This is a genomic window from Chryseobacterium sp. HMWF035 (assembly GCF_003094695.1).
GTDB classification, from domain to species: Bacteria; Bacteroidota; Bacteroidia; order Flavobacteriales; family Weeksellaceae; genus Chryseobacterium; species Chryseobacterium gambrini.
In genome coordinates this window covers 52,773-109,647 of record NZ_QEHP01000098.1, presented here as the reverse complement: position 1 = coordinate 109,647, position 56,875 = coordinate 52,773, and the positions used below count along the sequence as shown (strand labels likewise).

General features: G+C 37.6%; 32 protein-coding genes. 10 read left to right on the top strand and 22 right to left on the bottom strand.

Annotation, left to right across the window (positions count from 1 at the left end):
• The first annotated feature begins 90 nt into the window (after nucleotides 1–90).
• From DD829_RS15170 to DD829_RS15135, 8 genes are all read left to right on the top strand, one after another.
• Entirely contained in the window at nucleotides 91–1,410 is a 1,320-nt protein-coding gene (locus DD829_RS15170) for a glycoside hydrolase 43 family protein (protein WP_228408215.1), read from the top strand.
• Between the two features lie 166 nt (nucleotides 1,411–1,576).
• On the top strand, nucleotides 1,577–2,410 hold the full coding sequence (locus DD829_RS15165) for a rhamnogalacturonan acetylesterase (protein ID WP_108411549.1): 834 nt from the start codon (nucleotides 1,577–1,579) through the stop codon (nucleotides 2,408–2,410).
• Between the two features lie 4 nt (nucleotides 2,411–2,414).
• Nucleotides 2,415–4,082, top strand: a complete 1,668-nt coding sequence (locus tag DD829_RS15160) for a glycoside hydrolase family 28 protein (RefSeq protein WP_108411546.1) — start codon at nucleotides 2,415–2,417, stop codon at nucleotides 4,080–4,082.
• A 146-nt stretch (nucleotides 4,083–4,228) separates the two neighbouring features.
• Nucleotides 4,229–5,137: an alpha/beta hydrolase gene (locus tag DD829_RS15155; protein WP_108411547.1), complete on the top strand. Its 909-nt coding sequence runs from the start codon at nucleotides 4,229–4,231 to the stop codon at nucleotides 5,135–5,137.
• A 183-nt stretch (nucleotides 5,138–5,320) separates the two neighbouring features.
• On the top strand, nucleotides 5,321–6,289 hold the full coding sequence (locus DD829_RS15150) for a pectinesterase family protein (protein WP_108411548.1): 969 nt from the start codon (nucleotides 5,321–5,323) through the stop codon (nucleotides 6,287–6,289).
• Nucleotides 6,290–6,428: 139 nt separating this feature from the next.
• Complete coding sequence (locus DD829_RS15145; protein WP_108409315.1) at nucleotides 6,429–7,166, top strand: rhamnogalacturonan acetylesterase; 738 nt, start codon at nucleotides 6,429–6,431, stop codon at nucleotides 7,164–7,166.
• A gap of 172 nt (nucleotides 7,167–7,338) precedes the next feature.
• The gene (locus DD829_RS15140) at nucleotides 7,339–7,692 is read left to right on the top strand and encodes a cupin domain-containing protein (RefSeq protein WP_108409314.1); all 354 of its coding nucleotides are present in this window, start codon (nucleotides 7,339–7,341) and stop codon (nucleotides 7,690–7,692) included.
• Nucleotides 7,693–8,014: 322 nt separating this feature from the next.
• Complete coding sequence (locus DD829_RS15135; protein ID WP_108409313.1) at nucleotides 8,015–9,133, top strand: polysaccharide lyase family 1 protein; 1,119 nt, start codon at nucleotides 8,015–8,017, stop codon at nucleotides 9,131–9,133.
• A gap of 99 nt (nucleotides 9,134–9,232) precedes the next feature.
• Here DD829_RS15135 and pelA read toward each other — a convergent pair whose 3' ends face one another.
• The 22 genes from pelA to DD829_RS15025 all read right to left on the bottom strand — a co-directional run bounded on the left by pelA (nucleotide 9,233) and on the right by DD829_RS15025 (nucleotide 51,131).
• A complete protein-coding gene (pelA, locus tag DD829_RS15130) occupies nucleotides 9,233–10,258 on the bottom strand; it encodes a pectate lyase (protein ID WP_108409312.1) in 1,026 nt (341 codons plus the stop codon).
• Between the two features lie 11 nt (nucleotides 10,259–10,269).
• Entirely contained in the window at nucleotides 10,270–11,454 is a 1,185-nt protein-coding gene (locus DD829_RS15125) for a DUF4861 domain-containing protein (RefSeq protein ID WP_116547896.1), read from the bottom strand.
• Between the two features lie 440 nt (nucleotides 11,455–11,894).
• Nucleotides 11,895–15,080, bottom strand: a complete 3,186-nt coding sequence (locus DD829_RS15120; protein ID WP_165814872.1) for a VIT domain-containing protein — start codon at nucleotides 15,078–15,080, stop codon at nucleotides 11,895–11,897.
• A gap of 266 nt (nucleotides 15,081–15,346) precedes the next feature.
• Nucleotides 15,347–17,965, bottom strand: a complete 2,619-nt coding sequence (locus tag DD829_RS15115) for a triple tyrosine motif-containing protein (RefSeq protein WP_165796664.1) — start codon at nucleotides 17,963–17,965, stop codon at nucleotides 15,347–15,349.
• A gap of 158 nt (nucleotides 17,966–18,123) precedes the next feature.
• On the bottom strand, nucleotides 18,124–19,704 hold the full coding sequence (locus DD829_RS15110) for a T9SS type A sorting domain-containing protein (protein ID WP_108410461.1): 1,581 nt from the start codon (nucleotides 19,702–19,704) through the stop codon (nucleotides 18,124–18,126).
• 86 nt (nucleotides 19,705–19,790) lie between these two features.
• A complete protein-coding gene (locus tag DD829_RS23695; protein WP_165814870.1) occupies nucleotides 19,791–21,491 on the bottom strand; it encodes a family 16 glycosylhydrolase in 1,701 nt (566 codons plus the stop codon).
• A 34-nt stretch (nucleotides 21,492–21,525) separates the two neighbouring features.
• On the bottom strand, nucleotides 21,526–21,741 hold the full coding sequence (locus tag DD829_RS23990) for a hypothetical protein (protein ID WP_108409651.1): 216 nt from the start codon (nucleotides 21,739–21,741) through the stop codon (nucleotides 21,526–21,528).
• A gap of 4 nt (nucleotides 21,742–21,745) precedes the next feature.
• A complete protein-coding gene (locus DD829_RS15095; RefSeq protein WP_108409650.1) occupies nucleotides 21,746–22,642 on the bottom strand; it encodes a glycosyl hydrolase family 17 protein in 897 nt (298 codons plus the stop codon).
• 80 nt (nucleotides 22,643–22,722) lie between these two features.
• Complete coding sequence (locus DD829_RS15090; RefSeq protein WP_108409649.1) at nucleotides 22,723–25,086, bottom strand: MFS transporter; 2,364 nt, start codon at nucleotides 25,084–25,086, stop codon at nucleotides 22,723–22,725.
• A 21-nt stretch (nucleotides 25,087–25,107) separates the two neighbouring features.
• The gene (locus tag DD829_RS15085; RefSeq protein WP_108409648.1) at nucleotides 25,108–26,592 is read right to left on the bottom strand and encodes a glycoside hydrolase family 30 protein; all 1,485 of its coding nucleotides are present in this window, start codon (nucleotides 26,590–26,592) and stop codon (nucleotides 25,108–25,110) included.
• A 136-nt stretch (nucleotides 26,593–26,728) separates the two neighbouring features.
• The gene (locus tag DD829_RS15080) at nucleotides 26,729–27,940 is read right to left on the bottom strand and encodes a glycosyl hydrolase family 17 protein (RefSeq protein ID WP_228408214.1); all 1,212 of its coding nucleotides are present in this window, start codon (nucleotides 27,938–27,940) and stop codon (nucleotides 26,729–26,731) included.
• Between the two features lie 325 nt (nucleotides 27,941–28,265).
• Entirely contained in the window at nucleotides 28,266–31,688 is a 3,423-nt protein-coding gene (locus DD829_RS15075) for a hypothetical protein (protein ID WP_108409646.1), read from the bottom strand.
• Between the two features lie 148 nt (nucleotides 31,689–31,836).
• The gene (locus tag DD829_RS15070; protein WP_087708836.1) at nucleotides 31,837–32,664 is read right to left on the bottom strand and encodes a family 16 glycosylhydrolase; all 828 of its coding nucleotides are present in this window, start codon (nucleotides 32,662–32,664) and stop codon (nucleotides 31,837–31,839) included.
• Between the two features lie 18 nt (nucleotides 32,665–32,682).
• Nucleotides 32,683–34,566 (bottom strand): carbohydrate binding domain-containing protein, encoded by a 1,884-nt coding sequence (locus DD829_RS15065; protein ID WP_108409645.1) that lies wholly within the window; start codon nucleotides 34,564–34,566, stop codon nucleotides 32,683–32,685.
• An 11-nt stretch (nucleotides 34,567–34,577) separates the two neighbouring features.
• Nucleotides 34,578–37,706, bottom strand: a complete 3,129-nt coding sequence (locus DD829_RS15060; RefSeq protein WP_108409644.1) for a glycoside hydrolase family 2 TIM barrel-domain containing protein — start codon at nucleotides 37,704–37,706, stop codon at nucleotides 34,578–34,580.
• A gap of 562 nt (nucleotides 37,707–38,268) precedes the next feature.
• A complete protein-coding gene (locus DD829_RS15055) occupies nucleotides 38,269–42,891 on the bottom strand; it encodes an FG-GAP-like repeat-containing protein (protein ID WP_108410328.1) in 4,623 nt (1,540 codons plus the stop codon).
• A 394-nt stretch (nucleotides 42,892–43,285) separates the two neighbouring features.
• Nucleotides 43,286–44,419: a HupE/UreJ family protein gene (locus DD829_RS15050; protein WP_165796656.1), complete on the bottom strand. Its 1,134-nt coding sequence runs from the start codon at nucleotides 44,417–44,419 to the stop codon at nucleotides 43,286–43,288.
• Between the two features lie 4 nt (nucleotides 44,420–44,423).
• Nucleotides 44,424–45,791, bottom strand: coding sequence for a DUF3500 domain-containing protein (locus DD829_RS15045; protein ID WP_116547894.1), 1,368 nt, complete (start codon nucleotides 45,789–45,791; stop codon nucleotides 44,424–44,426).
• Between the two features lie 112 nt (nucleotides 45,792–45,903).
• Nucleotides 45,904–48,105, bottom strand: coding sequence for a TonB-dependent receptor (locus DD829_RS15040; RefSeq protein ID WP_108411320.1), 2,202 nt, complete (start codon nucleotides 48,103–48,105; stop codon nucleotides 45,904–45,906).
• Nucleotides 48,106–48,180: 75 nt separating this feature from the next.
• On the bottom strand, nucleotides 48,181–49,320 hold the full coding sequence (locus DD829_RS15035) for a DUF3500 domain-containing protein (protein WP_108411321.1): 1,140 nt from the start codon (nucleotides 49,318–49,320) through the stop codon (nucleotides 48,181–48,183).
• A gap of 105 nt (nucleotides 49,321–49,425) precedes the next feature.
• A complete protein-coding gene (locus DD829_RS15030) occupies nucleotides 49,426–50,103 on the bottom strand; it encodes a LytR/AlgR family response regulator transcription factor (protein WP_108411322.1) in 678 nt (225 codons plus the stop codon).
• Entirely contained in the window at nucleotides 50,100–51,131 is a 1,032-nt protein-coding gene (locus tag DD829_RS15025; protein WP_108411323.1) for a sensor histidine kinase, read from the bottom strand. Before DD829_RS15025 ends, DD829_RS15030 begins: the two co-directional genes overlap by 4 nt.
• 752 nt (nucleotides 51,132–51,883) lie before the next feature.
• On the opposite strand from DD829_RS15025, the gene DD829_RS15020 reads away from it, so the two are divergent.
• Entirely contained in the window at nucleotides 51,884–53,443 is a 1,560-nt protein-coding gene (locus tag DD829_RS15020; RefSeq protein WP_116547893.1) for an AraC family transcriptional regulator, read from the top strand.
• A 400-nt stretch (nucleotides 53,444–53,843) separates the two neighbouring features.
• The gene (locus DD829_RS15015; protein WP_116547892.1) at nucleotides 53,844–56,666 is read left to right on the top strand and encodes a tail fiber domain-containing protein; all 2,823 of its coding nucleotides are present in this window, start codon (nucleotides 53,844–53,846) and stop codon (nucleotides 56,664–56,666) included.
• Nucleotides 56,667–56,875 lie beyond the last annotated feature (209 nt).

Genomic DNA, 56,875 nt, shown 5'->3' with positions numbered 1-56,875 from the left:
TAAAAACCAAAACAGAAATACAATTAATTGGAAATCAAATAGTTAAATTAAAAAAACATTATTCAAAATAATAAAAAAAATCTTCCGACCATGACTAGAGTCTGGGCGCCGAGTATGAGATTTCACAACGGCGAATTTTATATTTATTGGGGCGATCCCGATTTCGGAATCTATATGGTGAAAACCAAAGATCCTTTAGGAAAGTGGGAAGAACCTGTTTTGGTAATGGAAGGAAAAGGACTGATAGATTCCTGTCCGTTCTGGGATGAAGACGGAAACGCTTATCTTGTTCACGGCTGGGCGGGAAGCCGAGCCGGAGTAAAAAGCATTTTAACATTAAATAAAATGAATCAGGAAGGAACAAAAGTGCTGGATAAAGGCATTCATGTTTTCGATGGTCACGATGCTCATCCCACCGTTGAAGGTCCTAAAATGTATAAAAGAAACGGCTATTACTATATTTTTGCTCCGGCAGGCGGCGTTGCTACAGGTTGGCAATTGGTGTTAAGATCAAAAAATATATATGGTCCTTACGAAGAAAAAATTGTGCTGGAACAGGGTTCCACAAAAATAAACGGTCCGCATCAGGGAGCGTGGGTAGATACACCTTCCGGAGAAGACTGGTTTTATCACTTTCAGGATGTGGATGCGGGAGGAAGAATTATCCATCTGCAACCTGTGAAGTGGGAAAAAGACTGGCCTTTTATCGGAATTGACCATAATAAAAACGGAATTGGCGAACCAGTCTTAACGTATAAAAAACCAAACGTAGGACAATTCTATCCTATCGTTACCCCGCCCGAAACTGATGAATTTGATGATGAAAAATTAGGATTACAATGGCAGTGGAATGCAAATGAAAATATCGTATGGTCTTCCAAGCTTCCCGGACAGAAGTTTTTAAGATTATTCTCCATAAAAGTTCCCGAAAGTGAAAACAACCTTTGGAATGTCCCGAATCTGTTAACTCAGAAATTTCCGGCTCCCAATTTTGCAGCTTCCACAAAAGTTAAATTAATGCCCGAAGAAGCCAAAGAAGGAAAAACTGCAGGACTTTTGGTGATGGGACTGGATCATCAGTCCATCGTGATTACCAACAAACCAGATGGATTTTATATACAGTTAAGAAGAGCCGAAAAAGCAGATAAAGGCGGCGAAGAAAAGATTTTATTTGAAACAAAATTAAAAAGCAACGAAGTCTATCTGAAAGTAAATGTAAACGAACCGAATGGTTTATGCCAGTTCAGCTACAGCGAAAACGGAAAAAATTTCATCAAAACAGGTGATCTTTTTCAGGCAAAACCCGGAAAATGGATCGGAGCCAAAATTGGGCTGTACAGCATCAGTACATCAAAAGCACCTCGAGGCGGATATGCCGATTTTGACTGGTTCAGAATCACCAAGAATTAATAATATTCCTCAGATTTTCAGGAGAATTAATGATGAATAAATTTTCATTTGATTTAAAAAATCTGCACCAACTGTAAAATCTGTTACCGAAAAATAATAATCAGATTCTTCAATACATTTCATTTCGTTCAGAATGACAGTGTATATAAAAATTTATTTAGAATCAATGAATAGAAAAATTTACAATATAGTTTCATTTTTAATCGTCGTTTTGCTGTTGTCGGGATGCAAATCTCAGAACACTACAGCAGCAAAACAGGTTAAAAAGATTACCCATATTTATCTCATCGGAGATTCTACCATGGCAGATTACACCGGAAACTACGAACCCGGAAAAGATTATATGAAAGTAAGATATCCCATTACAGGATGGGGACAGGTTTTTCAGCCGTTTTTTGCGAAAGACAGTTTGGCTTTTTTAAAACCTGCCATTTCAACGGACTCTGTGGAGATTATTGACAAAGCGCATGGTGGAAGAAGTACACGAACGTTTTTTCAGGAAGGAAGATGGAGAGAGATATACGAACATTTGCAGCCGGGTGATTATGTCATCATCCAGTTTGGACATAACGACAGTTCGGAAAAACATCCGGAACGGTACGTAAACATTCAGGGATACAAAGAATTTTTAAGATTATTTGTAACGCAGACGAAGCAGAAAGGAGCAAATCCTGTTATTTTAACTCCCGTTGCCAGAAATTACCCATGGAAAGACGGAAAACTGGAAAATGTACACGGAGAATACAGCAAAGCGCCCATTGAAATTGCTAAAGAAATGAACGTTCCGTATATTGATCTGAATACATTATCTATGGAATATTTTATCGGAAAAGGACAGGATTTTACCACAAATCATTACTTTATGAATCTTCCGGAAAATGTATACGAAGCCTATCCCAAAGGTCAGAAAGACAACACTCATTTTCAGCCCGAAGGAGCAAAAGTAGTAGCCTCCATTGTTTATCAGGAATTTAAAAAAATAATTAAAACTCAAAAATAATAAAATGAAGAAGACTTTTAAAGTGATCGGTTTAGCAGCAGCAATGCTATTTTCAGGGCAAATCTGTGCTCAGAATTCTGATATTTATAAAAATATTGAGTTTAAAATGCCGCAGGTTGCAGAAACTTCTTTTGCAGCCAACACCGTTTCCATCACACAATACGGCGGAATTGCGGGCGGAAATGTAAAAAATACAGAAGCTTTTAAAAAAGCAATCGAAGACCTGAGCAAAAAAGGAGGCGGAAAATTAGTCGTTCCCCGCGGAATGTGGCTTACCGGTCCCATCGTCTTGAAAAGCAACATTAATCTTCACATTGAGGAAGGAGCGATGATTATTTTCAGTAAAGATAAAAACGATTATCCGTTGGTAGATGTAAGTTTCGAAGGATTGAATACAACGCGTTGCCAGTCTCCGATTTCGGCAAAAAATGCAACAAATATTGCCATTACAGGAAAAGGAGTGATTGATGGAAGCGGCGAAGCATGGAGAGCCATCAAAAAAAGCAAAGTGTCTGAATCTGAATGGAAAGAAATTGTAAAATCCGGCGGAATTGTATCTTCGGACGGCAAAAACTGGTATCCTTCGGAAAGCTATAAAAAAGGACTGGAAAGCAGCTCCAACTTCAATGTTCCGGATAAGATTTCCAAAGAAGAACTGATTACGGTGAAAGATTTTCTCCGTCCGGTAATGGTAAGTCTGGTGGAATGCGACAAAGTTTTGCTGGACGGACCGACCTTCCAGAATTCTCCGGCATGGAATCTTCATCCTTTGATGTGTTCCAATGTTATTTTAAGGAATCTTACCATCCGAAACCCATGGTTTTCTCAAAATGGAGACGGTCTGGATCTGGAATCCTGCAAAAACGTTCTGATCTACGACAATACGTTTGATGTGGGAGACGATGCCATCTGTATAAAATCCGGAAAAGACAAAGACGGAAGAAAAAGAGGAATGCCTACTGAAAATGTTATCATTAAAAACAATATTGTGTATCACGGTCACGGAGGTTTCGTTATTGGCAGTGAAATGTCGGGCGGAGCAAGAAATATCCACGTTTCAGATTGTACTTTCATCGGAACAGATATCGGGCTTCGTTTCAAAACCACGCGTGGAAGAGGAGGAATTGTGGAAAATATTTACATGAAAAATATTGATATGATTAATATTCCGACTCAGGTTATCGGCTTCAATATGTTCTACGAAGGCGCATCTCCGGTTCTGGAAGACGGGCAGAAACAGGAAGGCAACAAAGCTCCGGAAAAAGTATATCCCGTAACGGAAGAAACGCCGGTTTTCAGAAATATTTTCTTTAAAAACATTACAGCAACCAATTCCGATGAAGCAATTACCTTATTCGGTTTAGCTGAAATGAATCTTAAAAATATTGTGATTGAAGATTCGCAGTTTGATACCAAAAAAGCCTTAACCATAGTAGATGCAGACGGAATTCAGTTAAAAAATGTAAAGCTGAAATATTCCGAAGGAACGGGAGCAACGATCTACAACAGTAAAAACATCAATCTTTCAACCGTGAAGTTTGATTCGGCAAATAAACCTGTTGTAAAAGTGTTAGGAAATAAAACAGGTGCAGTCTTATTGCCGAAAGAAATTACGTCTGATAAAAATGCACTTTCTATCGGAACGGATGTATCGAAAAATGCAGTTAAATAGTGTATCAATAATTTAAACCATTAAGATCAATTAAGCTGTTAAGACAGGTAAGATCGCTTTATTTTAAGATAAAATCATACTGATTTTCTTAATAAAACTTAACCTCTTCAATCTCCTTAATGCTTTAAAATTTAAAATTTGACAACATGATTTTTAACCGAAAACATACTTATATTTCTATTTTTTTTGTGGGGACAATGGCATTCGGACAGGTAAATCGACCGAATGCTACTCCCTATACCAATGAAGGAACATTCGAAAAATTCAAAAAAAAATATCCGTTTGTAACTCCGATTGACCGTCCGGTTCCTCAAAATATCGGGATTGATAAAGACGCAGAATATAAAAGCATCAACGGAATTTCTCTGAAAGCAGATGTATATTATCCTTTAAACCAAGACAAAAAATATCCGGGAATTGCGATGGTTCATGGTGGCGGATGGATTTCGGGAAGTAAGGAAAACGAAAAATTCATGGCAATGGAACTCGCTTCAAAAGGTTTTGTGGTGATTGCCATCGGTTATCGTCTCGCTGATGTTGCGAAATTTCCTGCCGGAGTAGAAGACATCGAAACCGGAATTCAATGGCTGAAGAAAAACAGTAAAAAATATTCTTTAGACCGAAAGAAAATAGCGGTTCTGGGAGAATCTGCCGGAGCGCAGATCGCCACTTTGGTCGGCGTGAAATCCAAAAATAAAATTCAGGCAATTATAAATGTAGATGGCATTGTTTCTTTTATTCATCCCGAAGCGGAAGAAAGCACTTACGCCTCGTATTGGCTGAACGGAGACAGAGAAAGCAATTTAAAAAACTGGACAGCCGCTTCTCCCTTAGAATTTGTGGATAAAAATACCCCTCCTACTCTTTTCATCAACAGTTCGCAGCCAAGATTTCATGCCGGAAGAGACGATATGATGAAAAAACTGAAGAGTTATAACATTCCGACAGAGTTTCATGAGATTAAAGATACGCCACATTCTTTTTGGTCGGCAGAACCATGGTTTACGGAAACATTGAATTTGACATTGGATTTTTTAGATAAAGTTTTGAAATAGTGATCTTAAACGCAAAGTTTTTATTAATAGATATGTTAAATTTTAAGGAGCAAAGATGAATCAAAAAGTTGATTTTATGAAGTTATCGTCATAGCTTCGCGAAGCAAATTTTATTTGCCTTTGCTCCCTAAAAATTATGAGGCTTTATAAAAAACTTTGCATCAAAAAATAATAAATCAGTTTATGAAAAAATTATTTTTAATTCTTCTTATTTCGATGGCAAATTTTCTGTTCGCAGGAAATGATCCGTATATCAAAATTACCGTTGCAAAAGACGGAAGCGGAGATTTTACCTCGATTCAGAAAGCCATTAATTCCATCAGAGATTTGGGTGCGGAAGAAGCTTTGATTTTAATAAAATCCGGAACGTACCATGAAAAAGTGGTGATTCCTTCTTCAAAACATAAAATTACGCTGGAAGGCCAAAATAAAGATAATACTATAATTACCAACAATGATTTTTCAGGAAAACCAGATTCTTTCAATGAAAAGATGACCACGTTTAATTCTTATACGTTATTGGTGATGGGAGATGACATAAAAATCAGCAATATAACGATTCAGAATACTTCCTGCAATGAAGGACAGGCGGTTTCACTTCATGTGGAAGGTGATCGTTTTATCATTAAAAATTCGATTATTTCAGGTTGTCAGGACACCGTTTATGCCGCAACCAATCACAGCAGACAATATTTTGAAAACTGTTTAATCGAAGGAACGACTGATTTTATTTTCGGACAGGCAACCGTTGTTTTTAAGAACTGTACGATTAAAAGTTTAGCCGATTCGTTCATCACGGCAGCCGCAACGGAATCGGACAGAAAGTATGGTTTCGTGTTTTTCGACTGTACATTAACTGCGAAAGAAGACATTACCAAAGTGTATTTAGGCAGACCTTGGAGACCTTACGCAAAAACGGTTTTCATCAATACTGAAATGGGAAAACATATCCTTCCCGAAGGCTGGAATCCGTGGAGAGGCGACAAAATGTTTCCTGATAAAGAAAAAACAGCCTATTACGCGGAATTTGGGAGTAAAGGAGAAGGCGGAAATACTTTGAAACGCGTAAACTGGTCGCATCAGCTCACAAAAAAAGATCTGAAAAATTATACGCCAGAAAAAATTTTTGATGGCTGGAATCCTGAATATTAGCAATGAATAATTGAGATGCTTCGACAAGCTCAGCATGACATCGCTACAAATTCAGCGTTAAATAAAGCGATTAGTATTAGAGTTGTCATGCTGAGCTTGTCGAAGCATCTTCCAGATTTAAATGAAATAAATTTTTAAAATGAAAAAAATACTTTTAATCTTTACAATAGTAGCTTCAACTTTAATTATGGCTCAGCAAAAACCTACTCTTTTCTTAATCGGGGATTCTACCATGGCAACTAAAGAAAATCCGGACAAAAATCCGGAACACGGATGGGGACAGGTTCTGCCTCAGTTTTTAACCAACGGAATTGAAATACAGAATCATGCGGTGAACGGAAGAAGTTCCAAAAGTTTCAGAACGGAAGGACGATGGGATCAGGTGGAAAAACAACTGAAAAAAGGAGATTTCGTCATTATACAGTTTGGTCATAACGATCAGAAAATTAAAGACTCTACAAAGTTTACCAATCCTTACACACAGTACAGAGCGAATCTTGAACGATATGTGAATGAAGCCAGAGCAAAAGGGGCGATTCCTGTTCTGATGACTTCCATTGTAAGAAGAAACTTCAACGAAAACGGAGTGTTGATCGATACGCATAAGGAATATCCTCTGGTTGTAAGAATGGTCGCAAACGATCTGAAAGTTCCTTTTGTGGATATGCAGTTGTTAACAGAACAGATGGAAATTGCTTACGGCCCCGAAAATTCAAAAAAACTTCATCTGTATTATAAAGAAGGCGAAGATCCGTATTATCCTAAAGGAAAAGAAGATGATACGCATTTATCGAAATTAGGGGCGGAAACGGTGGCTAAATTAGCCGCGAAAAGTTTAAAAACCTTGAAAATTGGGTTGGAAAAGTATATCAAATAATAGAAATCCCGCTGATTTTGCAGATTAAAATCATTTTAAAGATCTGCTCAATCAGCAAAATTTGCGCGAGAATAACATAAAATCAATCAATACATTAGATTTCTCCTTCGTCGAAATGACAGGTTTAATGTAAAAATTAGTTTAATAAAAATTGAAAAAGTAAAGTAATAAGATGAAATTCAAAAAAGAACCTTTCTTTGATGGAAATTCTGAATGGGAAGATTTGGGAGGCGGTGTTTCCAGACAGTTTGTCGGATATAATTCTCAGATAATGATGGTGATTGTACAATTTGAGAAGGATGCTGTTGGCGTTTTGCATCAGCATTTTCATTCTCAGATCACGTATGTTGCAGAAGGAAAATTTGAAGTTACGGTTGATGGTGAAATGAAAATTTTACAGAAAGGTGACGGATTTTTTGCGCAACCCAATATTTTTCACGGCGTGAAATGTCTCGAAGCGGGAAAACTGATTGATTCGTTTGCTCCTTTCAGAGAAGATTTTATTAATGATGAGTTTTCAGGCTAAATTTAAATTCGGGATTTAATTTTCATTCAAATACAACAATCTGTTTACCAATTAAATAAAACATATACCAAACAGCTAATATTTTTTCCCGAAGATTTTCCGGTTCAGCAGATTTAATTTCTTAGATCGGATCATCTTTGGGATTTTTATTTATCATTTAACAGCCAAATCAATTTTAAATATTAAATAAAATGCAACCGATTAACCAAATTAAATAATCAACATTATAATTATATAAATATAGATATGTTAAAATATAAATTATTTAGTTATCGTATTTGTAATTTTATAATCTAATCTTAATTAAAAACAATTACTTACTATGAAAAAAACATTTAAAGCTGTTTTTGCTGCGGTAGCGCTCTGTTCTGTTTTTACCTTAACCGGATGCGGACAGGAAGACATTAAATCCGATTTATCCGAAAACAACAGTGACCTGAACATGAGAAGTGAACTGGTTGCGAGTGCGGTAATTCCGTTAGCCAATTGTGTTGCACCAGGATGGGCTTCTCAAAACGGTGGAACTACAGGAGGCGGAACTGCTGCTGAAACTACCGTTACCAACTACGCCCAGTTAAAAGCTGCTATCGAAAATTCAGCCGTAAAAGTGGTTAAAGTAACCGGAACGATTACTGTTTCAGCACGTCTTTCATTTCAGGATCAGACAGGAAAAACCATCTACGGAACAAGCGGTGCGAAACTGGTTTCTACGGATCAGACCAAAGATGGTTCAGGAATCATCAATATTAAAAGATGCAACAATATCATCATCAGAAATCTGATCTTTGAAGGTCCCGGAGCTTATGATACAGATGGTTGGGATAACGCAATTCTGGACGACTGTCGAAATGTATGGATCGATCATTGTGAATTCAGAGACGGGGTAGACGGAAATTTTGATATTAAAAATAAATCTGATTTTGTAACGGTATCCTACACGAAATTTCATTATTTAAAACCTCCAAAAGCGGGAGGATCCGGAGGAACAGACGACCACCGATTCTCCAACCTCATCGGTTCGAGCGATGGCGCCACAACGGATGCAGGAAAACTGAATGTAACTTTTGTTCGTTGCTGGTGGGCTCCGGGATGCAGAGAACGTATGCCGAGAGTGCGCTACGGAAAAATCCATATCCTGAACAGCTATTTCAACAGTTCTGTAAGCAACAAATGTATTGCAGCAGGAGTTCAGGCTAATATCCGAGTGGACGGAAATGTTTTTGAAAATGTAAACGAGCCGATTAACCTAATGAGCGGTTATACAGCAGTAACGGTTACTTCCAACAATACTTTTACCAACGTTACGGGTAATAAGCTAGGAAACGGAACAGCTTTCACGCCTCCTTATACAATTCCAACGCTTTCTCTGTCATCGGTAAAATCTGATGTTACGGCAAATGCGGGAGCTACATTATCCGGAAATATCTGCAATTCTTTTTAATACTATTCATACAGTAAGCGGCTGTCCCGATCGGGACAGCCGCTTTTTTCTGCAGAACACGGAATAAAATTGATCTAACGTTCCATGTACCGCCACTAACTATAAATCAGAAATACTGTTTTTTTCAAGCCACTTCGGATATTCTTTCCCAAGCAGTTTTTCGGCATAATCTCCGTACCAGCTATAGCCGTTTCTTCTTTCTTCGGAAACTTCGTAATAATTGTATTTTACGCTTCCGTCGCGGTCGCCGAAAAGAGGTTTATTGTTGTTGATGTCGTAAAATCGTGCCCAGATCACAGAATTTTTATCTTCGGCTAAGGTTCGCACTGCTTTTCCGTTTACCTTAGACACTTCATAGCTGTAGCCTTCAATTTTATTTTGTCTGAACCATTTTATGGCAGATTTTACAGATTTTTCGATTTCCGGAGTTACGGGCTGCATCATTAAAAACCGTACAATTCCCACAGATTCTGCAGTGGCTAAAGAAACAGGCTCAAAAGCTCGTGCTTTATCCGGCTGTAAGGTTTCTTCGTTATACTGATCTCCCCAGATCGCAGGAATATTTTTCTGCAGAACCTGGGTTTTTAAAATACATTCTATTCCTTTCTGAACGGCGGTTTTTGATTTTTCTTTCAGCTTTGCATCCACCACATCGAAACCATTTTTTCCTTCGGCAACATTATACAAAACCGTTAATGCATTAATCATTGCATTGTCGTTATATGTAATCTGCTTTCTGTACAGTCCTTTATTGGGATAATACTGCGGAAAACCTCCGTTGTTTTTATACTGCATCAGCAAAAGATAGCTGATTCCTTTTTCTGCCGATTTTAAATATTCGGGATTTTTGGTGACAGAATATGCTTTGATGAGTGCATTAATCTCTCTTGAAGTTGCATTATTATCAATGGTTGCATGATCGTCTCCTGTTGCTTTTATCTTTCGTAAAAGTTCTTTGCTGAGAGGAAGATTGTAATTGACGACAGATTTATCTTCGAGCTGTTTTCCCCAACCTCCGATCGGAAGCTGATAAATCAGCATTTTTTCAGCTAAGGTGTCTTTTGTCTGAGCGGAAAAATTGACGGCAGCTAAACCTAAAGTCAGTAAATAGAGTTTTGTTTTCATCCTTATGATGTTTATTTAATGGTTACCTGTAAAGGATTTGCGATGATCTGCGCCTGTTTTTTTAACAGATTTTCCCAATCTTTCTGGGTTTGAATCTGTCCGCTTTTCTGCCATGCAAATCCTGCGTAATAGGTAAGTTTTTTCTGAGGTTTTGTGATGACCAGCAAGTTGCTCTGATCCGGAATTTCAGATGTAAAAGCCATTGATTTTTCAATAGCTTCAGGATTTACCACAATTCCCTCTCCTACAAAGGCATCATCAATTTTTTCCCAATGAAGATAATAACCTTCTTTGTCATTAAGCTTTGCTTCTCCTTCGTTTTTGTGAAGGGTAATTCCGATGGTATAATTCGGAACCTTTTTTTCCGCTTCAAAAGTGGATTCGAATTTTGAAAAATTTGAACCTAAATCTAAACAAATTCTTTTGGTTTCTTTCACATCAAAATCGCTCCAGGGATTGTATGTAAGCTCAAAAACCGTTCTTAAAGGTCCTTCAGCAATGGTTTTAGAGGTAACAAAATTCTGCGAAACCTGTAGTTTTCCGTCTTTCCAGATTCCGATTCCTCCGGTTCCTCGGCTGTCTCCGACGTGATAGGGATCGTAGCCTTCTCCTCTGGAATCTCTGTGGTAATACATCGGATCGGTTAAATAGCCTTTATACCATTTATTGATAACCGGCTGCTCTGTTCTTTTCAGCCAAATATCCACTCCGCTGGAAAGGGTACTTCCTTTTACTCCGGCTAAAGCTTCTTTCTGCCCTTTCGGACCGTACATTCTGAATGCAATTTTATCATTTTCCCATGCATAATCGTCTACTCTTTCCGGAACCAGTCTGGAATAGGTGGTTACTTTACTTTCAGGAACCGAAGATTTTCCATCGGCTGTAATGGTATATTTTTCAGAGGATTTTCCGGCAATGTGCGCCATGAAAAGCAATTCATCATTGTTTCCGTCTCCATCGTTGTCGATCCACTGAATGGTTATTAATTGTCCTTTGCTGTTTTTTATCCTTATCTCTTCTTCTTTATTTTTATTTAAAAAAGATCTTAGCTGTGAAACGGGAACTGCAACCACTTCATTTCTTTCAAAATTCAGATTATTTTTCACCTGAACAGAAGTCTGGGCATTGCACAAAGATGAACCAATGCAACCGATTGCACAAATGAATCCAAGAATAGAATTTTTAACTGTAAACATATATTGTACTGTTGAGTTAATTCTCCAAAAGTAAAAATAATTTTTGTTCAGGAAGAGAAAATTTTAATGATTTAACAAAAAATTGTGACTTTTAGTTTTAGATTCTGACTGGTTTATGAAAGTAGCCGATTTTTTAATTTTCAATTTTAAAGTTAAATAAAAAAGCGTCCGCATTTCTGCAGACGCTCCAAACTCAATCTTCTTCATCATACATCGACCACTATTTTAACTTCTCCACATACCATTTTATTGTGCTTTACCCTCTTTTTTTCTAAAAATTCCGCAGACTGACAGTTCATTCTTCTATCCAATTAATTGATTAAAATCTCAGATCATTCGTTTTATAAGGCTTAATTAAATATACAGATCTGCTTCGCCTGCGGAAAAAACCTGAACAAATTCTTAAAAACCACAATCACCTGAATTTGTACAGTTCCTAATTAAAATTCAAATTCACCAATCAGAATTCCGTCATCATTCCCTCTTACATTTTCTTTCTGATTCTGAAACACTACTGTTTTTCTTTCCTGCTTCCCTGTTGCATAATTAATATAAACTTCTGCCATAATTGCGGTTGGTCCGGCAATTCCCACCTGTCTTTCTCCAAAGAAATTGGTCTGGATTTTATATTTTCCTTTAATTGCTTTTTTCAGCAGAAATTGTTCCGGTCCGAAACCTCTTGTAAAATCATTGCTCAGTCTTCCTCCAATTTCTGTTTCCGGATGACTGTAGTAACAACGTTCGTTATTGGGATCTGTTACCCAAAGATCGATATCGGTATCGTCTTTATTCCAGTTGATCACTACTCTGATATTTACCGGAAGATCTGCAATAATCTTAGGATTGATGTTCTTAAGATCCAGTCTGTTTCCGTACTTGCTGATCAGTTCATTGATCTCCATGATCACTATTTCCTCTATTCCATCGTCTCGATCTGCTAATTCCCGTGTATAAGACTGGGTGAGAACTTTATATAAATTTTCCAGAGTCTGCTGATATTTTCCGTTATCTTCCAATGCCAAAGCATAATCTCTGTAACTTTGCGGATCAAACGGTCTCCATTCCAATACCTTCTGAGAGACAAAAAGTTCTTTATCATAAACTTCAGCCTGCTTTAATTTATAGGCTAAAAGCTTGTACAATTCTTCATTTTCAATATCAAGATCTGCAATAGAACTCAATACTTTAAGTCCGTATTTTTTATCATTATTTTTAAACAGCAACTGAGCAACATCAAAATAATACTGAGGCAGGTTTTCATATTGCGCTCTGTTTTTCAGATAAACTTCATATATTTTTTCAGGGGTTTTAGCAGAATTAAAAAACTTCATATAATCTGCACTGGATTCCACCTCAATTAAATTCACTCTTCCTGAATTCATTACCTCGGAAATTCCCTGCGTTTTCATTGAATCTGCTTTTGCAGTCCATCCTGAATTAACACTAATTCCAGAAACTCGCCCTTCAAGCGACTGAACTGAATTATTTGAAGCAATAGAAGCAGCACCTCTTACGCTCCCTTGTTGATTTCTTACTGGTTCAGATGTTATCACCGTCGATGAGGAAACCATTGCATCTTGTCTTTTTTTAACTCCCAACGCTCCAGTTATCACCACCTCCTGAATATCATTAGATCTACGATTAGAAACAGGTACTTCTAATCGATCAACTTGCACAGGTGGAGCATCCACTTTCGGAGCAACATTCGCAGTTGGCGGCGGAGCATAAACAGATTCTTTCACTCCTTCCTGATTAGTTATTCCGGTAACTACCACCTCCTCAATTCTTTGGGTTCTGCTATCAGAATCGATTAGTTCATCATAATCAGGTTCCGGATATCGTTTTAATTCCTTCTTTTTCTTATATTCTGTTTTCCACCAGTCCTTCAGGTTTTGTGTCATTCTTTCTGCATCATCCATAAGATCTTTCACTCGCTCATCTTTCGCAGCTCTGTTGTTTTTAACCATCTCATCAAACCGGGCTTTTAATTCTACAGGCGGAGCGATATCATAACGGACGTAATCTTCCACATTTTCCAAAACCATCAGGCTCATATTATTACTTACCAAACTGAACTGTTTGCTGATATTTTTAATCTCCTCTTTATTTTCTTTTTCAAAGATTTCAAGTTCATTCAGTTTCTTCTGTGCCCAGAATTTTGAAATTTCCCAGTCTTTTACCGCGTGTTCATTTATATTTAAATTAATGACTTTTGTTTCGGTTACTTCATTTCCATATCCGAATTTTGCCTTAACTGTTGTTTGGTTTTCTTTTAAAATACCTGTCAGCACAAAATCCTCAGAAATGGTCTGCGTTAGAGAAGGATAGACTTCAGAAAGCTGAGCATTATTTTCAATTCCTAAAAATTTTAAAGGCTGAAATAATAAACTTCGAACCACCTTTTTAGGATCATTTTCGTTCAGGTTTAAAAATTCTCCGCCTGTTTTGCTGCTGATGAATTTCAACTGATTAAAATTCGCAGCATTGGATGAAGAAATGGTATAAACCGGCTTTGCCCAGATCATTTTCAGTTCTCCGAAAGACGACAATCCGTCTGTAAAGAAAAAGATTTCATCTTCACGAAGCGACTCCAGTTTTCCGAAATCTGTTCCGCCATCGTACGTTGTTTTTAACAGATAAGCTTTTAACTGATTCCAGTTTCCGTCATTAATTCTGAAAGTCTGTCCTTCTTCGAATGTATTATTAATGAAATATATCTTTACATTCAGGTTTTTATTGGTCTTAAAATATTCTTCCAGTAAAGCCAGTTCTTTTGAATGATCGCGTTTCTTTCCGCTCAATGAATTATCCCAGACAATCGCCAGTCTATTGGGAAGCCTTTTGGCTCTTTCGTTTGAACTAACCGCAATATTTGCAAGAAAATAAGACGAATTACCAGAAGCTTTCTGTATTAAAAAACTTTGGTTTTCATAATCCTGAGGAAAATTAATCTTTAAATTATTTCCGGGCTTATATTGTGTTTTGTGCGTTTCGGCAACCCAAGTATTTCCGTTTTTAACGAAATGAAAACTTCCGTCCGGCTTTTCTTCGAGCTGTGGGGAATTCAAACTCTGAAAAACGGTTGTTTTAACATTAAATTCAGGAATCTCCGAGTTGTAATTCAACGGTAAAAAATACTGGTAAGAGTTCCCTTCTTTTTTCAGTTCATAATGATAGGTAATCTGAACAGTTCTTTCGCCACCATTTGCAGTGATCGGATAAACTGTTGTACGAAAGCTGTTTCCTTCTACTTTTTCAAGGATTCCCGGATCAATATTTCTTTTTTTAATCGTTTCGTAAACTTCTTTTGCTTTTTCTTTTTCAACAGGAACCGCATTTCTTAGTTTACCATTAATGTCTAAAGCATAACCGCTTGCATTAACTCCTTCCGGAAGTGGAAAAGTAACTCTCCCTTCTCTCAATCGGTCTGAATTATTTTTAAAAACCATCGTCACGGTATTGGTAGAAATTCTTCCTGTGATTTTGGTTTCAATATTCAGTTTCTGAAGGACAACCTGATTGCTCTTTTCATAACCTCCCTTTCCATCACCCGTTTCAATCGTCGGAATCTGCGCCAAATAGAAAACCGGTAAAAAAAGCAGGATCTTTATATATAAATTTTTCATAGGTAATATCATTTTAGTTTTTAAAGCTGTCTCTATTTATATAGATGCAGAAAAATGGAAAAGCGTTGGAAACAATTTTAAAGAAATGTTGCATTTTATAAGCACAAAACCATAACACATTGATTACAAACAATATAAATCAGATGTTTTTTTTTATTTTTCTCATGATTATTACAAGAAATATAGCCTCCGAATTGTAATCAGAAGAAAAAAAGGATTGTAAATAAAATTACGGGACGTAGATAAATGGATTTTTCTTAGAAAAACTATTCAAAATTATTCAGAAAATCAAACAGATCATCTTCCGGTTTCAGCCCGAGTTTTTTTCTCAGTCTGGATCGGCTTACATTGATACTGGAAGGCAATACCTGAAAAATATCTGCCATTTCTTTAGAATTCAGCCCAATTTTAAGGTAAGCGCATAAACGCAGATCGTATATGGAAAGATTGGGAAATTTCTTCCTCATTGCCTTGAAAAACTCCTGATGAAGTTCATCCATCTGGATTTCGAATGTATGATCGTCTGTTTCCAGATAGGTTTTCAGGGTTCTGCGGATTTCTCCGAGTCTTATTTTAGAAATATTCGGATTATTTTCTATTTCAAGTATTTTTTCATTAATGGTAGAAAGAAGGCGGTTTTTATCTTCATCTTCTTTGGCTTTGGTGGCAAGTTCTATGGTTTTGTTTTTGATCTCTTCTTTGAGGTTATTTTTCTCATTTTCAAGCTGTCGCTGTTTTTCAAAAAACATTTCCTGTCTGTGCTTTTCTGCCTGTTCGCGAAGTGCATTCTGCTCTTTTTTCAGAAGTTCCAGTTTTTGTTTTTTCAGTTTGTTTTCCTGATATTTTTTAAGGAAGTAAAAAAAGCCCGCTATCATAAGAAGATAAGCTGCATAACTATACAGGCTTCTGTACCAAGGCGGATTGATTCTAAAGGTAAATGTTTTTACGTCAGATATCTGGTTTCCGATTTTAGCTTTTACCAAAAAACTGTATGTCCCTTCTTTGAGACCAAGAAATTCTATTTTATTTTCAGAATTCCAAACAGACCAGTCTTTTGAAAATCCATCCAGAAAATACTGATACTCCACTCCTTCTTCGTTGGGAAGCGAAAATACAAAACGGAGATTATTGAACCGGTAAGGAAGCTTTTGATTTTCTTCCAGATCAAAATTTCCCATATTGTTAAACATCTGTGCCTTCGTGAAAATAAGCCGGGAACTGAACCTGTTCTTATCCTGAAAATTCAGTTTTTCCAGCGCAAAACCGTTGTATATAGGGAAAAAGTTATATTCCGCAGATAATTTTTGGGGAATATAAAATCCGGGAAGTTTACCGTTAATAACCGGAAGCTGGACTTTTTCAGAAGCAGGAAAAAATTTATTGTTCTGATGATTGAAATCATACTGTTCTGATGAAGTAAATATTTTTATTTTCTCCTTGATTTTGTAAAGATGCGGCAAGTTTCCTTTAAAATTACTGTCGGGAAAAATCTGACGGTTAACCGCATTAAAATTGGCATCGACAGTTGTCCGCAGAATACCGTAATTAGGGATGTTAATCCATATCGTATGATCATTTTCCACTTCAATCTGGCTTACCGCTCCTACAATTAAATTCATTTTTTTAATGAATTTGAGTGTATTGTTTTCTTTTTTGTAAACGAAAATTCCCGAATAGTTTCCTGTTAAAATATAATCTTTCCTGAAAGGGGTAATTGCAGAAACACCATATTCGTTGTTGATTTTTTTTAAACTATTTTTCTCCAGAATAAAAAGTCCTTTATCATGACCGCAATACAGATTTCCGTCGATATTTCTCAGCGACCAGACCTGTCCTTCGGATCCCTCTACCATTCGTAAAAAATTACCGGATCCCGGATTTCCCATTTCATTCCAGTCTGCAAAATACAGCCCCTGATTAGAACCTAAAAAGAAAATATGATCTTTGAACGCTGCCGTATATCCTGTTCCAAAATCATCATCCTTACTGTAAAAATAAGTAATGTCATTTTTAATATCCACAGAAGAGATTCCATAATCCAGACCCAGCCACAGTTTGCCGCTTTTCTGGTAATTCATGCACAAAACAGTATTGTTGGGTAATCCTTTGCTTTTGTTAATGTGCTGAATGATTTTTCCGTTCAGATCCGTAATGTATATTCCGTCCAGTATGGTTCCGAAAGCGTAATACTGCGTTCCCAAATTAATAAAACTGAAAACCTTGCTCCTGATCAGCATTGAAGAAACTTCAAGGTGAAGCGTGGTAAGTCTTCCGTTATTCCATTCAAAAATTCCTTTATCTTTAGTAATGATCCGTAGAGAATTTCCGTTAAAAAAAACACCGCTTACATCCAAAGAGCTGTTATCTGGATAAGAAAACAGGAGTTTCAGCTGTACTCCGTCGTACTCAAAAAGTCCTTTTTTTTCATCGGCAAGAAACAATCTTCCGTTGACGAAGAAACTATTGGAAAATCTGGACTGTGCAGAAATTTTGGTAAGCTTTTTATATGAAGAAATATAAATGTTTTGATGAGATACAAAAACCATCTGATTTTTAATCTGATACGTTCCCCAAAACTCTTCATTCACCCCACCTATTTTCTTTCTGAAAGGATACAGTGAAGTAAAGCTGAATTTTCTGAATTTATTTTTCTTCCAGACTCCGAAATCCATATCTGCTCCTGCATAAATGGTAGAATCATTGGCAACATATAAAGATCTTGTATAGCCACGGTAACTTTTAAAATGTCCCCATGTTTTACCGTCAAACTCCAGAAGTCCGTCTTCGGAAGCCATGTAGATCATGCCGTTTTTTGCAGATTTAATATCCCAGATTTTACCGTGATTTCCGTAGCTCTCGGGCAGATAATTTTGCACAAAGGGCATCCCTTTTTCCAAAATGCTCTGTGCATTAGAAAAAAAACTCAGGAACAATAAAAAGTAAACAAAAAAGTGTTTCAGCATTTTACTCAAATATAGATAAAATTTAAGAAAAAAACGTCCGTTTTACCAACGGACGTCTAATTATTTATTTATGGTTTTAATTATTTCACAATAACTTTAGAAGACTGAACTTCCCCTTTATCTGTCGTGGTTTTCAAAATATACATTCCTTTGGCAAATCCTTGTGTGGATATGGTGTTTGAGTTTTCACTCTTTACTTTTTGTCCCGACAAAGTATACACTTCGATGGTTTTCACTTTACTTTCTGCCGTAATTGTTTCACCGACATTCGCAGGATTAGGATAAACTCTCAAGCTTTTGGAAACTGTAGCCTCATTGGTTCCCAATACTGTAGCTTTATGAAAATAGAGATTATCAAAATAAACCGTTCCGATATTGGAAGTAATCACGAACTGGGCGATATCATTTCTTGCAGCATTATTCGTCCAGCTGCTCAACGGAACATCGATAGAAAGCCATTGCCCTTTTACCAAAGCCGGTGTACTTCCTGTATTGAGCGGAAGTTCCAGTGCAGAAACCTCTCCCGAAGTTCCTCCCCATTGTGAAAGTTTGAGATTGAATACTTTTCCTACCATATCCACACTATTGTCGATCCAGATATCCATATGGAAATGGGTGAAATTAGTTGCATTGATATGATGTCCGGCTCCGCTGAAATCCACTCCCAGGAAATTAGTGAAAATAATTTTTTTAGTATCATTTCCCGATACCTGAATGTCCGAAATACTGGAATCGTCCCAAACCGCAGACCATGCATCAATAGGAATATTGGCATAAGCATTACTGAACATGGAAATAACGTCTGTCGCAGCTCTCGCAGGAGGAATTGGCGCAGCAACATTAGGTCCTGAAACCACATAATTTACCGTGTATGTTTTGGTTACCAATCCGTTTTGTGAGGTTACCAGAACAGTTGCCGTACCCGGAATTGCCGATGACTGGGTAATGACTTTTGTTGCGCTTGCATTGGTGGTTGTAGCAGCAGTAATTTGCGGAACCGCCGTTGTACCCTGCGGATATTCCAATGTATAGGAAAGAATCGCAGAACTGAACCCTGAAACAGTGGTTCCGTTTACTTTTAAATCGCTTAAAGTAGCATCTGCCGCCGGATTTACGGGATTTTTCCAGAAATAGATGTTATCTAAATAAATATTAGATGGATTTGTTCCTGACTGTCCGTCAAATTTTAGCTGAAAAACAGAATTCCAGGTCATTCCCGTAAATGCAGATTTTGGCAAATCCACACTGCTCCATCCTGCATTCGTAAGAGGAACATTCACCAAAAATTCACTGGCGCCCGTTCCATTGTTGATAGGCGAAACTTTAAGAACAGCTCCTGCGGTGTTTGTCCATACATCAATATGAAGATATTCCATAGAAGCTGCATTTTGAGTAGTAAGTTCGGTTCCCTGATAATTGAAATTGGTATAAGCCAATATATTATTTCCGGAACCAGAAACAGCTACAAAGTTAGGGTTTACAGTTACCGGAGGATTTTGTCCCCAATAAGGACTGTAATTAGTAGCTACATTCGTATACGCATCACTGAATATAGAAATCACATCCGCGGCAGCTTTTGTAGGTGTCGGTGCATTAGTGGTTGGCTGAGAAAAGCCAAAACTAAATGCCAAAAGCATTAGAAAAAGAGATAAATTTTTCATCTTTATAAAGTTTTAAAAATTAGTATTATTGTTGATCTTTAATTTTCAGAAATGATATTCTTAAAAATCGCGAATCGTTTTTTGTCTTATTTTTTTACGATTTTATACGTATTGGCTCCTTTGGAATTTTCAATTCTGATTAAATAAGTACCTGCTGTAAAGGAACTAAAATCTAAATCCAAAGTCGTCGCCACATTTTTTTCAAAAAGTTTCTTCCCTGAAAAATCATAAAGTGTAACCGTATTTTTGTTTTCAGGTAATTTCAGATTCAGTATATTTTCAACAGGATTGGGATAAAGCAGTTCTTTGGCTTTTAAAAAATCTGTAACTCCCAGAGAAATACACGCATCACCAACTACGTAAGAATAATATTTGGTCACCGACATTCCTCCTGCGTAGGCAAACTTCACCGCATAATTAATTGTAGAACCCGCGGTTTGTCCTGTAATGGTACTCGAAAATTTCTTCCCAGAAACATTGGTCATTGGTGTTTCGCCAAATGGAGTTTGTTTCCATAAATAGGCAACAACACCCATTTTATCGGTGTCTAACAATTCGAAAGTAATTTTCACATCGGTTCCGATGGTTTGGAAACCGTATTTGTACCCCGTAGAAAATGCGCCTTGTGAAGCCAGAGTAGATGTTCCGTTGCAAGCCGTGTTGATATTGGAAAGTGTGGTTGCATTCAGCGTGATAGGATTATTGACCGCGGTATTTCCTGCTGCATCGCTCGCTGAAATGGTAAACGTATAATTAGTCGATGGACTCAACCCTGAAACGATTTCTGATTTTTGAATACCCGAAGTTCCGTAAACCGTTTGTGTAGCTCCACCCGAAATTTGATAGGTAATCGCTCCAAAATTATCCGTCGCATTTAGTAATAATTCTACGGAATCACTGGTTACTGCTCCAACAGTTGCGGTAAAATTGGTTGGTGCAACCGTGTCTGGAGTGGTGTTTTGATAGACTCTTACATAATCAATAATCATCGAAGCATTGGTAAATGTGGAAGGAATAGTTCCTGCAACACCGCCCATTGCAATATTAAGCAGCAGATACTGTTCTTTATCAAAAGGCCAGGTTGATGCATTTTTTACTGATGGATTATAGGTGTAATACGCTACTCCGTCCAGCAAAAATGTAATTTGATTCGGCGACCAGTTCATCGAATAAATGTGGTAATTGGCGGTAATATCCGATGAAGCCAACATTCCGCCATGGTTGACAGAATTTCCTGACGAAGACGGTGTATGCAACGTACTCTGAATAAAATTTTCAGGAGCAGAAGGGAAAATTCCGTATTCCATCATATCGATTTCTCCGCAAGCCGGCCAATTGGTATTTCCGTAAGTGGAAGCGAAATAACCACCCGGTTCATTCACATTTTTTCCTAAAAGCCAGATTGCAGGCCATGTTCCCTGATTTTTCGGAACTTTTGCCCGAACGTCTATTCTGCCGTATTTAAAGGCAAATTTTGAATTTAATCTTGCCGAAGTATAATTTTTGGTAAATCCTTGATCTGTAAATACTTCTTTTTTGGCGACAATATTCAGTTCACCGTTGTTGGCGAAAGAATTGGTGATGAGATTGGTGTAATGTTGTTGCTCATTATTGTACCATCCTCCTGTTGTAGGCAGTTGAGTTTGATGAAACCATTTGGTATTGTCAACAGCCCCGTTGGTGGAAAATTCGTCGGACCAGACCAAATCATTGTACACGACATCGACCTGCGCCAAATAGAGTGTACTGAAAAGGAATAGAACGATATGGTGTAATTTTTTGATCATAACTTTTTTTAAATTTTAGATTATAGATTTTAAATTATAGATTAACACGTCTATATTTTTTAATCTCAAATTTCTCGCAGCCCGACTTGAGCGGAAATCCTTTTCTTTTCCGTTGCCTTCGACTTCGCTCAGGCAACGGAAAAGAAAAAAGCGGGAACCCTTCGACAGGCTTAGGATAAACTTCAGGCGAATTAAGCTGCTCAAAAAATTTCCAGCTTCCAGCTTCCATCATCCAACTTCCATCTTCCATCTCCTTAATACTTCAACTTTTCATATTTGTCCCAGATTCCCCAATGTGCGCCGACTTCACCTTCGGGACCGACTTTCCAGGATTCATCAAAAGAGGAAAAATAAAAACAGTCGATTTCCTCATCCATACACCACAATTGGGTGTTGATGAAATAATCCAGTGCATTTTTTTCTGATGGAAAAGCGCCTTTTAGTTCTTCTCCTTTGCTTGGCCAACCGGTTTCGGAGATGATGACTGGTTTTCCATTGGCTGCCTGTTTTGCCTGCTCATACATCTGCTTCATATAATTGAGCGAATTTTCGGCGGGACAGCTTTCCCAAAACGGATAACAGTTTGCCAAAATAACATCGCAAGCATCGGTAATTCTTGGTTTTATGGTGAATTCGTAATAGGCATCTACGTAACCTACCGGAATTTCGGGGATTTCTTTTTTTACGTGATTAATGAAATCCAATAACTCGTCTTCTGACAAATCTTTTCTGTACATCACTTCGTTTCCGACTGCTGCAATGTCTACAAAACCTTCTTTTGCAAGTTTTATCAATCCTTCCACTTCTCTTTCGTTGATTTCGGGATCGTTTCCGAGCCACGCTCCGACCAAGGTTTTCATTCCAAATTCTTTGGCAATTTTCGGGATGTGTTCGTTGCCTTCGGTGCAGGAAAACGAGCGAACCCACGAAGTGTGCGGCTTCAGGATTTCCATTCTTCGGCGAACCTGTTCTTCGGAAATGATGTCGCCGGGTTTTTGTCCGTCTTCATATAAACTGAAACAAAAGCCGTGAACGCCGTTGTACAGAATTTCTCTGAACAAATCTTTTTTTTCGGTTTCGGTTTTTCCTTTGATGTAATTATCCTGATTTTGCTTGGGTAAGGATAAATACAGCTCTGCTCTGTATGACATATTCTAAAGATTATTGTTGTGATGAATGATAAGTGATGATTTAGTCTAATATCTCTTGTCTTTTAGTCTCGTGTCTATTTTCAAAATTTGAATTTTTCATTGGCATCCCACAATCCCCACGAAGTTCCTGCCCAACCTTCGTAATGGATTTTCCACGATTCGTCGAAAGAAGAGAAATAAAACAGGTTGATTTGCTCTTTTGATGCCCATTTCTGAGCTTCGATGTAGTATCTCATCAGATGTTCGGGAGATGGTTCTGCATGTTGTACCGCTTCACCTTTACTCGGCCAACCGGTTTCTGCAATGATGATTTCTTTTCCGCCCGCGATTTTTTGGGTTTGATGATACATTTCCTGCAAATACATTCCGGCGTGTTCTATGGATGCGCCTTCCCAGAAAGGATAACAATTGATTAAAATTATATCACTTGCAGAAATTAATTTCGGGTGATTGATGATTTCGTAATACACATCAATATACGTTACAGGAACATTCAGCGTTTGATTTTTAACTTGTTCAATGTAACCGAGTAAAGTTTCTTCGTTTTGGTCGCCACGGAAAAGCACTTCATTTCCAACGGCGGCGATATCGACATTTCCTTCTTTGATCAATTGAATTAAAGACTGAATTTCCTGTTGGTTTTCGGTTTCATCTTTGCCAATCCAGGCTCCCATTAATATTTTGAAGCCCATTTCTTTGGCGATTTTCGGGATATTTTCGTGTCCGTGGGTGGAAGAAAATACTCTGATCCATTGCGTATGAGGTTTTAATACTTCGAGGCGTTTTCTGATCTGTTCTTCGGTGATGAAGTCTCCCGGAAATTGTTTTTCGGTAAAGACGCTGAAACAAATTCCGCTCATTCCTGCTTTGAAAACCGTTGAAAATTCGGTTTTTATACTTTCAATATGGGTGTCATCGACCGTCGGGAAATAATATTGCGGGAATTTCTGTTGCAATTGCGCTCTGGAAAGTCCGGCAAGGTTCATTCCTTCTAAAACATTATTTGCACCGTATCCTGAAGGTTTTGGGGCTTTTCTTTTTTCTAACAAATCTCTTACTTCTCTGGCTTTGGCTTCATCTACATCATAATTTTTCATGGTCCAAATGGCAGTCAAAGTTCCAAGAATCGGAATTCCAACAAAGAAAATTCTTAACCAAAACATCGTTTCATCGGTTTGTGTAGCGGCATTGGATTGAAAAGCGACCAGAGAAAGAATCATCCCACTTAATAATCCCGCAACAGCGGTTCCGAATTTTACCATCCACCAATAAATAGCGCCTAAACTCCCTTCTCTTCTTTTTCCTGTGTTGAGTTCATCAATATCGATCACATCAGAAGTCATGGACATCATTAAGGTAAACAAACTCCCGATTCCGAAGGAGAAAAACGGCAACGCAAACAAAAACAGATACGGTTTGCCCGGAACGAAAAGTAAATACAGTAAAATATAACCGACGATTGAAATGCCCTGAGAAACCAAAAATGCTTTCTTCTTCCCCATTAGTTTCGACATTCTTGCCACGATAGGAATGACTGCAACGGTTGTAATAATTGCGCCTACACTCCCGAATAAAGTGGGCCATAATCCAAATCCCTCTTCATTTCCTTTGAACAAATAATATTTGATGATGAAGTAGGAAAATCCGGCTGTAGTCTGAAATGCATTAAATATTAAAAAAGTAGCAATACATATTTTTCTGAACGGTTTAATTTCTACCGAAGCTTTCAATCCTTCTTTTATTTCGCCGAAACTTCCTAAAATTCCTTTCAAATCAATCGGGCTATAGTTTTCGTGGAGTGTCGATTTGCTTGGAATAAAAAATGCCGGAATTGCCGCTAAAATGGCACAACCAATAGCAACATAAACCGCCAAAGTTCTCACCGCAACATCACTGGATGGAAATAAGGACTGATCTGCCATGATTACCCAAAACCAAGGTGCAACCACCCAAGCTAATTGACCAATGAGCTGAGAAGTCGCCATAATATTGGTACGCTCATGGAAATCGTCGCTCATTTCGTAACCCATTGCTACATAAGGAATACTGAAGATGGTTAATCCTGAATAAAAAATAAGTGAAACCACCAAAAAGTACCAAAAATTGTACGTAACGCCATTTTCAGCATACAACTGCCACATCAAAGCAAACGAAATCCCTAAAATAATAGCTCCTGCTAAAACATACTGTCTTCTTCTTCCCCATTTCGATTTGGTATTATCGCTTACATATCCCATAATCAAATCAAACAAAGCATCATAAAACTTGGGAATAAAGTAGGTTAAGCCTAACAAAAATCCGCTAAAGCCGAGTTTCTCTACCAATACAACGGTGAAAATACCGATCATTGCAGGAAACATCTGGTTCGCCAACATTCCCAACCCAAAAGCGACCTTTTGACCGATTGGAACTTTATTCGCTGATTTTTTGATTTGATCTGCCATTTTTCTTGTGTGTTTTTTTAATTAAAAAGTTAAATGAACCGTTTGCAATGCTTTTGCACTGATGCGAACCGGAATTTTTTGATTTTCTAAGGAAATTTCGATATTTTTTGCCTGTTCCGATGGATTGAAAACCACTACGGCAACCGAACCGTCAGGATTTTTAGCGGCTGTAATTTTTAAATCGGAATCGGGATTTTCAAATCCAATTCTTACCGCTTCGGGACGAATAAATTTGCTGAAATGCGCCATCGTGTAGTATAAAGGCGTTACATACACTTCGTCTTTTTCAGGATCTACCAAAATCGGAGCGCCACACCAGTTTTTAAACCAGTTCGGACCGCCGTTTTTATCCAAAACCATATTCCAATCGATCCAGCCATCAACCTGATTGTTCAAGCAACCGATGATGTCTCCTGCGTAACGGAAAACCGGAACGTATTTCGGATGCAGATATTTTTCTTCTTCTTTCGCCCAGTCAAATCCCCAATCTGTTGCTTCTGCGCTCCAGTACCACGAATCATCTTTCCATTTCGGAATATCGCCGTCTATGCAGGCTTCGGTTTGAATTAAGTGTTTTGACGGATTTTTCTGATGCGCGTATTGCAGCTCGTCTTCAAAAATTTTATAGGTGCTGTCGTACCAATGAATGGCTGTTCCTGCGAAATATTTGGAAGATTTTTCGGAGCGGTACATTTCGTCTACCCAGTTTTTAAGTTCAGAACGGTTTTGGTCGTAGCCGAAAATTTTTACGTTTCCGTAGCCGTCTTTTTCTAATTTCGGACCTAAGAAATTTTCCACGAAATCGGTCATTTCTTTTGGGGTAAACAAAATACTTTCCCAGTTTCCGCCGTTTCCATGGGGTTCGTTGATTACGGTAATTCCCCAGATCGGAATGCCCAGTTTTTTATATTCGGTTAAATATTTTGAAAAATAGAGTGCAAACGTTTCGTTATATTGTGGCAATAGTTTTCCGTTGATCCACGCATTGTTATCTTTCATCCAAGGTGGTGAAGTCCACGGTGAAGCCAGTATTTTAAACCCGTTTTTTGAAATTTTCTGCGCTTCTTTAATCATCGGAACCAAATCGTTCATATCTTCCTGTACCGAAAAATGTTTCAGTTCTTTATCGTCTGCAACCGGAGCGTAGGTGTAATGTTTCAGAGAAAAATCGCAGGAAGCAATCGTGGTTCTGGTTAAAGAATAATTGGCTCCATCTTCCCCAAAATACATTTGCAATACTTTTTCCCGGTTTGCCTTGCTTAATTTGTTGAGCAAATACGCAGAACTTTCGGTAAAAGCACCGCCAAATCCCGTAATTTTTTGGAATTTCTGTTCGGGATTGAGTTTAATTTTAACTGAATTTTCAACAGGCTTTACCGCATCAATTTTGGTTAATTGATTTCCGCTTGCCGAGGTTTCGTAGATGTCTGTCTTCCACGATTTTTGAGATTGACAACTCATTATCAAACTGGTTATTAAGGCGATATGTAGGATTTTTGTTTTCATATTTTTGGATTTTTTTTCCAAATGTTTTTTTATCTCGCTGATTGTACAGATTTCGCAGATTAAAAAAGTTTAAATAAATTTGCCCAATTAGCTAAATCTGCGATAGCATTACCTTTTTGAATCATCTGAAAAATCATCATTTCGTTTCCAACAATTGTTTTTCAAATTCCCTATGTGGTGGCATTTCCACACTGTCCAACAATCGTTTCAGATTTCCGTTAAAGGTTTTCTGAATGGTGTTTCCGTCCCGTTTTAGTTTTTTAAAAGCGCCTTCATCCACCAAATTCCAAACCGCATATTTTGCATTTCCATCTACGGTAAACAATCCGAAATGATTTTCCGAACCGCCTGAATTTCCGGCATCTTTCCAAGGTTCATCAAACGCTTCAAAATAGAAACAAGAAATTCCCGCTTCATTTGTCCAATCCCTCATTTTGTGATAGAAAATTCCGGCTTTGTATTCGTCAACTGCTTTAGAATCATTGCTTCCGTACAACTCATTGGAAAATGTTGCCCAACCGGTTTCGCCAATGTGAACGGGTTTTTCTACGCCCAAACTTTGCATATATTTTTTTACAGAATTGTACTGCGATTTTGCATAATTCACAGAGCGATTCATCGCCAAATCCAATTGTTTTTCTTTGGAAAACTGAAATTCATCTTCTGAAATCCCCCAAAAAAACGGGTTGTAATGGGTGTCGTGCATCGGATAGGTGTGCATCGAAATATAATCGACTGCTTTGATTAACTCATTGAGGTCTTTCGTGTGATATTCTTTATCACCACCGCCCCAACTTGCAAAATTGTCGGAACTGGTAATCCATAAATCTTTCGGCAATTCTCCTTTTTTCTTTAAATCCTGTAAATGATTCACCCATTTCAAAATCACGGAAGGCTGCACGTAATACGCCGTTGCCCATTTTACCATCGCTTCGTTTCCTACGGCAATGACTTTGATGATTTCCGGATATTCGTTCGCCAATTCTACCGCGTGTGCAATTTCAGAGGCGTTTCTTTCGCTTTCTTCGTTGTGATTCGGTTCAAAACCTGTCCACGCATTTTTACAGTCGATCCACGCTCCGAGCATCACGTACATTTCAAATTCAGGATTTTCCTGACGCAATTCTTTAATCGCTTTCAGCACATTTACGGCTTCCGGAAGATGTACATTATACGTTCTGATGATTTTCACACCCATCGCCGAAAGAATTTTCATATCTTCTTTCAACTGCGAAACGGTAGGCTGCACTCTTCTGGAATTGGTTCTGTAACCGCCGTAAGACATTGCTAAATAATTGGGATTTCCCAAAATTTCGGCTGCGTTTTTATGTTTGATTGTGTTTTGCATACTGTTACATGACATTAAATAGGTCAAAATAAGAATTGGTATTACACGGAATAATTTCATTAATCATTGAAATTTTTTCATTGTTGCCCGATAAAAAGAATCTTCACCTCGACCATTTAAATGTTTATGAGATAGATTAACAGGCCGCTCCTACGGAGCTTTGCATTCACGCTTCCATTTTCTATTAACAGTACGCTCCTAAAGGAGCTGTATTAAGTCCCATCGGGACTTACTGTTAATAGGAAATTTGTATTCTTCGGTAAAAAGCTCCGTAGGAGCGACCTGTTAATTACATTTTTTTATCAGACAATAATTATTTTTTTCGTTATTTCAATTGTTCTTTTCTAATTTTCACTTTAATCAAAGAGATTTTTCCGTTTCTTTTGAAGATGTTTGCGGAGTCTTCTTGATTGATGGTTAAACTGTTATCTATTTTTGCTTCGCATTGTTCATTAAAAATTTCTACGCTTTCGGTTTCCGAAATTTCATAGATCACAGGAACTTCACACTTGGTAAAAAACAAGGAATTTTCGGGTAATTTCAGTGATGAAGCATTGGATTTCACATCAAAATATTCGATGGTTTTTTCTTCGGTTAAGAACTCTTCTTTTCTTAGTAAATCGGGTTTAAACTGCAATTGTCCGTCTTTTACTACGATTCCCAATTCTCCGAAACGGCTTAGTAAATCTTCTTTTACCTGTCCCGTCATTCCCGGTTGCTGTGCGCCTTTTCCAAATGGAGTGTGCGAATAGGCATCGGTTGGAAATGCGCCGTACAATTCGGGAGATTTGTGAACGCCGATTCCTTCGTTGATTTCGTAGAAATGTTCCAGTAATCTTCCCATCGTTTCTGGTGAAGCATTTTCATTGATGGCTTTTTGGCAAACTTCCATTACGGCTAACAATAATTTGGAAACCATATGCCAATAAATTGAGCCTAAACCTTCGTAACCGTAGAACGTTCCGCTTCTTCCGGTAAATTCTTTATGGTTAAAAACTTCTTCAAAAATTCCAAAAATCAAGGCTTTTTCCTGATTTTCAACCTTTAAATCATCTAAAGCTGATTCTAAATCGCCTGCATTTTTGAAATTTCCATTAAAATGATAATTTCCTAGCACATCTTTTTCGATGATCTGCGTGTTTTTTTCGGAAACCAATTTTTGAAGCAATACTGATTGCTGAACCAAATTTTCCGGAATGCTGTTTCTTTCTAAAAAGCCTTTCAATTGCTTGTTAGGATACAACAAATAGCTGTATTGATCTGGGCGGAACAAAGCCGAATTTTTCAATGCGTCCAAAACTTTTAAGGCTTCTTCGGAAGTCAGAAATTGGGAACTCAACACGGCAACCTGTCCTTCCAGCATTTCGCTGAGATACGAAACCGCCACCGATTTTTCGTTAGAAGTCATCAAATTATAGGCGTGATACAAACCGTCTTTTCTTTCGTTGGCTTTGATGGAATGTTCCAAAAACTGCAACGAAAGGTTGGTAAATCGTTGTAAACCTTCCAAAGAAACGGTTCGTTTTTTACCCCAAAACCCTTTCTGATACACGTGATTTCGGTATTCCGAAGCGGCTTCTCCGAATACATCGAGGATTTTTTTGCGGTCTTCGTTGCTGATATTTCCTTCCAACAAATGAAGATTTTCCTGAAAACCTTCTCGTATTTTTTTGTAAAAATCGACCAGTTCGCTGGAAATTTGTACGTTTTCCAAAGCCGAATTTTCAAAAACAGCCTGGAAAAATTCCATCATTCTTCGCAGATAATACAGCGTGACCATCGAAACACCGTTTCCAACCAAAGCGTTGTTGGCATCGTTCCATTCCGGACGCTGCGTGTTCATCCAGATGCCGCCTTCTAAAATGAAATTGGATAATTTAGCGAGAACGGTTGCCAATATTTTTTCGGTGAAATTCACCTTTAAAACGCCTCCGTTTTCGTCACAGAGCAAAGCACCGTCTGCGCCGATTTCTTTTCTTCTTTCGTGAATTGTTGAATCCAAATCGAAATCAAAATCAATGGTATCTTTCGGATTTTTCAGGATTTCGGTGTAGGATTTTATTTTGTACGGAACATTTGCATACACGAAATATTCTTTGTCTAAAAGTGTTTCTAAAGAATTTGGGAAATAATTTTCGGCAAATTCTAAAAACTTCAACAGATAAATAATCTGATGATCGCCCCAATAACCAATATAGCTCCAAGGATCGTCGGCTTCAATGGTTTCCCAATCGAAACCGTCTTTGGTTACCCGATACGGATTGTACCCGTCAAAAGTTGTGGCATTCAGGAATTTGAAAATCATTCCCTCGATAAAATACGGATAGGAATGCGCCAAAGCTTCCCAATTTTGGAAAATGTCTCTCCAGTTTCCTTCGTAATCGAGGATTTTAGAACCATCGATTTCACTTCTGGTGTTGATGGAAAATTTGTTCCACGGACGAGAAGGATCTCCGTGACGACGGGAAAATTTGAGCGGTAAATATTCTTTAGCCAATCTTATTAAATTGGCATCTTCTGTATTTTTTAACGATTCATTTAATTCAAAAAGACTAAATTTTTCTGGAAGATTATTTAAAATTTCTTTTGAATGATTGAATATTTTTTGATTCGCTTTTTCTAAATATTTGGAAAAATCCCACTTTTCGATGGTGTAATTGTCATCAAAAATTCCGCCACGCATTATGTTGAACAACGTGTTGGAAAAATGACGGCTGTCTCGCAGATCGTCGTTCGTAAACTGCAATCCATCGGCAGAAGCGACTAGTTTTTTGAGATTTTTAGTGCCTAAATCAATATCTTTTTGGATGTTTTCGGCAAGATTTTTTTCGTTTTTAATGCGTTCTATCCAACCGATTACATTGGATTGAGACTGATTAACATTGGCGATAAACCACCATTCTTTCTCATCATTTGTGTTTAATTCTAATTCCTGCTGAATAAAATAGGCTCCTTTTTCGCCTTTAATGTCATTTTCCTGTGTTATTTTTTCACCTTTTCTGAAATTTCTCAACTGAAGTGAAGACAGCAAATACGTTGGATTTTCTGTTCCGATGGAGAAAACGGTGTTTGCTTTCAAGGCTTCACTTGGTTCTGCTTTATCCACGATAATAGCACTTAATGCGAAAATTCCGAGTCCGGATGTTGCGTCGAGTTCGGTGCGTTTGTAGGCATCACCCAAATTGCTGACACGGTTTTGCAAATCGCTTCCGATTCCGTAGGGTAAAATGTTTTGCAATCCGTCTAAAACAGTAACGTTTTGATTTTCGGAAGCTAAATTTTTGATGGTTGATTTTTTGATGAACCCAAATTCGCTACTATTGTTCCATTCGTAGGAAAAAGCGAGTGCCAAATCGTGGTTGATTTCTTCAAAAATAATCTTGTTCCCGAATTCGTTTTTATAGACATTTCTCGTGGTGCGAAATTGCGCTTCATTGCGAACGGAAAAAGATTCCCAAATGATTATTTCTCCGTTTTTACGAACCTGAACCATCGTTTTGCTTCCGGTAATTTCTGCCGATTCGGTGATTTTATCATCGGTGTAATACGGAAAAAGGGCAAATTCAGAATTTTTTCTACCTGCGGAAAGTCCGCCATTGCTGGACACGAACATCCAATGATTGGAGTCGCTGACGATGGTCATAAAAAACGGACGCAACGATTCTGCATCGGAGATTTTAAAAAAAACTTCGTGGTTGATTTTTACAGTTTCTAAAGAGGATTCGATATGGGAAATCGTGGATTGCATTAATGTAATTTTGATGAATTATTTTTTAAAATTGGTTTGTAAAGCCCTTCCGAAGGAAAAATTTCCTTCGTTGAAATGTTTTGAGAGTCTTGTTTTCGGGAAACCTTACAGGTTTTGAAAGCCTGTAAGGTTTGAAAGGTTTAAAATTTTATTTTGCTTTGTAAACTCTTACATAATCGATGTACATACTTTGAGGGAAAGAGGTTCCGTCCGTTGGAAATCCTACAAAGTTTCCTCCGACTGCCACGTTAAGAATCAGGAAAAAAGGATGATTATACACCCACTCTCCTGAAACATCCGAAGATTTTACGCGATGATAAAGGTATCCGTCTACAAAAAAGTCTATCTGGTTTTCCTGCCATTCTACTCCAAAGACATGGAAGTCCTGATCGAATCTGGCATTTTGTAATCCATAGGCTTTTGTTTTTGCATTTCCTCCTGAATATCCGGGACCGTGAAGGGTTCCGTATACGACATTCGGGATATGTCCTTTCAGTTCCATAATGTCTATTTCGCCACACTGAGGCCATGAAACGGTATTTATATTATCGCCCAACATCCAGAAAGCAGGCCAGATTCCGGGACCATAAGGTGTTTTGATTCTTGCTTCTATTTTTCCGTAAGCATGAGAAAAAAGTCCCTGTGTTTTTACTCTTGCCGAAGTGAAAGCGTTTCCGTTTTTTCTTGCGGTGATTACTAAATTTCCATTTCCGTCTAAAGAAACATTATTGGTAGAATTGGTATACGACTGCAATTCCTGATTTCCCCATCCGTTATCTCCGGTTCCTAAATCGAATGTCCATTTTTTATTATCCGGAAGGCTTCCTGCGGTACCGTTGAATTCGTCACTCCAGACCATCTCAAAGTTTCTGTCGGGAAGCGTTTGTACCGATTCCTGATCGCATGAACTCATCGAAAACAAAAATGCAGGAACAGCCAGAAGTTTTAAAATTTTATTTTTAGGTAAATATTTCATAATTGTTCTTTTAAAATTTTAGTTATGGAAATAAATATTATCAAAGAAAATATCTCCGTTTCCGTCTACTTTGAATTGAATGATGTTGCTGAGTACAACCGGTGAGAAGGAAGACAGCGGAATGTCTACACTTTTCCAGCCATTGGTATTGATCCCTATTCCCGAAGGTACAGATAAAGTATACGGCGTTTCTACAGGACCGGGACTGATTAAATAGAATTTTAAATTTGTAGAATTAGCGGTATAATAATCTATATGAATGAATCCGTAGGATGAAGCGTTAAGCGGACTTGCAAACTGAGTTCCCTGATAGTTTAGTCCTGCATATTTCAGGGTATTGTTTCCTGCTATCGGAGTTTGGGAAACCTGTGTAGACTGTCCCCAGTTCGGATTAAAATCTGTACCCGCAACGTTTGTATAAGCATCACTGAAAACCGAAAGAACGCTTGCCGCAGCATGAGTTGGTACAGGTGCAGCCGCAGTAGGCGTTGCAGGAATTATGCTTCCGTCGTTGTAGAAGTAAATATTATCTGCATAAAAATTAGAAATATTGGCTCCTTCAAAAATTATCTGACCGATATGCGCTTTCGTTGTTAACCCTGTAATTGCTGTAATGGGAATATTCAGACTGATCCAGCTCTGACTTTGTAATGAAGCGGTATTTACGGTGTACTGCCCTGTTTTATCATCAGTTCCTCCATATACTCCATCTGCTCCGAAGTCTGCTACTTTTATGGTAAAAGATGATCCTGCAGCTACAGCATTCGGTAAGTACATATCCATGCGTAAATGTGACATGGATGATGCATTTACAGTAGGTGAAGTCATCTGGATTCCCACAAAATTAAAGTTGGTATAGTTAAGCACATGGTCATTATTTACCGTAAAATCTGCTGATTGTGTCGTTTGATAAGGAGCCCAGTATCCGTTGTAATAATCCACCGGAACATTGGTGTATTTATCGCTGAAAATAGAGATGACATTATTTGCTGTCTGTGTCGGTACAGGTGCATGAACAAAATTTCCTGAAGAATTAATGGTAAGGCTTCCTGTTGCCGTATTGCTTCCTAAAGTTGCGGTAATAACAGAAGAACCGGATCCTACTGTACTTACATTTCCAAGCTGGTCTACCGAAGCTACCGCTGCATTGGAAGTTTTAAAGTTGAAATAATACGGAGTAAGGTTCACTGCCTGTGTTGCTCCGTTGGGCATACTGTAAGAAGCAGTAAGTCCGTCTATTTTATTATTAACGCCTACAAAAGAGGTAATTGTTTTGTTGCTTCCGTTCAGGATAGATGCGGACTGATAGGAAATGGTTCCGAGTTTTTCAAATTTCACCTCATCTACCCAAAAGGTATATCCTTTGTTGTTTTCGGGACCTTCGGAATAGAAAAACATTCCTTTTTCCATTTTTAATTTTGAAGGATCAGGAATCGGGATGATTACTTTTTTCCAGTTGGTATTTACCGGAAGCGCAGAAAGGGAAACCTGATATTTGTTTTCACCAAGATCGTTTCCAAAACCGATGATATCTATATTCGCTGCCTGAGTCGCTTTGATCCAGAATGTTAATGCATTGTAATCTGAAAGATCTCTTCCTACAGAGGTGTAAAAAGATCCTCCTGCGTAAGCTCCTTCGGGACTTCCGTAATCCGGAACGGCAAATTTCATGGAAGTGGTTCCTGAATATTTTACCTGTGTGTCTACATCAAATGCTTTTACATCGGATCCTCCGAAGGCGGAATAATTTAACCCTGAACTGAAGGCATCCATAAAAACTTCCGGATTTTTAGGATATTCTGCCGTTTCAAGCTCGCTGATGTCTCTCTGACAGCCAAAAGCCATTAAAAGTGAAGCACTTAATAATACTTTGGTGAATGTATGTCTGAATATATTTTTCATTTTTGTACAAGTTATTTACCGATATTGATTTGAATATACGTTCTTATTTCCCATTCGTTTCCGTTCGGGAATCCGATTGCGGTAGGATCAGGAACCCAGTTTCCGGCACCGTTTATGGTATAAGTAGGTGCATATCTCGGAGAATACTGATCTAAAGTTCTGTAGGTACCGCGAACTCCGATTCTTGTTCCCGGAAGGATCCACCATTCGGGTTTTCCTATTTCAAGGGAGAGATCTCCCATGAGCTGCATCGGGAAAGTAAGGTTATAATCTCTGTGGTAATCGTAAGGTCCCCAATCGTTCAGTTTGAATGCGGTAACAAATTTTAATTTTTTGTAAATGGTTCTCAGCTCTAATCCGAATCTTTCGATTTTTCTGGTATCGCTTCCATTTGCCTGTGCCGTTCCGCCATAAATATTGGCTATCACTCCGAAATCGGAGCTTACTTTAGAAACAATTCTTGCATTGGCTTCCCAAAGATTGGCTGCCGGTGCAGCTCCCGGAAATGCGAAAGTGGTTCTTCCGTCCGGTAAAATTCCTATTGCAGCATCCTGTGTTGTCGGCAAATGCCTGTATACAAATCCTGTACTGAATGCAAATGGTGCATCTTCTGTTTTATCGCTGTCCCACGCGTACATCCATGTAGCCGGAGTAGGATCATACGTGAAAAGGATTTCTCCTGCGGTCTGCTCGCGGTTTGCTCTTACCACAAAAGGATCCTGCAGTATATTTCTTGGTCTTCCCGGTGCAGGTGCGTCCATTGGAACCGGTCCTTCGATCGGCTTTTGCCAAAGGAAATTAGGCGCAATCTGGAAATTCCCGATGTTGTAGGTAAATCCTGAAAGGACGTTATACTGGTTTCCGCTTCCGCTGTCTTTTAATCTCCATCCGGTAAAGGTCTGTGTGTAATCTGCTCCTCCATTAGCAACCAGACCCATCATGGCTCCCTGAGCGTACCAGTTGAATTTTCCGCCTGCGTAGGTAAATTTGGCTTTTCCACCCCAATTGTCTTTGCCGCTGATCTGATCCTGATAAATGTTTCCGTCTCTGTATAACTGGAATGTTCTTCCGTTAAGCGGCTGTCCGCCCCAGATTCCTCCCAGATCAATTCCGAAGTTTCCGAATTTTCTCTGAACTGCTAATGTTACTCTTCTGGTTTTAGGCTGCGGAATGGCAAATGAACTTTGTGTATCTCCTCTCTGGTCCAGATCTTCATGATAGATTCCTGTAAGATCGAATTTCCCTGCTTTTCTTGAGTATTTTACCAACAATGCAGGGTTGGCTCCCCACCAAAGTTCCGGTCCGAAAGCGACTTTCAGCCCATTGATTTCTTTTTTTCCTGTGAATTCAAAACCGAAAGGGGCTTCTCCGTTGTAGATGTCCATATTAGGACCGTAATTGGCTTCAGGATAGAGTCCGAAAAGATCGCCTTCGTATCCCCAATGGTAATGCCCTGTTCTGTAAAACCCGTGAAGATCAAAGTATTTCTGATTCCATGTATAACTTGCGTTGTAGACCTGAATTCTGTTGAGATCTCTCATTGTGGTTGTGGTTCCGTCTGCATTCATTACCTGAATTGCTCTTCCTCTGTTTTCGTAAAATATCTGGTCGATAGGATTTTCTGCCACATTTCCCAGAATATTAAAGTTAACATTGGCTCTCATATTGGCAGTGGGATTTCCTTCTATTCCCACGTAATAGGATTGCATATGATCAAACCCCTGTCTGTTCGGATAGGATGTATAGGCATCTGTTTTTTCTTTTGGTGTGGTGATAAGACTTCCTCCGGTGTTGAAGGTTGAAAAATCTGCTCTCAGATTGCTGATTCTGATCATATCACTGCTTTCTCCTTTCAGAGCGGCTTTATCGCCTCTTGCTCTCAGATTTGCATCGGTAATATTGATGTCATTAAAATAGTTTTTAACCACGCCGGAAGATTTCATCTGAGTGCTCTCGTAAGGATTGTACTGATGAACCTGCTTCAGGGTGTAATATGCGCTTCTCGGATATAACTGATAGTGTCCTGTAGCATCTGTTTTTCCTTTGGCGCAGATTCCGAACCATTCTTCGTTCATGTTATTTTCGCCTTTCCGGAAATCTCTGATGTACCCTCCGTTGCTCCACGATGCATTGGTATTGTGTACCTCCAGATCTTCGGTCTGTTTGTATTTCCACCAACCGTCGCTAAACTGGAATGTGAATCCTCCCAGTGCATTTCCCGCTTTTCCCAAGCCGGCTGCATTTTCATAGATTTCCTGCCAGTTTCCGAGCAGATAATAAGACTGTGCATCCTGATCTTCTTTTTGAGAAAGTTCGTTAAAGGAGTCTGCTCCAAATTCGGTGAAGAGAACCGGTTTTCCGTATTCTGTTTTTACTTTCAGGAAGAGATCGCCAAAAGAAACGCCACGGTATACATTGGTTCCAAAAATATCTACATCTTTACATTCCTGGGCAATAATGTCTAAAAACAGGGTGTCTCCGTTACATAAAGCAACCGGATGGTTCTGATCTAAAGATTTTATTTCTAAAGCTGCCTGATTGAAGAGCTGATACATCGGGATTGCTTTTTGGGTAGATTTTCTGTCCTTCATAGGAATATCTTCCGTTTCTGCGCCTTCCCAGAATAAGCCATAATTGTTTTCATTTCCTAAAAGGTACAGCAAAAGTCCCGGTGTGTTTTTATACTGTTCTGCCAGTTCTCTTGCTTCTTTCAGTAAAAGTTCTCTGGTTGCAGGGTTTGCGTAATCTGTGTTTACGACCCATGAGCCATTTACGGTAAGACCGTATCTTCCGAAAGAATGGTTGAGCATGGTGTAAATTCCATAATTTTCGTAGATGTAAGTAATCCACTTTGCCGGAATTCCTGTGTAGATTCTAACGGTATTTACGCCCATATTTTTCAGAAGTCCCATTTCATCGTCCAAAGCTTTTTTGATGAAATCATCAGACTGTTTCCAAAGGGAATAATTATAATTGGTTCCGACAGGATAGTAATCCCAGTTCATCCCGTTTACAATGAAAGGTTTTCCGTTCACTTCTAATTTTTGTCCGTCCGTGTTATTTGCCACCTCAACTTTCTGGGATTGGGCATGGGAAAGATGAGCGCCGATACAGACTAAAAAAAATAATATTCTTTTCATTATGGTATATAATTTCTATTCAGGTTTATGATAAACTGACGCAGCATCTAATGATGAATCGTCTCTGCCTAATTTAAAAATGTTAACAATCAGTTCATAAATAATATGTATATACATTTGATATACACAATTAAATAACTGAATATCAATAATTTAAACAATAAAGCCTAATACCTAAAATCATTTTCAGGCAGAACATTCAGGGTATTTCTGAGCAAATGAATTATGAATTATTTAACATTTTACATCTCCTAATGCGACATTTTTTAACATTTAAATAAAAATATTGAAATGAAAAATCAGCTTTAAAATTTCACCCTTTTGAGAATTTAAGAATAATATACCGTCAAAATGTCTGTAAGAAAATTATATTTTCAGAGTTAAAATCTTCAGAGAATTATTGAAATTGAAATGATGATTTCGGTGAAAATTATTTATAAATGTATCTTTATTTTAAGACAAAAAAACCATCCGAAAATTTCGAATGGTCTGACTGAAATCAAATATTTAAATTTTGCTTTTTCTATGCTGACTCAATAGGATGAGCCTAAAAACTGAAAGATTATTCTCTAAATTTAACGATCATTTTTTTGGTATACGCTTTATTATCTGAATCTGTAACTTTCAGCAGATAATATCCTTTAATCTGTAAAGGCAGATCTATTCTCACTTCTTCTGAGGCACTGAAATTCTTTTCTAAAATAAGAACTCCGTTCACATCAATAACCTCAGCTTTTATTATTTTTTTTCTTGTGTATTCTGAACCTTTTCTGTGTTCCAGTCTTATAAATGCAACATCGTTTACAGGATTTGGATACAGATGTACGACTGTCATTTCCTGTTCCTGTGCTTTAGACTGAATGGTATTGGTTACCGTATTGGTTTTCAGAAGGTTTTCGTCATCAAATGCAATGAATGCACTGTTTTTAATTTTTGTATCCTCTTTTAATCCTTTTTTAGGAAGAATGGAGAAGGTAACATACCCCTGAGATCGGTCTGAATCTACGGAAGTAGGCGGTAAAAATACATTTTCCAGCTTAAATGTGATCTTGTTATCTATAATTTCCGCAGATACGTTATCATGACTTGCCGACACCATTTTAAAGGTATTAATGTCCAATTCCTGCGGAATGTTATCTATAATGGATACATTCTGAGTAGCAAAATTTCCTACGTTTTCAAATCTGATGGTATAGGTAAGCAACTGATCGGGTAATATATATCCTTCTGTTCCATAGCCTTTCGGAGAAACCAGAATATCATTAGGATCTATCGCTCCATAAATAGGGTATTTTTGCATCAGCAGGTTATCATCGATATTGCAGTCTGCCGATGAGTTTACAATTTCTCCTTTAAAATCTAATTCATCACCCACTAAAACGGATGCATCTGTACCGGTCATAAAACTGATGACTTTATTGTTAAAAGGATTTAAAGATCCCATGCTCCAGGAATATCTTGTATAATTTTTTGAATTTTCAACAAAGCTTTCCTGCTGCGCAATCGGTAAGGACGGACTGATAATATTTACAGAGGAAGGTACTGTAAATTTTAAAATGCTTGAATTGGATATATTACGGGACTGATTGCTTATTACAATTTTAAACTGGTTATTGGTATATCCTTTTCGGATAGCCGTTCCTCCCATATTTATTTTCAAATCTGTATCGTTACAGGTTGACGTTGCAGCGATAAATATTTTTTGGGAAGGCTGATAATTGGTCAGATCGAATACTTTGGAACCTGCACTTAATCCGTTCTCTTCTAAAATTCTCAGCTCAACATCATTCTGAGTGGTATAAAAGCTGAATGTACCGGCATCACTGGAATATACTTTGGCATTGGTAGGCACCACTTTAATAGCCGCTCTTGAAACGGTAGGTTCGCTATCCTGTTTCACCCCGTCGTTATTGGTGTCAAAATAAACGATTCCGGAAACTTTTGTCTGTTGGGGCTCTACGATTTCGAGTATTTGATTAGCAGAAATATTCGTCAGTTTCTGAATGATTCCACTTGCCCATTTAACGGTGATGGTATTGATGGTTGCTGCATTTCCTAATCCAAAATGCTGTGTATAGCTGCTTTGTCCTCCAAAACCACTCTGGCTGTTTACTTCTCTCATCTGCGTTCTGCTGCCTGTTTCTACAAATATTTTTGTACCGATGGCAGAACCATTGCTTTCTGTGGCTTTCAGATTAATTTCCAGCCATTTATTGGTATTCCCGTTATTGATGAAAATGTGGTTTTTCTGATTGGAATGGGTTGCCACGGCAAGATCCAGATCGCCGTCATGATCGTAATCGCTCCATGCATGTCCGAAAGAAAGTCCGAAATTATAGGTAATTGCTTCGTCTCTGTTTTCGGTAAAATTTCCGTTTCCGTCGTTAAAATAAAGGAATTTTCTGATTCTGTCATTGGTTACAAACAAGTCTAAATCTCCGTCATTATCAATATCTGCAAAGCTGCATCCGTGAGAACTTCCTCCCTGATTAACAATAGAATTGGTTATTTTCTGGAAATTTCCGTTTCCTAAATTTTTATACAGGAAATTGGTTGTTGTGTTGGAGTTGGTTACGAATAAATCTAAATCTCCATCATTATCTATATCTCCCCAACAGCTTCCTACAGATTTTCCGCCTTCCTGATTAATGATGTTATTTTTCTTGGAAAAGGTTCCGTTTCCGTCGTTATGGAATAAAGAGTTCTTATTTCCGCTTCCATTAGGGACAAATAAATCCATCAGTCCGTCCTGATCATAATCTGCCCATGTTGGTCCAAGAGAAGAATTGGCTTCCAGTGGAATGGCATCTGTAACTTCTTTTACAAAGCTTCCGTTATTTGTATTTCTGTGCAGCTCATTGTATTTTGTAGGGAAATAATTACACATAAATACATCTGCTTTGTTATCATTATCATAATCTGCAAAGGCACCGCCATGATAATAGGAAACATCCTGAGTAAAAGATTTGGTATTGTCTGCGACCAATGTACCGTTGTCATTTCTGTAGAAACGGTTGGGATTTCTGGTATTGTTAAGAACCAATAAATCTTCATCTCCGTCATTATCCACATCTGCCCATGTACTGCTCATAGAAACCCCGTCTTCAGGTAAAACCTGCCCTGCTGTAAAGCCTCCGGCTGTATTATTCATAAAGATTCGGTTAGGAGCAGTAAGTCCCATATCTGTAATGTATATATCATCATATCCATCATTGTTGATATCTACCCAACTGATGGTCCATGAGTTGGAGGTAAATGAATCAAACAAAGGGTTTTCAAGACGTGAAAATATCAGCTTTGAAGTATTGGTGGTCTGCACAGATACCGAATTCGCAATGGTTGACTGTTGTGTTTCTCCGTTCACTTTTCCTGTTATCACGGTTTCAACGGTGGAATTAAGCGTGGTTCCTACCAGTTCTCCGTTATTGGCACCTACGGTTGCTACCACTTTGGTTTCAATCTGATACGTAGAGTTCGGCTGTAATGTCGGTAAGTTATTATATTCTACTTTTGTTTTGTCATTAAGTTCTGTAACAACACCCTGTGTTTGGGATTGATTGGGATTAATGATTTTCGATTCTACCACTTTAAGTCCTTCCTGTACAATAACTTCTACCGAAGGATTTGTTACTTCTCCACCCGTTTTAACCTGAGAAACTACAGTTGCCTGTTCGGTCGGGATGAGCGCATCGTCGCTTACGTTGCTTGTCTGGGTGAAAGAATGTCCTAAAGAACTTCCGGTATAACACATCCAGTTATCATTAAAATTACTGTTCATCACCGCAATATCATTATTGCTTTCCACGATCAGATAAGGTCTTTCAGATCCGGAGGCTGTTCCTGTTCCGTTGTAAAATGCTTTCCATTCATTTAGACTTATGGAGCAGTCTGCGTATTTCTCGGGAGTAATGGTAAATGTTTTATTAAATTTTGTCCCATTGGTTAAAGCATCTTTTACGGTAACGGTAGCTCCTGTTTTTGAAAATAAATACAGGTGAGAAAAGGAACCGTTATACTTTGATCCTGTTAAGGGGTTGGTTACATTGGTTTCATTTCCCGGAGGAGCAATATAGGTGAGGAACTTTTTTCCTGCCGTTGTTCCGCTTTCGGAAGAAACCATTGTTGCCATATCGGAGGTTCCCGGAGAACCGGTTTCAAACCAATTCCCTTCAAAAACAGAGACTTTTTTTCCTGCGGTGCAGGTAACTCTGAAGACGGTAGGATAAGAAACGTTTCCATTGGTTTTTCCCACCCAATCTCCCGCGGCTAACCGATTGAGAGAAAAGGTTTGTACAGGTACCCAGTTTCCGTTTACAAAACGATCCAGTTTCACCGTATTGGCATTGTCCCAGCTCACAATTCTTATTTCCTGTTCACCACCCGACTGATAAGGAACGGCGAAATACATCAGTTCTCCGGAAGAGCTTCCATTGGAGGTAGGCACATATCCTCCTCCGTCCCGCTCATTTCCGAATAAGGCTCCGTACTGCATCGTTACAGGCTTATTGGCAACCAACATATAGGTTTCTCCCGAAATCATCGCATCCCTTCCTTCCGGAAAGCTGTAAATTAAATCCTGCCCCACGTTCAGTGTTTTGGAAAAAACTTTAACGGGATTTTCAGCATCAACATCTGTAAAACCTGTATTTGTTTTTGCCTGAGTAGAAATTTTGTAAAAGTCTATTACGGTATTATTCTGATAAGCAAATACATTGATGTCTCTGTTTGAAGAGGTAATCATGGGAGCATACACAATAAATTTCTGTCCGATAGAGCTTTTATCCACACTCGGAACCCAGTCGTGCTGCCAGTCGCTGTTTGTACTTTGGGAGGCATACACCAGTTTATTGGATTTTACAATAAAATAGTCTCCGTCCCATTTTAAAACACCACCGGAAGCATAACGGGCATCATCATTAATCCCGTTGTCTTTAATATACAGGACGTAGCTCTGCCCTGCTTTTAACACTCCGGTTTTAGAATCATCCGTATCTCCGTCCGCGCCGTCATCAATGATATTAAATTCCGTATCATCGTAGATAGCCGTTACCACTAAACAGACGTTTCTTTGTACGGCATCGTTATTCGGTGGAACATAAATTTGAAAATAAGTTGAGGGCTCTCCTGTTGCATAGAGATTATTTACCCCTAAAAAAAGAATAAATAAAAAGAATAGATTTTTCATACTTGCTGCTATTTTAGGTAGTAGACCGTATTCAACAAATATGCTTATTTTAAAATGTATTGATTTTCAAAAACTTACATTTTTTTCTTTGAAAAAAAATTCCAAAAAAAAGATTTTGTTTCATTTTTTGGAATTTTAAAGAGTTTATTGGCTCAATGCAAATAGTATGCAACGATACCCTTCTGAAAATCAGAATAAAAAAAAATCAATTATAGCCAATCCAAGACTCAAAACTGTCTGGGCTTCTGTGAAGAATTTTACAGCCATCGCAAGATTTGCTGTTAGCAATTAGATGAAACAACAGGAAAAATCAAACACTTAAACCTCTTTCATTTTCCAGATCATGGAATGGGTAAGTTTTCAGAATTTTTAAAACAAACTCCTCATCTCCTTGTTATTGCAGGAAACTTTCTACTCTTTCATACAGCCAGTAACAGGCCATTACAATCACAAAAACTGAAACGGCAGACCTGTAAAAATCGATATTTTTAAACCTGTTGGAAACATAGAGAATAATGGGAAAACTTATCATTACAATCAGGATCTGCACCAGTTCTATTCCTATATTGAAGCCTAAAACACTCCATATAAACTGACTGATATCCAGATTAAAGAACGTAATGGTATTGGCAAAAGCAAGTCCGTGCACAAATCCGAAAAGCAGGGCAATAAGAACTTCTTTCCCGAAAAAGATGGGTTTGGAGATGTTGATTCCGGACAGTAAAATGGTAATCGCAATCCCGATCTCTATATTATTCGGGTTGATGTTTATTAATTGTATAGCTCCCAAAATAAGCATCAGCGAATGTCCTACGGTAAAAGCGGTTACGATCTTTACTACTCTTTTTACCGCAGATTTTTTATTGTGCAGAAGTTTCCATTTTCTGTCTTCTACAAAAAACGGGGCAACCAGAAGCAGGGAAATTAAAAACAAAATATGGTCTTTCCCTTCTAAAATATGCTTGAAACCCATTTCAACCATACTTTTGAACCCTGTAAAAAAACTTCCTTCCTCTAATGATATATTCAGAGGCTGAATATTTCCGTCCAGATCCCGCGCTGCAACCCCCAGAATCTGATTAGAATTCTGTACTCCTTTTTCCCAGTCGGAAGCCAATCCTATAATCGATTTGTGATTATAGATCTGGTGTACAAAGGCATCGTAATGAAGGGTGAAATTACGGGTATCTTCTTTTTTTTGTGGTTTTGCCGTAATCCTGAAATCTATTTTATCATACAGCCCGACCACAGAATCCTGCGTTCTGGAGATCTTATAATCAACAAGTTCTATATTCCAGAATCTGTTTTCAGAGGAAATTTTGATATGATCTTTAAAATACTCCTGAATCTTTTTTTTCTGATCCGGTGTTATTTTACTGTTAAAAACGATTTCAAAATCCCGAAGCGGCGCAGTAATATCAATCGTCGCACTGCCCGGATACATATGAAACATGACCTTCGTATCCGGCAGCGGATGCGCCGATGCAAAGACTGAAAAAAAGACAAAGAACAGAAACAGTTTCTTCAACCCTTTATTTTTTGATGAGTTTTTGTCCGCTTGTTTTTGTACCATTGTGTTGTATATTGAAGGTATAAACTCCTTTTTCAAGACTGCTTAAGTCGGCAGAGACAGAATTTTGTCCTTTCGGCAGATTGCTCTTTTCTATGCTCTTCACTAATCTTGCGCTTTGGTCATAGATATTGATTTTTGTATTTCCTTTTTCAGAAGCTGTAAAGTTAAAGGTTGCAAAATCTTTCACCGGATTAGGGTAAACTACAGGTTTAGATACCGAAGCAGCCATTTCATTGGTGGATAATGTACTGCCCGTTCCTCCATAATCTGTTGTATGATCTCTCCAAATGCTGTGAGGATGTTTCGGAGTGAGGATGATTCCGTTCTGTACAGAATATTCTATCCAGACTGATGGACCGTCTATTCTTACATAACCGTTCTGGTTGGTCAGTGTGGCATCGGTAGACCATGCAATGTATGTATTATCCAGTTCATTATTGTATTTTGCCATAATGGTTGCAGCATTCGTATCGTCCACATCATTTACGTAGGTTGCAATTGCATTGTAAACGAGCTGTTTCTGAGCTGTTATTAAATTGCTTACTTTCAGTCCGGATTTGGTGGTCGGGAACAGCCAGTCTTTTCCGGGACCGCAGACTAAATCGGTATACGTTGTGGAAAGCTGTGCCGTAGTAAGCTGTGCGGAAGATAATCCGGACAACATATTCACAAGAGCCGTTTTTTCTTCAATCATTGGTTGGTAGGTTGCCGAATTATAGGTAAAAGAGGCAAAAGGTTCTGCCGCGACAAAAGAAGGAGTTGCCCCCACAAGAATCCCATTGATATACGTGTTGGAAACCGTTCTGTGATGTCCTGTCATCTGGATTTCAAAAGTTCCTGATAAAGATGGAGTTCCGAAAAATCCAATATAAAAATTACCTTCTCCATAAGTGGTTCCGCCTCCGTTGTTTGAAAGATAATTGTCTGCCATCCAAAGTCCGTAAATCTCGTTATAGCCTTCGTTTCCCGTTCCGGATAAAGCCTGAATGAGATTTCTGGCAGCAGTTAACTGAGCTGTTGTAAGAGTTCCCATTTTCAGCCCGATTCTTGGGGACATGGCAGCAGGAAGATTCGACCATGTTTTTGCGTTGGCATACGTATAAGCCAGCTCCAGCGTTGAAATCTGTGAACTGGAAAGGGTGGCTTTGAAGGCATTTGCCAAATCAATAATCTGTTGTGTGGTAACCACTGTTTTCGCAGCTTTATTTTTCTTGGCAATATTCGTCATAAACGCTGCTTTTGGGGTTTCCGTATCTTTTTTAAAAAGGCTGAAAAATGAAAGTGCCGCAACAGAAGTGGCTACGGTGATGCTGAATAGTGTTTTCATTGTATAAGTGTTTAAATTATAGGTTGAGTTTGTTTAAACTTTTTTTAAATAAAAATATTCTTGTTGGAAAACGCAAAGACTTCTATGCTAATAAGCTTAAAAAAGTTTGTTTTTAAAAATTGTATTTTAAAATCAATCGTGCATTAAATGGCGTTCCTGCCGTGTAATGTATCTCTTCCACGCTTTCGGTTTCGTTTTGAAGACGGCTTTCGGTGAGGAACTGGGTTTCTTTCCATTTGGTGTTAAAAATGTTATCGATATTAATTCCCACAGAAACTTTCCTGAACTGATAGTTCACAGAAAAATCGGTGATAAAATATCCTTTCGCTATTAAAGAATTATCCTCATTGGCAGGTCGGTCGCCTAAATATCTTGCATTGATGCCTGCCGAAAAATTCTTAAGGTTTTTCACAGACAATCCAGTGACAAAAGTAGTTTTGGGAGCAAGCGGAATGTAATCGCTGCCTTTAGCTTCTTCTATGGCTCTTGCGTGGGTGTAGGTAAAATCGGTATTCCAGAAAAGCCAGTTGTTTAGCTGATAACGCAGTCCGACATCAACACCTTTTCTTGCTGTTTTTCCTGAGGGTTCCACCACCGCTTCATCGCCTACATAAACAAATTCCTGTTCGAGAAACAGATACCACAATGAAGCGTTTATTAATACGTTGGGAAGAGGTTTCCACGAAAATCCCAAATCGGCATTATAAGAAGCCGGCAGAATATTCTTCCCTTTTTCGGCAATTACCACTCTTGCATCATTGCTGTGAAAGCCTTTCCCTAACTTCAGAAAAGCATTAAAACCTGTATTAAAAAAGTATAAAAAATTAAGTTTCGGACTAAGAACAGCTTTTGCTTCAGACTGATTCTGATATTTTTCTACCAATTGATCCACAACATTAAATTTGAAATAATCTACCCTCAATCCTGCATTAATCAGCCACTTTCCGAAAGAGAAATCCCAACTGCCGTACCCGAATAGATTAGTCTGATTAATATCTCCCAGACTGAGGTATTGCAAAACGGTTTGTCTGTTCTTGGTATGAGAAAGTTCTATATCCTTATTATTATCATTTCGTAAACCGCCTCCTGTTTTAAAACTGATATTGTCATTTATTTTCCCGTTGTATTCCGATTGAAATCCTACAATCGTTCTGTTGTCTTTCTGCTTGATCTGATCTCCGTTAATGGGGTCATTCAGGAAAAAGGTAAAATTGGAGTACAATTCAAAATCATATTTGGTGAAATACACCTGATTTCTGATAAAAGAATCGTCATTCAATTTTCTTTCGTACTGAAGATTGAAATTGCTTCGGCTTGTTGTGCCTCCTTCCGTATTGTCAATTGCTCCAAAATGCGAAATGAGTCCGCTGTTTACAGCTCTTTCCGGTATCTGTCCGCTTGCATCCCATTTGCTGTTAAAGTGCGAAACAGAAACAGACAGCCTGTCTTTATCGCTCAGTCTTGAGGTATATTTTCCAAAAAGGTTGATGCGGTTGAAGTTTTGAGGGGCATCAAAATAATTATCCGTCATTAAAAACTCACCTGCAAAATAGGCTGACTGGTTGTTTTTGTTGAGTAGATTAAAAATCCCGTTGGTTCTGAAGGTATTAAATTGTCCGATTTCCAATCCTAAACTGCTTTTGTCGACGAAATCTCTGGTTTTAAAAGCTACAAATCCGGCAGTGGCAAAATCGCCTTTATCCACAAAATAAGATCCTTTATCAAAATCGATGCTTTCTACCGTTTCCGGAATCACGAAATGCAGATCGGCATATCCCTGTCCGTGAGCGTGAGACACCATATTTACAGGCATCCCGTCTACAGAAATGGCAACATCGGTTCCGTGATCGGCATCAAAACCGCGCAGAAAAATCTGCTCTGCCTTTCCTCCTCCTGCATGCTGCCCGATAAACAGCCCCGGAACTTTTCTCAGCAGATCCTGAGATGAAGCAACAGGCTGTACCTGCAAATCGATTTTCGAAATGGTATTTAAATTTTTTAAATTTTTCGTAATGGTGATTTCTTTAATCTGAAATGATTTCTTTTCTAAAATAATATTCAGGTTTTCCAGATTTTTCAGAACGATCTTTTGGGTCTCAAAATCCTGATGAACAAATTCCAGACTATCCTGCAGATTTACATTTTCCAACGAAAAATTCCCTGAAATATCGGTATGCGTATGATACAGAGATTTAGAAATATTTTTTACCAAAACATTTTCTACCGGATGACCGTTTTCATCAGAAACAATACCTCTCACAATATTCTGAGAAAATATAAAAACCGGAAAAAGAAGCAATAAAAGAAATTTCATTTTTAAGGATGCTTTTTTGAGAAATTCTAAACCTTACAGGCTGTAAAAACCTGTAAGGTTTGAGTAAGAATCTTTTTATGAATTAGTCGTTGCATAATCGTTCACTCGGTCTCTCCAGATGGAGTGATAATGCACTCCGCTGAGAACAATCCCGCCCTGTACGGAAAATTCGATCCACACTTTTGGACCTGCAATTCTGAAGTAATCATTTTTTACCGTCATCGAAGTATTTCCGCTGTAATAAATGTAGGTATTGTCTAATTCTGAAGTGTAGGTTGCCAGAATAGAAGCTGCATTAGTATCGGAAACATCGTTTACATACGTTTTAATCACATTCAGTACCAGTGCTTTTTGAGTCGCATCCAAAGCAGAACACTGCAGCCCTGAAAAAGCAGTCGGGAAACTCCAGTTGGCATTAGGTCCGCAAACGAGATCCGTAAACGTTGTACTGGCTTTTGCAGTGGCAAGCTGAGTGGAAGAAAGTCCGCCAAGTAAAGCAACAATAGCATTTTTCTCCTGATCCATCGGGGCATACGTTGTAGAGTTAACCGCAAAAGACAACGGCTCTGTAGCGGTAAATAAAGGGGTTGCAGCCACCAAAGCACCATTGTTATAGGTATTGGCAATGGTTTTATGATGCCCTGTAAACATAATTTCGAATTTACCTGTTGCAGAAGGAGTTCCGAAGAAAGCCAGATAGAAGTTCCCTGAGCCATAGGTGCTTCCGCCGCCATTGGCATTGAGATAGTTATCGGCATACAGCAATTGCTGAATTTCATCATAGCCTTCATTAGCAGCGGTTCCGCTCATTTCTTTAATGATGGCTTTGGCGATACCTACCTGTGTTGCATTAAGATTTCCCAAAGGAATTCCTTTTCTTGCAGACATCGCCGCAGGAAGATTAGACCAGGTTTTGATGTTGGCATACGTATAATCCAGCTGAAGGGCGGCAAGCTGTGAGGAAGTAAGCGTAGCTTTTAACTGTTCGGTAAGGCAGACGATTTTGGAAACGCCTGTTACGGAACCACAAGCCGTAACATCTGTAGCGGCTACGGATGCTGCTCCGGTTGTCCCCACTGCATTATCGGATGCGCCTCCTCCTGTAGTGCTTGTAGAATTACCAGAATCTGCAGAATCGCTGTCACCTGAACACGAAACGATAACCGTACCCAGTGCAATACCCAGAATACTTACCATCGAAAGGATCTTTTTCATAATATGTTATTTTAAAATTCATTACAAAAAAAATCAATAATCCGATGGGTTTCAGGAAAGTGTGGTCAATGGTAAAATAGTTGTGGTGAATATGTATGCTTTGAATTACAGCTTTTTAAGAAAATCTTCTTCATAGGTATTGCCTACGGGAAGCGCAATATCTTTTATATAGACTGTTTTGTTTCTGAAGGAAGTAATTTTCGATAAAGAAACAATACTGGAACGGTGGATTCTGCAAAAACTGTTCTCAGGAAGTTTTTCCAGCAGTTCTTTTATGGTTATTCTTACCAAAAGTGATTTTTGGTTTTCAAAGTAAAATTTCACATAATTATCCTGTCCTTCAATATACAGAATCTCACTGAAAACAACTTTTACCAATCCGTAATCTACCCGAAAATAGATAAAACCTTCATCGTGAGCGGAAAGTAATCTTTTTTGCTCCGTCGCTCTGTCAATTGCCATTTTAAAACGCTGAAAGCTAAACGGTTTCAGCAGATAATCGAAGGCGCCGATTTCATAGCTTTCTACGGCATATTCTTTATAAGCTGTTGTGAAGATCACCAAGGTTTCCTGAGGAAGTGTTTTGTAAAAATCGATTCCTGAAGTTGCGGGCATATTAATGTCCAGAAAAAGTAAATCGACAGGGTTGTTTTCCAGAAAATATCTTGCTTCGCTGGTTTTAAGGAAGGTCTTTTTTAAATCAACAGTCTCAATATTCGCACAAAATGCTTCTATAATTTCTAAAGATGGCAATTCATCGTCCAGTGCAATTGCTGTAATCATATCAAATTAATTTTTAGGTTTACAACAAATGCTTTTGGATCTTCTTTTATTTCCAGCGTGTGTTTCTGAGGATAATAAAGCATCAGTCTTTCTTTTGTATTCTTAATTCCGATATTACTCGATTCTATATTTTTAGTGGTTACGATTCTGTTGAAAACCGTAAAATTCAATTCATTTTCCTTTATAGAGATTCCAATTTTTATTTCAGAATTTTCATCCGGATTTACGCCATATTTGAAGGCATTTTCCACAAAAGTGAACAAGATGAGGGGGGCAATTTTTTTATTATAAAAATCCCCTTCTTTTTCAAATTCGATTATAACGGAATTTCTTAATCTTGATTTCTGTAGTTCGATATAATTGCTGATGTATTGGATTTCCTTTTCCAGCAACACTTCATTTTGATAGGAATCCTGTAATAAATACCGCATAAAATCTGAAAAAATCAAGACCGTATCTGCCGTTTTATCATCTTTTTTTATGGCGGAAGCATAGATACTGTTGAGCGTATTAAACAAAAAATGGGGATGAATCTGTAACTTGAGATGCGAAAGTTCTGCCTGTAATTTTTCGTTTTTTATTTTTTGATTCTGCATTCTCTCGAACCAGAATGTGGAAAAAAACACGGTTCCTCCAAACAGGAATACCAAATGATCCACATCTGAAAAAAACATCTGGATTTTATGAAAAATTGTCTGATCATGGGATCTCGGATGGATGGGCAGCTCCGGAAAATCCGGAGGAAGATTGGAGCCGAAAAGCATCCAGGGCAGAAGCAGAACAACCAACAGTCCGCCAAAAACGGAAAATCCGTATTGCAGATACTTCTTCTGAAATAAAAGTCGCGGGATAAGGTAAGTATAATTGATGTAAAAAAAGATGAGGATAAGCAAATTGCCCAATATATTTTCTGATAATTCCTTAAAATAATGCGGCTCTGAGCTCTCCATTGGAAACGCAGGAAATACAACGGGCTGTAACAGAAAAATCAGTACCCCTATAAAAATAAATACTTTTCTTTTGCTCATACTTATTCTGCAAAATTATTGTTTTTGTAATTGCAAAAAGAAAAATGTTGTGAAGAGGGATATTTTTGGGGTGAATATTTATTCAACAGGATTTCAAAAAGTGGCTTCGGCTCCGCTCAGCCACCTTCGTTTTACATTCAGCCACCTGTTTATATGCTCTATCACCTTAGTTTTACGTTCAGTCATCTGGTTATATGCTCAGCCGCTTAGTTTTATATTCAGCCATCTGTTTATTCTCCTTTTCAAAATATTCTTAACTTTTAGTACTAAAAAAAATCAAAATACAAAAGGTGGCTGAGCGGAGCCGAAGCCACCTGATGATAAAAACGCCCGTCCTTCCGATAAATTGAGAGGAAAAGAAAATTTTGCAAGGGATTGCAATCTTTAAAGACTACTTTTAAGTAAGTTAACACACGGCAAATCAATCAATATCAATCTACAACTATTAAATTCGTTTTACAAACATTTATGAATCGAATTTCATAGAAAATCTCTTATATTACTACACCTATTATAACCACCTTATTTTCAAAAAACTTATATTTATTTGTTTAATATATGGAGACGGACAGCCTCTCTGATGATTAGCAACTTACACTAAATTGTCCGATAAAGGCTTTTTACTTCAAAGAGGTTTTTTATATCAATATTTGTTCGTGGTGACAGGCAAAGATTTGAAAATAAATCAAAACCAAGAATAATATAACAATTTAATAAAAAAAAGATAAATTTGTTTCCTAATCAAAGAGACTATGAATAAATATATTATTATCTATTTACTTTTTTTATCCCCTTTTATATTAGGTCAAAAAACATATACAACAACAGAAGTCTATTTATTAGAAAAACAAAAAAAAAAATTAACAACATCCCCTAAAGAGTCTATTACAATAGGAGAAAACTTAGTTAAAAATACAAATAATGATAGTATTAAAGGTATTTCATTACTTAACTTATCATCTGCATACCTTTTAATAGGTAATTATGAAAAAGCTTTAGCACACAATAAATCATCTATTCCTTATATAGACAAAAATTCAGATTCATTTAATAGAATTTTTGCAAGGATTAATCTTAGTGATTTATATAAAATTTTAGGTTTATTTGATTTAAGCGAAAAAATGAACAAACAATGTTTTGAGATTTTTGAAAAAGCCCCTCCTTCTGATAATAGCTTCTATACTCTTGCGATGATGTATTTTGACATCGCAAATCTCAATATATATGCAAATCAATATGATAAAAGTATTGAAATGTTTAAAAAAAGTCTTTTCTACTTAGAAAAAAGCAAAAATATTAAGGAAAAAAAGTACAGTGACCATTTCAAAGCTTTTATTTTAACTCTCTTAGCAAATATTTATACCGATAAAGAGCAATATAAACAAGCTAAAAAATATATAGATGAAGCTTCTATATTAGAAAAAAAAGATCCAAACCCTATAGCTAGAATAAATATCTATCGTGATGTATCAATAATATATTTAGCAAATAATCAACCTCAATTAGCTATTGATACATTGTCTAAAATAATTAATTCGGATAATATTCCGTCAGAATCCCGTGCCGCTTTTTATGATATTCTTGCACACTCTTACAAGAAATTACATAACAAAGACAAGGAGATTTTATATATGAATAAATTAGATAGCATTAATTCTTTAAAATCTGCGAATGAGAAGAAAACGGCCAACATTATATCAAAAATAGCAAGTGAAGAGCTGCAAGATGAAAAAGATTATTTATTTAAAACAAGGCTAATATATGCTATCACTATTTTAGCTTTTTTTATTTTACTCACATTTCTCTACAAATTATATAAGAAAAAGATAACAGAACAAAAAAGATTATATGAAGAGTTTACTGAGAAAATTCGTAATAATAAACCTATTCCAATAGAAAGCAAAATCTCTTTAACAGAGAGCAGAGAGCGGGAAATCATTAGTCGTTTAGATAACTTTGAAGAGAAAAAAATGTATCTGAATAAAGATATTTCACTCCCTAATTTGGCTACAAAATTTAAAACAAATACAGTCTATCTCTCTGATGTTATAAATAAGCATAAAAAGAAAAACTTCAATTCATATATTAATGAATTAAGAATAAATTACATTACAAAAGAAATATACAATAATCCTAAATTTTCTCAATACAAAATAAGTTATTTAGCAGACTTATGTGGATTTTCTTCTCATAGTATATTTGCATCAACATTTAAAAAGATAACCGGGATGTCTCCCTCCGTCTATATACAAATGTGCCGAGACAATCAAGCAACAGAGAAAATTAATATTACTACCCTAAATTCTCAATAATTTCCCTGTAAAATTGTATTTTCCAGCTACCCTCCTTAAGTTGAGAAAGTTTCTTATTCTGGGTATAAGAAATTACTTTTTAATTTTTTTCTCCAACCATACTATTCTTAATGATACCTTCTCATTAAAAAGTTCTCGACTGATACGGAAAAAAAGTATTTGAACGAAGTATGATATGAACTATACCTTCTGAGTAGAAATAAGTATATATAAAATAATTTTTCATATCATTCCAAATACTTTATTTAATTTTCTTAAAAAAAACATTAAATACTGAATATCAATCATATATAGCAAAAAAAATCTATAATAATTAATAATTATGACATCCATTTAGTTTTCAACTCTTACATCTGTATTTACTTTTGTAACTGAAAATCAATTACAAAAACAATTGCACATGAACAAAGCAGTATTATTTTTAGTATTCTGTGGGGGGGGGTTGCTCATAAGGGGGCAAGAAGGAAACATAGGAATTAATACAAGTAACCCTAAAGCAACTTTAGATGTAACAGGTAAACCCACAAGTGTTTCACATTTAGATGGCATTATAGCACCTAGATTAACAGGAAATGAGCTGCGTGCAAAAAGTTATGGTATAGATCAAACTGGAGCATTAATCTATGCCACAGCAGCGGATACTTCGCCCTCAGGACAGACTATTAATGTAACAAAATCCGGTTACTTTTATTTTGACGGAACAAAATGGGTTGCCATGAACTCTACTGTAACACCAACTACCCAACCCTGGTACAAAGAAGGAACTACCACCGCTGCTACAGATAACAATGAAAACGCCTATATCATGGGGAATGTAGGTATTGGTACTGCAAATCCTACCGCTAACCTAGAAGTGAAAGGAATTATAAAATCTACAAATCCGGATGGATCCAGTTTAATACTTGCCAATGGAGCTAATCGTTCAGAAATTTACTTTGCAGATGGCTTGGGACATTCCGGGAATGATTATTCTCTAAGAGCGGGTACTACTACATCTGAAGACACATTCCAAATTTTAAACATTATAACAGGAGGTGCTCCTTTCACCATACTACCCAACAATAATATTGGTATTGGCACGGTAACCCCAACTACTAAGCTTGATATAGCAGGGGAAACAAAAATAAGAACCATCAATAGCGGAACTTTGGGAACTGATAACATCCTCGTTTCTGATGCAACAGGAATTGTAAAATCAATACCAGCAAACAGCATTACAGAAGGTGCGAAAGCTGTTGAACCGTGGTACAAAGAAGGAACCACTACCGCAGCTACAAATAACAACGACAATGCCTATATCATGGGGAATGTAGGTATTGGCACTGCAAATCCTACTGCTAAACTTGACATAAACGGAAATATAAAATCTACAAATCCAGATGGCTCTAAGGTAATAGTTGCTAATGGAGCTAATCGCTCAGAAATTTATTTTGCAGATGGCTTGGGACATTCTGGCAATGATTATTCTTTAAGAGTAGGTACTAATGCATCTGAAGACACATTCCAAATCCTAAATCACACGAGCACTACATCATCAAATCCACTTACTATTTTAGCAAATGATAATGTCGGAATAGGTACTATTTCTCCTACCACTAAACTTGACGTAAATGGTAAAGTATCTGCCGTAGAAGAAATTATAGTAAAACCAGCTACGGATTCTGAAGGTGGACAAGTAAAACTTGTTGCCAGTTCTAATGCTCCCTCTGGGAAAGATGGTTTTTTAGATATGCTTTCTAATAGCAACACTTCGGGTGCTAGATTATTTATTGGATCCAGTGGCGAAGGCATCTATATTGCCGATGGAAAATATCAATCACTTGGTAACGTAGGTATTGGTAACCCAAACCCAACTACTAAGCTTGATATAGCAGGGGAAACAAAAATAAGAACCATCAATAGCGGAACTCTGGGAACTGATAACATCCTCGTTTCTGATGCAACAGGAATTGTAAAATCAATACCAGCAAACAGCATTACAGAAGGTGCGAAAGCTGTTGAACCGTGGTACAAAGAAGGAACCACAACCGCAGCTACAAACAATAACGAAAATGCTTATATCATGGGGAATGTAGGTATTGGCACGGTAACCCCAACTACTAAGCTTGATGTAGACGGGGAAACAAAGATAAGAACCATCAATAGCGGAACTCTGGGAACTGATAACATCCTCGTTTCTGATGCAACAGGAATTGTAAAATCAATACCAGCAAACAGCATTACAGAAGGTGCGAAAGCTGTTGAACCGTGGTACAAAGAAGGAACCACTACCGCAGCTACAAACAATAACGAAAATGCTTATATCATGGGGAATGTAGGTATTGGCACTGCAAATCCTACTGCTAAACTTGATATAAACGGAAGTATAAAATCTACCAATCCGGATGGCTCCAGTTTAATACTTGCCAATGGAACCAATCGTTCAGAAATTTATCTTGCAGATGGGCTTGGACATAGTGGTAGTGATTACTCAATAAGAGTTGGAAATGATGGTCCTGACACCTTCCAAATTTTAAATCACATGAGTACCACATCATCAAATCCACTTACAATTTTAGCCAATGATAATATAGGAATAGGTACTATTTCTCCTACTGCCAAACTTGATATTAATGGTGAGGCTGTTGCTTCTACTCAGATCACTATAAGACCCTTAGACTCTCATGAAGGGGGGCAATTATTACTTAAAAATGGTTCAAGCGGCGCACCTGGACAGGATGGAATTTTCGATATGTTTGAATTACCCACAAAATCAACCTCTGGGATCAGGCTATTTACGGGAGGCAATGCTGATGGAATTTACATAGCTGATGGAAAATACAGACCCTTAGGAAACGTAGGTATTGGCGTTCCTGACCCAACTGAAAAACTAGATGTAGCAGGGAACATTAAAGCCTTTAATATGGTCACTAATTCTGACAAAAGGTTAAAACAACAAATCACAGAAATAGAAAACACTAATGATTTACTTAAACTAAGACCTGTATCTTATTACTGGAATGATTTAGGCAGACAAAAAGGAGGAGATGATAAGCTACAATACGGATTTATTGCTCAAGAAGTAGAAAAAATATTCCCTGATTTGGTTACCACAGATGCTACAGGATATAAATCAGTCAATTATATAGAAGTAATACCTATGCTAACACAAGCTATACAGGAACAAAAAACACTATTGGAAGCATTGGAAGCAAGAATAAAAATTTTAGAAAACACAAAGTAAATTATATATCTCTTTTTTAGTAGTAAAGCAAGTCTAAGGAGCTTGCTTTACTTAACTAATTAAATTATTAAAACGCAAACTTTATTATCAAAATAATAGCCATAAAACATTTATTATATATTTTTTTAAAAAAAATAAAAATAAAAACAAAACATTCATTAAAAACGCACAACTTTAACATGCAGTAAAATACGGAAGTATACAAGTAT

Coding starts and splice junctions, on each gene's coding strand:
- DD829_RS15110 (WP_108410461.1), bottom strand. CDS start 19,704: ATGAAAAATTTATCTCTTTTTCTAATGCTTTTGGCATTTAGTTTTGGC.
- DD829_RS15080 (WP_228408214.1), bottom strand. CDS start 27,940: ATGCAAAACACAATCAAACATAAAAACGCAGCCGAAATTTTGGGAAAT.
- DD829_RS15095 (WP_108409650.1), bottom strand. CDS start 22,642: ATGTCATACAGAGCAGAGCTGTATTTATCCTTACCCAAGCAAAATCAG.
- DD829_RS15030 (WP_108411322.1), bottom strand. CDS start 50,103: ATGATTACAGCAATTGCACTGGACGATGAATTGCCATCTTTAGAAATT.
- DD829_RS15065 (WP_108409645.1), bottom strand. CDS start 34,566: ATGAAAAATATATTCAGACATACATTCACCAAAGTATTATTAAGTGCT.
- DD829_RS15090 (WP_108409649.1), bottom strand. CDS start 25,086: ATGGCAGATCAAATCAAAAAATCAGCGAATAAAGTTCCAATCGGTCAA.
- DD829_RS15045 (WP_116547894.1), bottom strand. CDS start 45,791: ATGAAAACACTATTCAGCATCACCGTAGCCACTTCTGTTGCGGCACTT.
- DD829_RS15020 (WP_116547893.1), top strand. CDS start 51,884: ATGAATAAATATATTATTATCTATTTACTTTTTTTATCCCCTTTTATA.
- DD829_RS15120 (WP_165814872.1), bottom strand. CDS start 15,080: ATGAAAAATTTATATATAAAGATCCTGCTTTTTTTACCGGTTTTCTAT.
- DD829_RS15165 (WP_108411549.1), top strand. CDS start 1,577: ATGAATAGAAAAATTTACAATATAGTTTCATTTTTAATCGTCGTTTTG.
- DD829_RS15060 (WP_108409644.1), bottom strand. CDS start 37,706: ATGAAAAGAATATTATTTTTTTTAGTCTGTATCGGCGCTCATCTTTCC.
- DD829_RS15135 (WP_108409313.1), top strand. CDS start 8,015: ATGAAAAAAACATTTAAAGCTGTTTTTGCTGCGGTAGCGCTCTGTTCT.
- DD829_RS15145 (WP_108409315.1), top strand. CDS start 6,429: ATGAAAAAAATACTTTTAATCTTTACAATAGTAGCTTCAACTTTAATT.
- DD829_RS15125 (WP_116547896.1), bottom strand. CDS start 11,454: ATGTTTACAGTTAAAAATTCTATTCTTGGATTCATTTGTGCAATCGGT.
- DD829_RS23990 (WP_108409651.1), bottom strand. CDS start 21,741: ATGGAAGATGGAAGTTGGATGATGGAAGCTGGAAGCTGGAAATTTTTT.
- DD829_RS15070 (WP_087708836.1), bottom strand. CDS start 32,664: ATGAAATATTTACCTAAAAATAAAATTTTAAAACTTCTGGCTGTTCCT.
- DD829_RS15115 (WP_165796664.1), bottom strand. CDS start 17,965: ATGCCCTTTGTGCAAAATTATCTGCCCGAGAGCTACGGAAATCACGGT.
- DD829_RS15025 (WP_108411323.1), bottom strand. CDS start 51,131: ATGAGCAAAAGAAAAGTATTTATTTTTATAGGGGTACTGATTTTTCTG.
- DD829_RS15155 (WP_108411547.1), top strand. CDS start 4,229: ATGATTTTTAACCGAAAACATACTTATATTTCTATTTTTTTTGTGGGG.
- DD829_RS15140 (WP_108409314.1), top strand. CDS start 7,339: ATGAAATTCAAAAAAGAACCTTTCTTTGATGGAAATTCTGAATGGGAA.
- DD829_RS15055 (WP_108410328.1), bottom strand. CDS start 42,891: ATGAAAAATCTATTCTTTTTATTTATTCTTTTTTTAGGGGTAAATAAT.
- pelA (WP_108409312.1), bottom strand. CDS start 10,258: ATGAAAACAAAACTCTATTTACTGACTTTAGGTTTAGCTGCCGTCAAT.
- DD829_RS15040 (WP_108411320.1), bottom strand. CDS start 48,105: ATGAAATTTCTTTTATTGCTTCTTTTTCCGGTTTTTATATTTTCTCAG.
- DD829_RS15150 (WP_108411548.1), top strand. CDS start 5,321: ATGAAAAAATTATTTTTAATTCTTCTTATTTCGATGGCAAATTTTCTG.
- DD829_RS15085 (WP_108409648.1), bottom strand. CDS start 26,592: ATGAAAACAAAAATCCTACATATCGCCTTAATAACCAGTTTGATAATG.
- DD829_RS15075 (WP_108409646.1), bottom strand. CDS start 31,688: ATGCAATCCACGATTTCCCATATCGAATCCTCTTTAGAAACTGTAAAA.
- DD829_RS15015 (WP_116547892.1), top strand. CDS start 53,844: ATGAACAAAGCAGTATTATTTTTAGTATTCTGTGGGGGGGGGTTGCTC.
- DD829_RS15160 (WP_108411546.1), top strand. CDS start 2,415: ATGAAGAAGACTTTTAAAGTGATCGGTTTAGCAGCAGCAATGCTATTT.
- DD829_RS15035 (WP_108411321.1), bottom strand. CDS start 49,320: ATGAAAAAGATCCTTTCGATGGTAAGTATTCTGGGTATTGCACTGGGT.
- DD829_RS23695 (WP_165814870.1), bottom strand. CDS start 21,491: ATGATCAAAAAATTACACCATATCGTTCTATTCCTTTTCAGTACACTC.
- DD829_RS15170 (WP_228408215.1), top strand. CDS start 91: ATGACTAGAGTCTGGGCGCCGAGTATGAGATTTCACAACGGCGAATTT.